Genomic DNA, 57,671 nt, shown 5'->3' with positions numbered 1-57,671 from the left:
AACGACGCCGGTAGTTCTTTCGAATGCCGCAAGCCGTACCGAACAGATGCAGATTGTCTTTAATGAGCCGATCAAAGCGGCAGCAGGCAAAAGCATACATATATATCGTGTCTCGGACAATCAACTGATGGCGACCTACCTCGCATCGGATACCTCGAAAGTGACGGTGACGGGCACCACGGCCGTTCTTGTTAATCCGGGACTTGGCAATGCAACGGCTTATTACGTCACGATTGATGCGGGCGCCTTTACCGATCTTGTCGGCAATCCGCATGAAGGTATTTCCGGCAGCACGGGCTGGGGCTTTACAACCGTAGATACGGAAGGGCCGGTTACGGCCTCGTTATCCCCGGCGAACGGAGCGGTGGATGCCAATAAAGCGTCGAACTTCACCTTGATGCTGGATGAGAATGTACAAGCCGTTAGCGGTAAAAAAATAACGATTCTCAACGCGGATCATAGCAAGCTTGTCTCCTATGACGCTGCGGATACCTCGAAAGTAACGATCAGCGGCAAGTCGGTGGCGATTCATAATCCGGGCTTGGCCGAGACGACGTCTTACTCCATCGAAGTGGAGGCGGGGGCATTGACCGACCTTAGCGGTAACAACTTTGCGGGAATCAACGGTATGGATTGGTCGTTCACCACGCCGGATACGATTGCGCCTGTTCTTCAGTCAACGACACCTGCCGACGATGCCTCCGGCGTAAACCGGACAGCCGATATCTCGATGGAATTCTCTGAGCCCGTACAAGCGGTAAACGGTAAGACCGTGCGAATTTACCGGAATTCAGACAACAGTCTGTTCAAGACCTATAACGTGATGGATACAAATGCCGTCCAGATTAACAGTAATACCGTAACGCTGCTTAATCCGAACTTGGCCGACGGCACAGATTTTTATGTGGAAATTGATGCGGGAGCCTTCCGGGATGCTGCGGGCAACAACTATGCCGGCTTGCAAGGAATATTGGCATGGAATTTCTCCACGCCGGATACGATTGCGCCGGTTGTTAGCAACTTGAATCCTTCCAATAACGCGACAAAAGTAAGCCAGACCGATCAGCTTACGGTCACATTCAGCGAACCGGTCGTGCCGGTTAACGGCAAGAAGGTAACGATCCTCAATAAGACTGATCAATCCGAGTTTGCCGTATATACATTGGGCACGGATTCGGAAATAGCGATTAACGGCGATACCTTGACCATTCAGCATGCTCCGTTTGATACGTTGAAGGGTTATGTTATTCAGATTGAAGCGGGAGCGTTGAAGGATGCTGCCGGAAACAGCTTTGCGGGGATCGCGGATTGGAATTTTACGTCCAAGGATACGCGTGAAATGCTGGCTGTCGAAGATCCTGGTGCACCGCTCGTTGAAAGTGCACTAAATTCCGGGGCCTTCATAACGCTGACGCTTGACGGGGATACATTCATGGCTGATGCGGATAGCGACGATTTTGTCTTGAACCATGCCCCGGCAGGCCTATCGATTATCGGTGCGGGAGTGTTTCCTGATGGATCGGCTTATGTCATGTTCGATTATGACGGTACGGATTTTGATACGGACATTACGGATTTTTCGGTTACGGCATCATCTTCGGCTGTCGCAAGCGGGCATGCGATCACCTCGCAGAACCTGACGATTAAGGCGGAAATCGAACCGGACGTGATCAGTACGGTTCCTGCTGCGGGAGCAACCAAGGTGAAGAAGGCAGATCCGCTTACGATGACCTTTGACAAGAACATTTCGGCTGCTGCAGGGAAGAAGATTAAGATCTACAAAAAATCGGATAACAGTGTCGTCGAGACAGTTGATGCGGGTGACGGATCCAAGGTATCCGTGAACGGTTCAACCGTAACGATTCAGCATAACGCTTTCGTTACAAACACCGATTACTATGTTGTGGTCGAAGCGGGAGCCTTCGTGGATGCCAGCCTGATCGGGAACAAAACGGTTAATGCCTTTGCGTTCAAGACAACGTCGGTTGAAATCGTGCCAGAAATGTATATTTCGGAGTTTCTGAAGGGGACGGAGGCAGATGATATAGCGGTAGAACTGTATTATCCCGAGAGAGCTCCCGGCCCAAATCCAGTTCCGAGCAATACCTATTCACTGTCGATCTATCATTATGATTTAAAAAACGAAACAACGGTTGTTAGCTCTCAGAAGCTTTTCACAAAAGCATGGAAAAACAATGTTTATATATATATTGATAAAGAATTTTATGAGTTTATGACATATACACAAGCACCTTATTATAATCATGAGGTTCAATTTAATATAAATCCTAACTTTATCCTGAAAGGAATTGTCCTAAAAAAGGGCGATCAAGTGATTGATGTCCTTGGTGACCCTTATGCAACTGGCGCGGGAGGGATGTTAGCTACCCCTAAGACTCTTGTTCGAAATTCGGGCGTTAACGGAGCATCTATTGAATTTGATGAAGATCAGTGGACGACTTACCCTGCTAACACATTCCAGTACATGGGCAATCATACGCCATAAAAACTTATTGGAGGCTCAACATGACCTTACAGCGGAAGATGTTTAACCCTTTACTGACGGCTTTGCTGGCTGTTACCCTGCTGCTGGGCGGATTGTCCTTTGACAGCGCCCGCGCGCAGGCTTCGGCAGGCGTGCCTGTCCAGCTGACGATTGGCGACGTGTCGGTTAATACCGGCGGGACAGTGGATGTTCCGGTATCGATCAAGCAGCCGGAAAGAGGGATTGGCTCGTATAATGTCCAGCTGAATTTTGACCCAAAGGCCCTCGAAATCATTAGCGTTAAGCCAAAATACGGTGACACGAATACCGAGACATGCAGCGCATCACAGGAAGGCTGCTTCGTGTCCAATACGGATCAGGATAACGGTTGGCTGCGCGTGATCTGGGTTGATACAACCGGCGGCGATCGGTTGATTAACGAGGCTAAACAGCTGTTTACGGTACAAGTAAAAGCAAAATCAGGCTCGGAATCCGCCAAGCAGAAGCTGACGGTTGATAAGGAAGATCCTGCCAGCCTGACCTTTACGGACGGGGACATGCACTCCTTGCCTGTGGCGGTAACGGAAGGCGAGGTTACGGTGTATCCAAATTTACCGATCGATACCGGCAAAGTGAAGGTGATTGTGGACGGCAAGGAGCAGGGCGAATCGGCTACGCTGTCAAGCGTTGTCGTTAATGGCCGGGTTGTTACGACCATCAGCGTGGATAATGAGAAGGTTGCCCAGCAGCTGAAACAGAATCAGATCAAAACGCTGACGCTTCCAGTGGAAGGCAGCCGCGAAGTCGTCGTTGGCGAGCTGAACGGACAGCTGGTCAAGCTGATGGAAAATAGGGATGCAGCGCTTGTCATCCAGACGAATCAAGCAAGCTATACATTGTCCGCTTCGCAGATGAATATCGATCTGGTTGCAAGTCAATTAGGTGCGGGAACGGCGCTGCAGGATATTAAGATCCATGTGACGATTTCGGCTGTAAAGGATAAGCAAGGCGTGGAGCAGGCGGCCGCTAACAGCGGTGCGGATCTTATCGCTACGCCGGTTCAGTTTGAAGTTACGGCAAGCTACGGAGGCAAGTCGGTTACGATAGACCGCTTCTCGAATTACGTGAATCGCACAATCGAGATTCCGGATGGCGTTGATCCATCCCATATTACGACTGGCGTTGTGATGGCAAGCGACGGAACGGTTACGCATGTACCTACTCTGATCACGCAGTCGGGCGGCCACTACTACGCACAGATTAACAGCTTGACGAACAGCACGTATGCGGTGGTATGGCATTCCAAAACCTTTGCCGATGTAACGAATCATTGGGCCAAGGCAGATATTAACGATCTGGCATCCCGCATGGTTATCCAGGGAGTATCAGCAGACACTTTTGCGCCGGACCGCTCCGTAACGCGGGCGGAATTCACCGCTATTTTGCTGCGGGCTCTAGGCATTCATGCTTCCAAGGACGATACCCAAGTATCCTTCCGCGACGTGGGTGCGACAGCATGGTACCATGACTCGGTAGTGGATGCCGTATCGTATGGTCTTATTACGGGATATTCGGACGGAAGCTTCCATCCGAATGCTTCGATCTCCCGGCAAGAAGCGATTGTGATGATTAATCGGGCTTCCGCCATGACTGGTCTGGTACAAGCTTCGGCTAGCGAAACTGCGGGGCTCATCAGCCCGTTCAGCGACAAGAAGAACATCGACAGTTGGGCTCTTGAGGCGGTAGCATCCGTAGCGAAGCAAGGCATTGTAAAAGGAACAAACGGCAAGCTTCTGCCAAAGCAGCCGGTTACCCGCGCGGAATCGGCCGTTATGATGAAGCGCGTGCTGGTTGCAGCCGGACTTATTAATTCCTAGGCGGACATGAAAAAGCTATCCCCCTGCTCTTGGCTGGGGGATAGCTTTTTTCGCTGCATTAAGCCTTTTTCTTGATCGGGATATAGATGTCCATCTGAATCTCCGAGAGTGCGGGGTTGCAGCGCTCGTCGTACAGCTCGAACTCTGGCGTGCCGGCATGTTCGTAGCCCGAATGAGGGAACCACTCGCCAAAGACGGTCATCCAAGTATTCTGAATTGAGGAGGAAAACTGCTCGCGCGGCACCTTTGGCGTGGTGAACACGGCATATTCGGCTCCGTCGAACTCGCGGCATACGAGACCTTCGCCTTCTACGCCTTCAAAGGTTTCCGCTTCCATGCCAATCAGGTATGAGAAGCTGTCCGAGCCCATGTCGAAGTTATAGCAGATGCCAAGCTCGACCGGAGATTCCTTGTGCACGCGGTTCGGGATGTTGTTGTACAGCTCTTTCCGAATATACTCCTGCCAGAAGGCCGGGATCTCTTTATGATTGTCTCCGTTTGCCCGGGTACGGATCTCGTAGCCGATGACCTTGAAGGCAGGTTTGGTTATGATCTTGTATTCCATTCGTATTCCTCCTAAATAGGGATTGTACTTGCGCTGCAGCACATTCAGCCTGGAGTAGGCAGGAGGCTTAATCCCCCGTTTGCGGTACTCGGCCGGCGTCATTTCGAACATGCGCTTGAAGGCGCGGGTGAAGGTCTCATGGTTCTGAAACCCGGTATCGAGAGCGATATCAATCAGCCTTGCATCCGAATAAGCCATCTGGTAAGCGGATATCGCCAGACGCCGTTTACGCACATATTCCATTACGGTCTCTCCTGCCATGGATTGAAAGACTCGGTGGAAATGAAAGTCCGAGAGCCTCGCAACCTGCGCCAGCCGCGATAAAGACAGCTCCTCGCCTATATGCGCTTCAATGTAATCAATCGTCTGCTGAATCTGCACCAGATAGTCCTGCTTCACTCGAATGTTTGCCTCCTTGTTCTCCGGGTGACCTCATTGTATACGAATGGAAACCCATAATCTTGATGATTCTTGCTATATCAAAAGAAACAGCCCCCGGCGTTAAACCAGAGGCTGCTCAAGATCTTGAAAGTTTCTTATGGCAAAATGTTGCCTGCCGCGCGGTAAATTTCATACCACTCTTCGCGGGTAAGCGTAATGTCGGCTGCTTTTACGCAGTCCTTCAGACGCTCGATGTTCATCGAACCGATAACCGGCTGCATTTTGGCAGGATGGCGGAGCAGCCACGCAATGGCGATCGTTGTGTTGCTCACGTCATATTTGCCGGCAATCGCGTCGATCGCTTTGTTGAGCTCAGGGAACTTGTCGTTATCCAGGAATACGCCTTCGAAGAAGCCGTATTGGAATGGCGACCAAGGCTGAATCGTAATGTCGTGCAGGCGGCAATAGTCCAGGATGCTGCCGTCGCGGTTGATCGCGGAGCTGTTCTCCATGTTCACGTTAATGCCATTGGAGATCATGTTCGCGTTCGTGATGCTGAGCTGAAGCTGGTTCGCCACGATCGGCTGTTTCACCGATTTTTTGAGCAGCTCGATTTGCATCGGGTTCTGGTTCGATACGCCGAAGTGGCGTACTTTGCCGGAGCTTTCCAGACGGTCGAACGCTTCAGCCACTTCATCGGGCTCAACCAGCGCATCCGGACGGTGCAGGAGCAGAATGTCGAGGTAGTCGGTTTTGAGGCGCTTCAGGATTGCGTCCGTCGAAGCAAGGATATGCTCCTTCGAGAAGTCGAACATTACGCCAGGCTTAATGCCGCATTTGGACTGCAAAATAATATTTTCACGAACGCTGTCGTTCATATGAATCGCTTCCGCGAAGATTTCCTCGCAGGTGCCTGCGCCGTAAATGTCCGCATGGTCGAAGAAGTTCGCCCCTTGCTCCAGTGCCGTTTGGACAAAACGCTCTGCCCCGGCTTTATCCAAGGAATTGATACGCATACAGCCAACCGCAACTACCGGTACCTCAAGCGCAGTGCTTCCGAGTTTAATGGTTCTCATTAATAAGTCCCTCCTAAAATGGATGTTTACACAAAGCGTGAATCACGCTGCTTGTGATGATTCTTGTTGCAGGAATCGGATTGGAATGCCGCCAACTATGTAATCGGTTGCAAATTTGCGGGATACGGACACTGTCCCGCGTATCCTTCTCGATTGTGACATAGTTGCTGGCTGGTTTCAAGGCATGGACTTAGGAAAGTTTGTTAAGTTTCTTTAGCGTTTACGCTACAATGAAAGTAACGAATAGAGGCGAAGCCTCTGGCAGGGGGCAGAAAGCATGACTACGGCGCATGATATCGGACTGGTACTGGAAGGCGGCGGCATGCGGGGTGTGTATACGGCCGGCGTGCTGGAGTATTTTTCGGAGCATAACTTGTATTTCCCTTATATGATCGGCGTGTCGGCGGGGGCTTGCATGGGGGCGAGCTATCTGTCGAGACAGCTTGGGCGCAACCGGACCGTCAATGTGGAATGGGTAAGCGATCCGCGGTATATCTCTTGGAAAAACCTCTGGAAGAAGCGGCAGCTCTTCGGCATGGACTTTATCTTCGACGAGATTCCGAACAAGCATGTGCCGTTTGATTATGCGGCTTTCGAGCGGAACCTGGAGGAGTTCGTCATTGGTACAACCGACTGCGAGACGGGAGAGACGGTCTATTACCGGAAGACCGAACCGGACTTCGACCTGCTGCAGCTGCTCCGGGCGTCCAGCTCGCTTCCTTTTATCGCGCCCATTGTGGAATATGGCGGGCGGAAGCTGCTGGACGGCGGCATTTCCGATCCGATTCCGCTCGGGAAGGCTGAAAGCGACGGCTATAAGCGCAATCTGCTTATTCTGACGAGGAACGAGGACTACCGGAAATCGGCTGGCAAGTTCGGCTGGATCGTCAGGCGCGCCTACCGGAAATACCCGAAGCTTGTGGAGCTCATGCTTGGGAGGCATGAAAGGTATAACGGGACGCTAGACTATATCGCCGAGCAGGAGAAGGCCGGCAAGGTATTTGTGATTCGTCCGCATGAGACGCTTGTGGTGGGACGGATGGAGCGGGATCCGGCGAAGCTTGATGCCTTGTACAAGCAGGGCTACGAGGATGCGAAGCGGATGATGCCGCAGCTGCGGGAATGGATGGAAGGCTAAGCCGAGAGGATTGCGGGCGGAGCCGGGTTTATTTTATAATCGAGAGGTAAAGGGAGGCGGTAACAATGGCAAATCAATTTGCCGGATTACGAATCAGCTTCATGCAGAGCCTGAATTAGGGGCGATACTTTGCATGGGGCGTACTTGAAGGATGGTCGCCCGGCTATCGTTTCTAATAATGGGCTTTGCACCTTATTTGAGAGTAAGTCGATCAAATAAAAATAAGGGGCTGACAAAGCAATGTGTACACCATTTATTAGAAACCATCAACTGAATTTGATTAAGAAGCAAGTAGGAGAGCTGCAAAAGGCCTGCAGCACGGTATCCGATCCGAAGGTTATCGCGTCCGTGCGGTCAAATACGCCTTTTAAAGTGATGGAAGCATTCCCGGGGGCAACGGAAGCTGAGCAGAAGCTGCTCGAAAGCTTTGCGTCGTTAAATACCCCGCTGGAGTTTCAGGGTTACCTGAGGTCGCTTGAGGAATACGTGAAGCCGTTCGATTCAGTAGAGGAGAAGCAGCTGAAGAAGCTGTTCCCGAAGGCCAAAAAGCTGAAGGTTCCCGATCTCGCGGCAATTGATCTGCGTTACGTGACTTATCTCGGCTGGACCGATATCGCAACGAATAAAATGTATCTCGCGTATCATCTGAACGGCCGGCTTGTAGGGGTGGAAGGCAGATTTACGCCCGTGCAGAAGAAGAGCGTATGCTTCCTGTGCAACCGGCATGAGGAAGTGGCATTGTTCTCGGCCGTAACGAAGTCGAGACCGGCTAATGCTTCGCCGGATTACTACAAGGCCATCGGCAATTATATGTGCGTGAACAGCGAGAGCTGCAACAATAATATTACCGATGTGACGGTGTTGGAGCGCTTCATTTCCGATATCGTTCTTTAATCGAATAGAGAGAAAGCCCGCCGGAGACGGCGGGCTTTTCGTTTGTCACCACAATAGAATTAATAATTTCAAGGATAGTGGAAACTGAAATTCTATTTGGCGATAAAACCTACCTCTAAACGCGGTCGCTCATCTTCGAATGGCATCGATAGAGGTTTTCTCATTTTGCTTTTGCAGCCTGGCGATAGCGGAACTGCTTGTATTGGAAGTACATGAAGCAGCCGAGGCAGAAGCCGCTTAAGGCGGCTACAACGGCAGCGGTCAGCATGCCAAGAGCGATGTAAGACAGAACCGTCAGCCCGAGATAATGCGCGGCAAGGGTGACAACAAGGAACAGAATCGCGAGCAGATTGTTAAAGCGCAGCAGCTCGCGGGCTTCAGTCCGCTGGCTTACCGGGAGCAAAGGCGAGAACAGGCGGACAAACAGATTATATTTGACACCGTACGTACGGCTGACGAGCTGAACGGCCAGCGGCAGGATTAGAATCCACCATTGCTGGGTCAAGACCGTTGCAATCACGCTTAACAGAATGCCAAGCTGATTGCCGCGGACGTGGTGCAGGGGCACTTCCTCCACACATTCGTAACTGAGGTTAACGGTAGGTTGGGACATTAATAGATCCTCCATTCACGCGATATGGTTTACGTGACGACTATCCTCAGTATATAATAATTCTTAGTTTTCTGGTAGGGATTTAAGTATAAATAAATTGAGAATATTTTGAGATTGACGCTCTTTCCAAAACTCATTAAAATGGAACGAGCGCAATTTTGTACGGCAGCTGACTGGAGGTAAAACAAGAAGCTCATGAACTTGAAAACCATAGCAATTTGCCTGTATGTGATGCTTATTTATTGGCTTTCCCTGCATTTTTCTTTCCTGGACACCTTATTTTTCCCAACGCTTGGCGCGTTTAGCTTTCTGTTCATATCCCGTTCCTCGACGATATCCGAAGTGGGCAAAGTCACCTTTGGCGCGGTTGTATCCTCTGTCATCGGGACGGTATTGTACTACATTTATCCAAGTCCGATCTCGCTGTTTGTTAACGTCATTATTACCATCTGGCTAATCAATAAATTCAAATGGAATGCCCCGCCGATTGTGGCTGTGGCGCTGATCCCGTTCTTCTCGCACTCCACCCATCATTGGGCGATACCGCTCTCCGTAGGCGTGGCGCTGCTTGGTCTTATGCTGGTGCTTTACATCGCCCGGAAGCTTGAGAGCAGAAGAGCGCAGACGTACGAATCCTCCGAATCCACGGCCGCTTAAGGCAAGTGGATTTTTTTGTGGTCATTTGGAAATCCGTCATGGACAAATCATGGCGATAGTAGTAGCTTAGTAGGTAGTTTAAGGTTCGCCAATTCAACGAGAAGAATGAGATGATGATATGGGTATAGGACGACCCAGACTGAGAGGGAAGCATGAGGCTTTCCTGGAAAAGCACTTCACGGGAGTGTCGATTGATTACCGGCAAATTATTGCCTTGTTTATTCCGATTTTGATTGACCAGGCGTTTATCGTTGGCCTCAACCTGGTGAATACGGCAATGGTCAGCTCGTCCGGCGTAGATGCGGTTAGTGCCGTCAACATGGTCGACTCGCTGAACATCTTCCTGATCAGCGTCTTTATCGCCGTATCGACAGGGGGGACGGTTGTTGTTGCGCAATACAAAGGCAGCGGCAATCATCAGATGGTATCGAAGTCCGCGGCCAGCTCCGTCTCGTCGGTTACGCTTGTCGCTTTTGCGATCAGCCTGATCGTTGTGGTGTTCCATAGCCAGATGCTCAATCTGCTGTTTGGAGCGGCTTCGCCGGAGGTATTCCAGGAGGGTCGGACATATCTGATCGGTAGCGGCTTGTCTTATGTCGGCATCGCCATGATGGAGGCGGTATGCGGGGCGCTTCGCGGGATCGGAAGAAGCAGGGCATCGCTGATGCTGTCGCTTGTCATGAACCTGACGTACGTGCTGCTCAACATCGTCTTTATTAACTTGATGAACATGGGCGTGCTGGGGCTTGCCATCTCCGTTAATATTTCGCGGTATGCGGCAGCTATTCTGGCCATTGTCTATCTCGTGAAGATTGACACGAACCTGCGGCTTCGCCTTCGGGATATGCTGTCGGTCAATTTTTCGATGCTTCGGAAAATCCTGTTCGTCGGGCTGCCGTTTGCGGCGGAGCAGATGTTCTTCAACGGCGGCAAAATCGTTACCCAAACGTTTGTCGTTGGTCTGGGTACCTTCGCTATCGCAACCAACGCCATTAGCGGCTCGCTTGCAAACGTGCTGCAGATTCCGTCCAATGCGCTGGCGATTACCGCCATTACGGTCATTGGCCAATGCATGGGCCAGCGGAATATCGAAGACGCGCGGAAGTTCACCCGATCTTTCCTGTGGCTGTCCACGGCTTGCCTGTTCGTGATGGCTTGTCTGATGCTGCCGCTATTCTATCCGCTAGTGGGGCTGTTCCATCCTCCGGCTGAGATTGTGGACGATATCTTCATCATTACGATTATTAATGCTCTTATGCAAGTTGTATTCTGGTCCATCAGCTTTATTATGCCGTCGGCTCTTCGGGCGGCGGGCGACTCGAAGTTTACGTCGGTCGTTTCGCTGCTGTCGATGTGGCTGTTCCGGATTGTGCTTGGTTATCTGCTCGCGATCGTATTCGACTTCGGCATCCTAGGCGTCTGGCTGGCGATGAACCTCGAGTGGGGCGTAAGGGGAGCCATCTTCCTATGGCGCTTCCGCGGCAAGAAGTGGTACCGGCATCGGTTGATTGACTAGCTGAAATAGAAAAAGCCTCCAGCTTGTGCTGGAGGCTTTTTTATTATTCGGGAGGGAAGGGCTAAGTCCATGCCCAGAAGAAGCCGTCCCGGTCCCAAGCGATCCGTCCCTTATGAAGCTTGCGGAAGGCCTTCTTCACTTCTTTTTCCAAGGAAGCATTCCCGTTCTCGTTCACAAAGATGTACTGCTCGCCAAAATGCTGCTTCACATGCTCAATCGCTTCTTCTTGGCGAAGCATCCCTCTGAATTTAATCTCATTAACCATCCACTCCGCGATTTGCTGCTCGGTTGTTGTTTCCACGTTCTTATGCGACCTCCAATACCTGATTGGCGTTATTATATCATAGTAGGCGGGATGCCTGTTCAAATGACAAAATGCTTGATGCCGCTCAAAGATCGAAATAGTGAGTATCTCAATCTAATTCGCACGTTGTTCCCGACCAACTATGAGGCTACCCTCACTGCTGCACAAAAATGCCCGCCCGAGGCACGTATGAAGCGCGGAATGCCTCACTAATTAGTGAGGCAGCCTCATAGTTACTTCCTCGCGGGCAGCAGGTGGGTAAATGGAAGGTGCAACGTTGGCGGACGGTAAAGTGAGTGAACAAAGTTAGTGTATAGGCAATAAACGGACTGCGAGTATTTAGAAGTCATTGGCATAAGAAAAACCGCCTTCCCGAAAGGGGAAGCGGCTTAAAGTTTAATCACCTAAATCTTATCGCTGGATCGGCTCGATCCGGTAAGAGTCTGCCGCGCCTTCGACCGGCTCGATGGACCAGCCGAAGGACAGTGCCGTCTTCACGCGCTCCAGCTGTTCAGGCGTAAGCTGCGCGGTAACCGCTTCTTGCCCAGCTTCAAGCTCAAGCTGTGGCTCGTCGCCGAAGGCGACCCAAATCCAGCTGCGGATGCCGCGTACGGTATTGTATTTGATCTGGTAGCCGCTGCGAACAGCCGCTTCAAACGTCTCCGGCTCCTTCTCAGCAAAAGCTGCAAGATCGCTATAGTTGAATTGGAAAATGCTATCATCGGCCGGGAGATCAACTCCCGCCTTCACTTTGGCAATAATCTCGTCATCCGACCAGCCATGTCCCTTGCGGAGGGACTCCACAAGCAATGCATCCCATTGCGACAGCTTTACGATATTCGTCATTTGGTTTCAGCCTCCCTTAACTTAGCTCTATTAAATATCTTTACGGCAAAGCAACCCAATGCCCCGGGCTTACTTCTCGCAGCACCGCAGCTTCTTCGGCCTCGGCATCCGGCGTGTAGAGGACCCGTTCAACCGCTGCGCGCGGGTCCGGTATAGGAATCGCGGACAGCAGCGCCTTCGTATAAGGGTGAAGAGGATTGTCGTAGAGCTCATCGCTGTCCGCAATCTCTACGAGCCGCCCGTGATACATCACGCCAATCCGGTCGGAAATATGCCGTACCATGGACAGGTCATGGGCAATAAACAAATAGGTCAGGCCGAATTCGGCCTGCAAATCTTCAAGCATGTTAACAACTTGAGCCTGCACGGACACGTCGAGCGCCGAGATCGGCTCATCGCAGACCACGAAGTCCGGGCGTACCGACAATGCGCGCGCAATAGAGATCCGCTGGCGCTGGCCGCCGCTGAACTCATGCGGGTAGCGGTACAGATGCTCGCGCTTGAGACCAACCCTCTCGAGCAGGGAAGCAATAACTTCCTTGCGCTCTTCCGCATCCTTGTACAGACCGTGAATATTCATGGGTTCGCCGATCAAGTCCAGCACGCTCATGCCGGGATTAAGAGACGAGTATGGATCCTGGAAAATCGATTGGATCCGCCGGCGGAAAGGCTTCAGCTGCTTCTCGCCAAGCTTCGAAATATCTTGGCCGTCGAACTTGACCGTCCCGTCCGTATAATCGTACAGCCGCAGAATAGAGCGGCCAACGGTGGATTTACCGCTGCCGGATTCGCCAACAAGGCCAAACGTCTCGCCCTTGTTGATCTGGAAGCTCACGCCGTCAACGGCTTTCAGAACCTCCGAGGTACGGCCCCAGGCATCGCGGCTCTTCACGAAATGCTTCTTCAGCTGCTGGACATCTACCAGCACTTTTTTATCCTCTGACATGGGCAGCGCTCCCTTCGATTTCCGGATGGCGCGCTAATTCAGCCTGAACCTCGGCATCGTTCAGCCAGCAGAGGGCGCGATGGCCTTCGCCGATCTGAAAATGCGGCGGAAGCTCCGCGCATTTCGGCATGGCATGCGGGCAGCGTTCCATAAACGGACAGCCCGGAGGCGGATCGAGCAGATCCGGCGGAGAGCCTTCAATCGGCACCAGACGCTCATGCGTGCCGCCTTGCCGCTGCGGTACCGAACGCAGCAGTCCCTGCGTATACGGATGCTTCGAGTTATAGAAAATATCTTCTACCGTTCCTTCTTCCATCAACATGCCGCCGTACATCACGATAACGCGGCTGCATACCTGCGCGACCACGCCAAGGTCATGGGTGATTAATGCGATAGAAGCGCTGGTCTTATCTTTCAATTCCTTCAGCAGATCAAGAATCTGCGCCTGAATGGTTACGTCGAGAGCCGTTGTAGGCTCATCGGCGATTAAGAGCTCCGGCTGGCAGGATAAAGCCATTGCGATCATAACGCGTTGGCGCATGCCGCCGCTGAATTCATGCGGGTACTGCTGGACGCGGCGCTCCGGCTCGGTAATCCCGACCTGGCGAAGCATCTCAATCGCTTCTTTCAGCGCAGCTTCCTTGCTAAGTCCGCGATGTCGGCGGATAACCTCCGTCATCTGATCGCCAATCTTCTTGACCGGATTGAGCGAAGTCATCGGATCCTGGAACACCATGGCGATCCGGTTGCCTCTAATCTGGCGCCATTTGCGCTCGGATAAGCCGTTCAGCTTCTCTCCGGCAAAGGTAATGTCGCCGCTGATAATCTCGCCCGGAGGCGGAATCATCGCCATAATGGCTTTTGCGGTAACGCTCTTGCCGCTGCCGGATTCGCCAACGATGCCGATCGTCTCGCCTTGATCGATATGAAGGCTGACGCCGCGAACCGCTTTATTTTCTCCGCTGCGGGTATGGAATGACACTTGTAGGTTATTGACGGTTAGCAGCCTGTCTGCCATCTAACGTTCACTCCTTTCGGAAAGGCGCGGGCAAGGGTAGGAAGGGGATAGCCCCTGATTACCGCTTGCCAAGCTTCGGTTCGAAGCCAACGCGCAATATATCGCCTAGAATATTGAAGCTGAGCACCGTCAGCAGAATAAATAAACCCGGGAACAATGCAAGGTAAGGCGCTTGCGCGATATAGCCCTGCGCATTGTTCAGCATGCTTCCCCATGTCGCGTTTGGAGCTTGTACCCCAAATCCGAGGAAGCTGAGGGACGATTCCATCATAATCGCGGAAGCCACGTTGTTCGTTGCGGCAACGATAATGACCGGAACAAGGCTCGGGAAGATATGACGGAAAATAATGCCCAAGTGATTCTGACCGGAGGCTTTCGCATACAGCACGTACTCGCGCTCGAGAATTGTCATCGTCTCAGCCCGTATGATACGGGACATGTTCATCCACATCAGAAGCCCGATAATGAGAACGATACTGGTCAGGTTCGGCTTCAGGAATACGCTGAGCAGGAGCATAACCAGGAAGGTCGGAATCGACAAAATCACTTCCAGCAAACGCATCAGCACGTTATCGATCCAGCCGCCGAAGTAGCCGCTGACAACGCCAACGACCGTGCCGATGGTAGTTGCCAGAATCATCGCGGAGAAGCCGACCATCAGCGATACGCGTCCTCCGTACAAAGCCCGGGCGAAGTAATCGCGGCCGTAGTCGTCCGTTCCGAACCAGTGCTCGGAGCTAGGCGACTTCAGGCGCTGCAAGGCATCCAGAGCGTTGGGATCTTTAGGGGAGAGAAAAGCAAAGATCGCTCCTAATATAAAAATAACGAGAATCGCGATTGCGACGATCCCCATTTTGCTGCGTGCGAGCTCGAGGCCCGCATTTCGCCATTTGGTCCGATTCATGAGCTCACCTCGTTGATTTGATTCTCGGATCGGCGAATCCGTATAAAATATCCGCAAGCAAGTTGCCGATGATCAGGAACAAGGCGGAGAACAGCGTAATGCCCATAATAACGGGATAATCCATCCCTTTGACGGCCGTCATGCCAAGCGAGCCGATGCCCGGCCAGGAAAAGACGGTTTCCGTTACAATCGCGCCGGTAACCAGATCCGCCATGGACATGCCGAGCAGCGTAATAACCGGCAGCAGAACATGCTTCATGACGTGCCGGAACAGGACTTGCCGGCGCGAAGCGCCAAAGGCGTATTGAATCTGAACATAATCTTCCTTAAGCTGGCCGATCGTGCTGGAACGGATGTACCGCACATAGACAGACAGGAAGCCAAAGGCCAGAACGAAGCATGGCAGAATGCCATGCTTGACGACATCCCAAGCGGAATGGACGCCAATCGTCCGCATGCCCATAATCGGAAGCCAGTGCAGCTCAATTGCGAATAAATAGATAAGTAAAATAGCCAAGTAGAACAGCGGTACCGAAATGCCGACGTAGGAGATCAGATTAATGATCCGGTCCTGCCAGCGGTCACGGTTCGCACCGGCGGTAAGGCCGAGCGGGATGGCGATAATAACGGCCAGCACAATCGCGCAGCCCATCAGTCCCGCGGTTGCAGGCAGACGGTCCAGGATCTGGTCCATAACCGGCTGGTGATTCACGAGCGAATAGCCCAGATTGCCTTGAAACAGCTCTTTGAGCCACAGTAAATATTGAATATAAGCAGGCTTGTCGAGCCCGAGATTATGACGGATGCGTTCGATATCCTCGGGATGCATATTTGGCGTCACGAAGGATAAGACGGGGTCTCCAGGAGCCAGCTTGATTAGGGCAAAGCAGGCGATCGAGACGAAGAGCAAGAGCGGAATCGTCTGCAGTAAACGTCTAGCGATGAGTTGTCTCATGCGATTGTCTCCTATGCTGTTTACGGCAAAAAATAAACTGGGTTACCCCCAATGTCATTAATGTAGAGCTTCATTTAATGACATTGGGGTAGCCCCAGCTATTTTTGCCTATATCCATATTTAATTCAGGATTACCACAATAGAATTTGTAAAATTCTATTTGGCGATAAAACCTACCTCTAAACGCGGTCGCCCATCTTCGAATGACCTCGATTGAGGTTTTCTCATTTCATGTACAACTTGGACGGATCTTCGAAGATTACGACCGGTTTCAGAACAGCTTCATTCAGGCCGCCGAAACGTTTGTCGATCGCAACGATTGTTTTCGTGTAGCCGACAGGGTAGATAACCGCGTCGTCCGCGATGATTTTTTGCAGCTGCTGGTAAGCTTCGCCGCGTTTTGTTGCGTCTGCTTCGCCAGCGCCTTGTTCGAACAGCTTGTCTACTTCAGGGTTGGAGTAGCGGGCATAGTTGGAGTTCGAACCTGTTGTGTAAAGAATGCGGTAAGCGTCCGGATCATAGCCCATGATGTAGCCTGCATAGGACAGCTCGTAGTCTTTCGATTTCAGGTCAGTGAACTTCTGGCCGTAAGCGGAAGCGTCCATGCTTTGCAGTTCAACCGTGATGCCGACAGCCTTCAGCTTTTGCTGAATGTACAGGGCAGCAGCTTCCTGCGCTTTATTGCCGCTCGATACGATGAAGCGGAGCTTCAAGTTGCTTTCGCCGGCGGAAGCCAGCAGTTCTTTTGCTTTATTTACATCGTTGTCAAACGAAGGAACGTCGTTTGTTTGGAACAGGCCATCCGGTGTTACGAAGGATTTGGCAGGATCTGCGTATTCGCTCGAGCCGTATACCGTTTGGATCAGCTCATCGCGGTTAAGAGCGTAAGAGATCGCTTGGCGAACTTCTTTTTTCTTCAGGGCGCCAGTGTCGCTGTCTTCATTGAAGAGCAGGTAAGCCAGACGGCCTTCGGAGTATGCTTGAATATCGAAGTTGCCCGTGCTTTCGATGGTGGATACGTCTTGCGGATCCAGGTATTTTACGTTGATTTCGCCGTTTTGCAGAGCCAGGTTAGCTGCATTGGAATCCTTCGCGATACGGTAAGTAATCGAGTCCAGATGCGGCTTGCCGCCGAAGTAGTTATCGAAACGCTCTAGCGTTACGTACTCGCCAGTTTTGTACTCTTTGAACTTGAATGCGCCGGAACCAACCGGTGCGTTGTTCTTCGTGCTTTTCTCGATATTCGCTTCGCCTTCGAAAATATGCTTAGGAATAGGAGTCAATTGCACGAGAGTTGCTTCGAACGCCGGGTTTACTTGCGGCAGTTGGAATTCAACCGTTGTGTCGTCAACCTTAACCGCTTTGATCGGCTTGCCGTTAATGATCAGGTTCTCGCGGAAGAAGCTGTTTTGTTTCTCGTCGAGAATCGTATCGAACGTGAAGACAACGTCGTCAGCTGTCAGAGGCTGACCGTCATGCCAAGTCAGGCCGCTTTTCAGCTTCAGGGTATAAGTCAGGTTGTCAGCCGAAGGCTCAAGGCTGTCCGCCAGGTAGAAGGTTTTCTTGCCGTTGTTCACTTGGAACAGCGGTGCGTAGAGAGCTTGGTCGATTGTCAGGCTGACACGGTCGCCAGCGTAGATCGGGTTAAGAACAACAGGGTCGGCTTGTACACCAAGGATCAGGTTGCCGCCGTCCTTCGCTTGTTCGGCCGCTGCCGTGTTCGAAGGCGATGCTTCGGAATTGTTGCCTGCCTTGTTGCCGCCATTGTTGTTGCCGCTGCAAGCACTAATCATTACTGCTAGAATAATGAGGGTAAGTAAAGCGGGAATGCTTTTGCGCATGATTCCATCCTCCAGTTTGTCTGTGGTGTTCTAATGTATTATATAATACATCGGATTACTCGGAATTACAATCTTTAAATTTCCACAACTGAAATTTTCAAAATCAAAAATTTTGTTTGGGAATAAATCCTTCCATTAAGAGCGGTGGCTCATCGTGAATAAGCTTCAATAAAGGATTTATTATATTTCTCTCATTATGCTCCAAAAAACGAGAACTGTCGATGCAAGGAAGCCCCTTTTATTCCTGGATATGACAAGGTTTCCCTAATGCTTGGTGATGTTATTCATAAATTTAATGTAACCTTTACCGCAGAAGCAACGTTTGTAATAGCGAGCAATGCTTGCGAATGCAGAAATGCTGCAAGTACATGAACTAGCCACTCAAAAAGAGCAATTCCTTTTAGGAGGTATAAGTATGAAGAACAAAAACATCACGACGAAATGGACCATCCTGCTAAGCAGTACGGTACTGGCGGCTTGCCTATTGTCGGCCTGCAGCAACAATAATTCAAACACGAATGCGAACTCGTCGCCTAGTCCAACGGTATCGGCGTCTCCTGCTCCGTCGGAATCTGCTTCACCCGAGGTTGCAGCCAAACAAGGAAAAGGCGTATTTGTCGGCTTGGCCGACTCTCACACGGTTGAGATCACGGTGGACGGTGAAGCCGCTGCCTACCAGCTGGGAGAAGGAACGGACAGTGCGGTAGCTGCCCTTAAAGAAGGCGATAACGTTAGCTTCGAATACACGGAAGCAGCTATCGAGGGCGATGCAACGGCGAAGCTGCTCACAATCACCAAGATCGAGAAGTCGGCTGAGGTCCTGCCGGCACAAGAGCTTCCTGCAACGAAGGATTTCAAGTTCCAGCTGGAAGGCAATGAAGAGACGCGTACCGGCACGCTTGCGAAGGGCGACGGCTATGCACTCTACATCTTCGAGCAGTTCAAATTCGATAAGGCGGCGGGCAAGCTGATCATGAACGTGGACAACAACTACAATGTAGAGATCAGCAAGCTTCCGGAAGGGTTCAAGCTGGACGATGTGAAGGCGGATGCGGAAAAAGAACTCAAAGCCGTAGGCGATGTACAGACGATGGATCCGAAGGATGTCAATTCGATGATCGGTGGCGTCGACCTGATGGTCGTTGGCCGCAGCGATAAGCTGACGAAGGAAGTTATCGTGAAAACGGTGGGCGGCGCAAGCTTCCTGTTTAAAGTAAATATGCCGGTAGGCGAGCCGAGTGAAGGCTTCGGACCGCTGGCGTTTGCCTCGATGGGTTCGATAGTAGCGCAATAGGGTAATAGGTAATGAACAGCTTCCGGGGAGCTTCGCGCTCTTCGGGGGCTGTTTTTCATTTGCAATCGTATTCATTTCCGTGTAGAATACGCCCAAGCTAAGGTATAATGACCTAGAAAAGCGAAGGGGGGGTGTGGATGGAATATCAAATAGACATCGAATTTAAACCGTTGAACGAAGCGATCAGTAGTTTGCATACCTATATCTGCCGAAAATCGCATAAGAAGCTTGATCTTTCACCAAGCTGGGCGCAGGAAACCCGTGCCAAGCTGACGCCGGAACTGGCTGACTGGCTGGACGACCTTTCCATTGACCAGGAGTGGAAATTTGCGTTTCTGCTTGTTTATTTGAGCCCTGAGGCTGATGTTCCCGGGTTTGTGAGTTGGCTCTCTAAGCAGAGCACAGGTGATCTGTATGATAGGATGTCACCCTACAGCAGCAGTTTCCCTGTAGACATGAATGCTTTTAAAGATAAGATCTTAAAGCTGTTCACTCTATGGCAGGACCAATATTTCGAGTTGATCAGTCCTCAAATAATAAGAAGCTTGGAAGAGGTTGCGACGGGGAGAAGAAGGGTCCAGTCCATCACACCGGCCTGGCAGTTCGTGGACGAGACAACGAATGGACTTATATTCGAACCTATAGCGAGTTTAAATAAGCTTGTGCTGATTCCTCAGTTTCATTTTCAGCCCATCAATATCGTATCGCACTTTAATCAACTAACGCTTTGCTACTACTCCGCGAGAGTGGACCTCAGCGAAGAGGATTTTATGTCCGCCCATGATTATCGGATATTAAGAAGTCTGGGAGAGAAGAGCAGGCTGAAGATCCTGCGTTATTTGCATCAAGGGCCTCGGACTTTTATCGAGATACATCGATATTTAAAACTGTCTAAGGGGATCACGCATGATCATATCTCCAAGCTGCGCAGCGCGGGGTTGATTCATGCTCATTTTGAAGGCGAGAACTTAACGGTATACAGCTTGCGTGCCGGAGCGCTTGATCGTTTGCAGCATGTGATTATGGATTACATAACCGGCAATTAACGAATTTTTAAATGCCGCTTTCTCCAACTAGGGGAAAGCGGCATTTTTGTTATTTCTTAGTTTTCTTTAAAAAAAGAATTATTTTTAAGTTCTCTCTTTACAGAACTATATTGGGTTTCTATAATAGGGACTAACGATTCCAATTCATAGTTTACCAATCGGAATTAGGAGAAGTCATATTGTAACTTATGGGAGGGTTTTTATGAAGAAGATAACTCTAGCCGCAACATCCGCCGTGCTGGCCGGCACTTTGCTCCTTGCTGCTTGCTCTAATAACGGCAGTAACCAGGCGCCGGCGAATTCGCCGGAGTCCAGCAATTCCAATGTTCAAACAGGCGGCAGCAATAATGCCAGCTCGGCTCCCCAAGGCTCGGCCGATACGATTCTTGCCAGCGATATCAGTAAATTGCCTGATCAAGCGAAGAAGCGGACCGATACGATTATCGTCGGACTCACGGACCCAAGCGGCGCATTCACCCCTTACTTCCAACAGAGCGGATATGACGGAAATGTATCTTCGCTTCTCTATACCCCGCTTGTTACCGTGGACAATGAAGGTGTTCCCCGGCCGGGATTGGCTGAGAAATGGGAAGTATCGCCGGATAGCCTCACCTACACGTTCCACCTGCGCAAGGACCTGAAATTCAGCGACGGCACTCCGCTTACAAGCGATGACGTAGCATTCACTTGGACGATTCTGAACGACAAGTCCTATGACGGCGATTCGCAGGTCAATACGCTCGCCATTAAAGGCAGCGCGGCATATAAGGACGGCAGCGCAACTTCCATCGAAGGAATCAAGGTCATCGATCCGCAGACCGTTGCGGTTACGCTCGAGAAGCCTAATGCGGCTGCGCTTGTGCTTCTGGGGTCGGACGTTCTTTCGAAGGCGTATTACGGCAAGGACTACAAGCAAGGCAATCTGGATTACATGAAGCAGCTGAGCTCGAAGCCGCTTGGCACCGGCCCGTACAAGCTGGAGAAATTCATTCCCGGCCAAGAGGTGCGTTTCACCGCTAACGACAACTATTATGGCGAGAAGCCAAAGACCAAGAACTTTATTTACAAGACATCCGAAGGCGATACTTGGCAGTATCTCGAAACAGGCGAGGTCGACTACGCCACATTCAGCGCCACAACCGAAAATATCGACAAGCTGAAATCGCTAGGCTTCGTAAATATCGTTCCTTATACGCCAAGCAACTACGGCTACCTGCAGCTCAACTTCGACCATAAGCCGCTTCAAGACAAGAAAGTCCGTCAAGCTCTGACTTATGGTCTGGATCGTCAAAGCATTTACGTGGATGCCAACCAAGGCGCGGGCGTTGTGGCCAATATCCCGTCTTCGCCAATCTCGTGGGCTTACACCGAAGACAATATTAACCCGTATAAGTTTGACACGGAAAAAGCGAAGTCGCTGCTCGATGAGGCCGGCTGGACCGTCGGTGCGAACGGCATTCGCGAGAAAGACGGCGAGAAGCTGAAAATCCATTATCTTGGCTCGAAGAGCAAGAACACGGATATTTTCATCGCGGTTGCCAAAGAAAACTTTGCGGCGCTTGGCATCGAGTTCGAGCCTGAAGTATTCGCCGACTTTAACTCCCTGGTCTCCAAAGTAGAGGGCGGAGATTATGACATGGTATCCTTCTCGACTCCGCTTCTGACGGATCCGGCCGACGGCTTGTTGCAATTCGTAGACGGCGAGATTAAAGGCTACGACAATCCGAAGTTCAAAGAGCTGTACGAGAAAGGGCTTGCCACAACCGACATGGAAGAGCGCAAGGCGATCTATAAAGAGACCTTCCAGCTGCTCAACGACGATCTGCCGGTAATCTTCACAAGCTACAAGAAGAGTGTCTTTGCCTATAACGCGAGAATCGAGAACTTGTCGATCAGTCCATTCTACGGGCTTGCCCAAAGCCTGCCGAATTGGAACTTGAAGTAAAAACAATGTCCCCTGCCAGGTCATAAGCCAGGCAGGGGACATGAGGGTAAGGAGCCGATATGAGCGCTTATTTCGTAAAGAGATTTACCTACATGGTCATTATTCTGCTCGCAGCTTCCTTTCTGATCTTCAGCCTGTACGCTTTGACGCCAGGTGACTTCATCACCGGCAATATTAAATTAACCCCGGAGCGTAAGGCGGAGCTGCGGGAAATTTATGGGCTGAACAAGCCGTTGATCGAGCGGTATTTGACCTGGATGAAGAATGCCGTGCATGGTGACTTCGGCTATTCGCTAGCCCAGCAGAAGCCGGTGCTCACCTTGTTCAACCAATACATCTGGAATTCATTCCTGCTAGCGATTGTATCTACTTTCTTAACGTGGTTAATTGCTGTTGTGGTGGGGGTGATTGCGGCCTATAAACAATATTCCTGGTTCGATTCGCTGGTCATGGTGCTTATCTTCGCCGCGATGTCCATTCCATCTTTCTTTATCGGGCTGTTCCTGATCAAGGTGCTGGCCGTCGATTTGAAGTGGCTGCCTCCGGGGGGCATGATTACGACGGGGAGCAACGCTCAGGGGCTGGCGTATATAAAGGAAATCATTCATCATATGACGCTCCCGGTTATCGTCATGACGCTGCTGGGCGTGGGCTCGCTGACGCGGTACTTCCGCAGCAACATGATTGATGTCATTAAACAGGACTATATTCGGACTGCCCGGGCAAAAGGGCTGACGGAGCGCAAGGTGTTGTTCACCCATGCTCTTCGCAATGCGTTGCTGCCTGCCATTACGCTGGTTGGCTTCGAGCTTCCCGCCTTGTTCGGGGGATCGCTTATCATCGAACGAATCTTTAACTGGCCGGGTATCGGACAATTGTACATGCAGTCGTTCGGGCTGCGGGATTATCCGCTGCTCATGGGCTTTACGATGTTTATCGCCGTGCTGACGGTGATCGGTACGCTGCTGTCCGACATTCTTTATCACCTCGCGGATCCGCGGGTGAAATTGTAGGGGGAGGGCTTATCCATGTCGATTGCCAGCGGTGAAATGGCCCAGGGAGTAACGATTAATAAAAAGAAATCGAATGCCAAGTCTTCCTTATGGCGTCAGTCCATCCGGAGACTTATGCGAAATAAATTGGCGGTTACGGGATTTGTCGTCGTCGTGATTATGTTTGCGGCTTGTTTCATCGGACCGTTCTTCTCGCCGTATGCCGATAACAAAATCAATATGGCGTTAATGAATCACGCGCCAAATGCCAAGCATTGGCTTGGTACGGATACGCTTGGCCGGGATGTGATGACCAGGGTGCTTCAGGCTGGGAGAATATCGCTCACTGTCGGGCTTGCTTCCATGGTGTTGTCCGTCTTCATCGGCACGCTGCTTGGCATTATTGCCGGTTATTATCGAGGCGTGGTTGACCAGCTCATTATGAGGGTGGCCGACCTCTTGCTTACGATTCCAAGCCTTCCGCTCTTATTTATTGTTGGCGCGCTTCTGTCGGAGTGGAAAGTACCGCCGGACTACCGGATGTATATCGTTATGCTGATGCTCAGCGTCGTCAGCTGGCCGGGCTTGGCCCGAATGATCAGAGGTCAGCTGTTGTCCTTGCGCGAACGGGAGTTCATGCAGGCAACCATCGTGCTGGGGCTAAGCGACAAAAGAAAACTGTTTCGGCATCTGCTGCCGAACCTTGTACCGCTTATTATCGTCATTGCAACGCTTAATATCGGCGGCGCGATTCTTAGCGAATCCGTGCTCAGCTTCTTCGGCTTGGGCGTTATGCCGCCTACCCCGACTTGGGGCAATATGATTGACGCCGCTAATAATATGATCGATTTCCAGGAGCGGCCATGGCTATGGCTGCCGCCGGGCTTCTCGATTTTTGCGACTGTTATTGCCATTAATATTTTTGGTGACGGCCTGCGCGATGTGCTGGATCCGAAACAGAAAAGGTAGGTGAGCTTCTATCATGAAGGAATTGCTAACCATTGATCATCTTCAGACCTTCTTCAAGACGGAAGCGGGGACCGTCCGAGCTGTGGACGATGTCAGCCTGCAAATCAAGCCGGGCGAGACCGTCTGCATCGTAGGAGAGTCCGGCAGCGGAAAAAGCATTACGGCAATGTCGATCATGGGACTCATTGAAAGTGCGGGCGGCAAGGTGGAAGGCGGCAGTATCCAATTCCAGGACCGCGATCTGCTGAAGCTGTCCCGCAATGAGCTTCGCACGATTCGCGGCCATGAAATCGCGATGATTTTCCAGGAGCCGATGTCGTCGCTGAATCCGGTTCTTAAGATCGGAGAGCAAGTGATAGAGCCGCTGATGGAGCATCAGAAGCTTGGCAGGAAGGCCGCGCGCAAGCGTGTAATCGAGCTGATTAAGCAAGTCGGCATCTCCAGAGCGGAACAGATTGTTGATGCGTACCCGCATGAATTGAGCGGCGGCATGCTGCAGCGCGTCATGATTGCGATAGCGATCTCCTGCGGTCCCAAGCTGCTTATTGCCGATGAACCAACCACCGCGCTCGACGTGACCATTCAGGCGCAAATCCTCGATTTGCTTCGCAGCCTGAAGGAAGAGAGCGGGATGTCGATTCTGCTGATCACCCATGATCTTGGCGTAGTGGCGGAGATGGCGGATTACGTAGCGGTTATGTATGCCGGCAAAATCGTCGAGCAAGGCGAGGTGGAGGCGATCTTCGCTAATCCGAAGCATCCTTATACGAAAGGATTGCTGCGTTCGAAGCCGATTATGAATCAGCTACAGGATGAGTTGTATTCCATTCCCGGGCAAGTACCCAATCCGCTTGAACTGACGGAATCTTGCTACTTCCATGACCGGTGCGAGCAGTGCATGGCGATCTGCCGGACCAAGCAGCCGGCGCTGGTTCCGGTAGGCGAATTGCAGCAAGCGGCTTGCTGGCTGTACGAGGAGGAGAAGCAGTATGCCTGAAGCTTTGCTGGAAGTGCGCAATCTGAAAAAATATTTCCCCATCCAGTCCGGACTTTTGAATCGGACGGTTGGTCATGTGAAGGCTGTTGATGACCTCAGCTTCACGATCCGCAAAGGCGAGACCTTTGGTCTTGTCGGCGAGTCGGGCAGCGGCAAGAGTACGGTTGGGCGTTCCATCGTCCGTTTAAACGAAAAGACCTCGGGTGACGTCTTCTTTAAAGGGACGGATATCTACTCGCTTTCGAAGGAAGAGCTTCGCGCCATGCGGCCTTCCATGCAGCTGATTTTCCAGGATCCGTACAGCTCTTTGAATCCGCGTGTACGCGTGGGCGACGCCATTGGCGAAGCGCTGCTCGATCATCAGCTGGCTGACAAGACGGAGATTCGGAGCAAGGTTCTGGAGGTGCTGGAGCTGTGCGGATTATCGTATTATCATATCGACCGTCTTCCGCATGAATTCTCCGGCGGCCAGCGTCAGCGGATCGGAATCGCAAGGGCGCTTGCGCTGAATCCCGAGCTTATTATTGCGGATGAGCCGGTGTCTGCGCTCGACGTATCGATCCAGGCCCAGATCATTAATTTATTCCGGAAGCTGCAGCAAACGAACGGTCTATCCTATTTGTTCATCTCGCATGATTTGAGCGTCGTCGAGCATCTATGCACGCGGATCGGCGTGATGTATCTCGGATCCCTGGTCGAGACGGGAACAAGGGAGGACCTGTTCCTCCGCCCGCAGCATCCGTATACGAAAGCCCTGCTGTCGGCCGTGCCGATACCGATTCCGAAGCTGAAGCGGGAGCGTATTGTGCTCAGCGGCGATATACCGAACCCAGCAAATCCGCCTTCCGGCTGCAAGTTCCACACCCGCTGCCCCTACGCGACGGAACGCTGCAAGGAAGAGGTGCCGGCCCTGCGGACCATTGGCACCGACCATATGGTTGCTTGCCATTTGGTGTAAGGGGACGCATGGAAAAGGACTCTCCAGCCGTTATCGGAAGATAACCGTTGAGAGAGTCCTTTTTAGTTTACTCGCTTTATTTCTCCAGCAGCTCTTTCATGATTTTTCTTCCGGTCGGGGTCTGGGCGAGCCCGCCTTTGGCCGTCTCCCGCAAGGATTCGGGCATCGCGGTGCCAACCTCGAGCATCACCTGCACGACTTCGTCGGACGGGATGACGCTGCGGACTCCCGCAAGCGCCATGTCCGCCGCCGCAAGCGCGGTTACCGCTCCGAATCCATTGCGGACGATGCAGGGCACTTCGACCAGACCGCCGACCGGATCGCAGACGAGGCCAAGCGAGTTTTTGAGCGCTAGTCCCACGGCATGAACCGCTTGGGCTGGCGATGCGCCCCTTAGGTCGGCGAGCGCGCCGGCTGCCATGCCGATCGCCGATCCGACCTCCGCTTGGCAGCCGCCTTCCGCACCGGACACAAACGAATTATTGGCGATGACGTAACCGATGGCGCCGGCTGCGAATAAGCCCTCAACCATTAGCTCGTCGCCCCAGCCGAACCGTTCCTGACAGCTGATTAGAACGCCGGGTATAATGCCGCATGAGCCTGCCGTTGGCGTTGCGATGATCCGGCCCATGGAGGCATTTACTTCGGATACGGCCAGCGCGTATGCCATCGCAAGGCTTGCGTCTTCTCCGAGCAGACTTTCCCGTTTGTTCCTGTAAGCCATAACGCGCTTGGAGTCTTGTCCGGTTAAGCCGCTTGGGGAAGTGGTGTCCTCCATTAGCCCTCTTCGCACGGCTTCTTTCATCACTTCATAATAGGAAGCCATCTGCGCAAATTCCGCTTCCGGCGCTTTGCCCGATTCCTGTGCTTGTTCCTGCAGCATATAACGTCCAATGGACAAGCCGCTTTGCTCCGCTTTTTCGGCTAGTTCCTTCAAAGTGCGAAAATTCATTCGTGATGTCTCCTTTCTCCTGTTGACGCCCTCATTTCACTAAGCGGATGGCTTGAATGCCCGCGTAGCCGTTCAATTTCTCCAGCAGCTCCGCGGAAAAGGCCTGATCCGTCTCAATGGCCATCATTGCCTGTCCACTCCGGTTCTTCCGGTCAACCGACATATAGCCGATATTGATGCCTTCCTCCTGTAGGAGCCGCGTCACCTCGGCGATCATCCCGGGAGAATCGGTATGCCAGATCACAAGCGTCGGGTATTGGCCGGTCAGCTTCACCTTGAATCCGTCAACGCTGACGATCTCAATGTTCCCGCCGCCAATGGAGGTGCCAACGATCGTGAAGGAGGGCTCTTCCTCCCTTTCCCGGTACAATCGCAGCTCCGCGGTATTCGGATGGGGGAATAGACCTTTCCCCGATTGAACCTCCACCAGCATCCCTGCATCCGCAGCTATCTTGAGCGAATCCGGCAGGCGGATATCGTCCGTCTCCATGTCCAGCAGACCGCCAACGATAGCGGAGTATGTGCCGTGTCCAATGTAGGTCGCGGCAAAAGAACCGTAGAAAATCACGTCCGCTCGAGCCGGCAGGGCTCCGAACAATTGTCTGGCTACACGCCCGATCCGGGCTGCGCCTGCGGTGTGGGAGCTGGATGGGCCGACCATAGCCGGACCAATGATGGAAAATACGTCTTTGAATCTCATGATTGCCTCCCTCGGTTGAAACGCTGCCGGTTCGGCAGCCGATTAGCTTCGAACAGCCGCCTGAAGCTCCGACATCCGCGGCGGCGTAATTTCTTTCGGTACGAGGCAGTCATAGGAATGCCCGTCCAGCCGCTTCTCGAGCTCGGCTTTGGCTGCCGCCGCAAGCTCTTCGCTTCTCAGTACCTCGACCGCGGCACAAGCCATAACTTTGCCTGCGAGCAGCATTCCTTTATGCGCGTAAGAGGATTGTCCCTGCGCCACTGTCTGCCAGGCATGCAGCGGCGTGCCGAATGCCATCGTTGTTGTGACGCATTGCGCGGTTGGCACGTTCCAACTAACGTCCGCAACATCCGTCGAGCCTGCCATCCACATTTCCCGCTCGTCGTTGTAAGGGGCAACGAATCCGGGGAGCGGCCGCTCCGCGAGAAGGGCGGCGAGCTCGCGGCCGAACGTTTGGCCTGCTTCAAGCTTGTCCTCGGGGGACAGCGATTCGTAAATGGCCTTGGCGTAGCCGTATTCCGCTTCCGTATATTCAGGCGCGCCGAGCTCGCTTAAATGCTTGTGCATGACGGCCTGCAGCGTGCTGTTCGGTACCAGGTTGGCGCAGGCGCCTTCAATGGTATGCTCCATCGTTGTCCCGGTCATAAGAGCGGCACCGCGGGCAAGATCAACGACCCGGTCGTACAAGGCGCGAACCATGTCCGTCTTGGGAGCCCGGATCAGATAGGTTACTTCCGCTTCCTTCTGCACCACGTTTGGCGACAAACCGCCCGAATTGGTTATCGCATAATGGAGTCTCGCCTTGTCGACAATATGCTCTCGCAAATAGTTTGCCCCGATATTCATTAACTCGACCGCATCCAGCGCGCTTCGTCCCTGATGAGGAGCTGCCGCCGCGTGGGCGCTTTTGCCGAAGAACTTGAATGTTGCGTGAAGCACGGCGTTCGAGGAGCCGTGCATGACGGCGTTCAAGGAAGCGGGATGCCAGCTGAAGGCCGCGTCAACGCCGGCGAATTTCCCTTCGCGTGCCAAAAAGGTTTTGCCGTAGCCGCTTTCCTCCGCCGGGCAGCCGTAATATTTGACTGTCCCCGGGAGGCCGTTCGCGAGCATGTAATCCTTCACGGCAACCGCTGCGGCAAGCGCGCCGGCACCGAGCAGATTATGTCCGCAGCCATGCCCATTCGCGTTGGGCGTCACGGGATCGAATTCGGCTTTTTCCGCTTTCTGGCTAAGCTCCGTCAGCGCATCGTATTCGCCGAGAAGGGCGACAACCGGGCTTCCGGCGCCAAAGCTGGCGATAAAGCCCGTTTCCAGCCCGGCGGGGCTTTGCTCGATGCTGAAGCCCTCCTTCTCCAGAATGCCGCTTAACAAAGCAGCGGACCGGAATTCCTCAAACCGCGTTTCCGCGAACGTCCAGATTTGATCGCTGGCGGAGATGAATTGCTCTTTTTTGCGATCGATAATCTTCGAGATTTCCTGCGTGATTGCTATGGTCATGGTTGAACACCTCGCGTGAGTTTTAGTTGGTAACGGAATCGGCGATCGCTTGGGCTTGGGCATTTGCTTTCGGACGAGCCAGCATGAGCGCGGCCGCGCAAAGGACGGCAAATACGACGAGCAGGACGAAAGCCGAATTGTAGGATCCGCCCGAGGCATCCACCATAAAGCCCATCAGCATCGGCGTCAGGAAGCCGGCAAGCTGGGCGCCCGTATTAATGAAGCCGTTCGCCGTTGCGACTTGCGATTCGTGCATGGTCTTCAAGCAGTTGGATGCGATCAGCGTTGCGATAAAAGCGAACAGAACGCCAATGATGGTCTGATAAGTAATGAAAAGGTAGATGCTGCCGGCGCTGCTCATGAGATAGAGGCAGACCCCGACCAGCACGGCGAGCACCGCGCCTGCTTTCTTGTCCTTGCCTTCCGGAATCCGGTCAAGCAGATAGCCGCTGAACAACATCGCGATGATACCCGCAAGGGATGGGAAAATGCTGAGCGTCCCGACCTGCGTCATATCCAGCCCGCGAACGTTGATCATGTAAGTCGGCATCCATGCGGAGAGTCCCCAGTTGACCGCATAAATACTGAAGTAGCCGATAAAAAGATTCCAGATCATCGGGGTTTTGAGCACGGTTTTGAGCGTGGATTTCGGCTTTGTCGCGGGTTGTCCCGAAGGGTCCTCCTGGATGGCTGCGCGCTTCGGCTCCTTGAGGAAGAAGAAAATAAAGAAGCTTACGACAAGGCCAACCGCGCCGATGATGTAGAAAAGCTTCTGCCAGCCTATGGTTCCGCTGGATGCCGCATAGATGAAAGGTGTCGCGATGCCCATAATCGCACCGGAGGAAAGCATCAGCGCCATCGCCCGGCTGCGTTCATTGAGCGGAAACCAGCTTGCGATGGCTTTCGAGCCGGAAGGGAAGAAGCTGCCCTCGCCAAGGCCGAACAAGAAGCGGATTGCGATTAGGGATATGGCCGACCAGGCTGCGCCGGTCAATATGGTAAAGATCGACCACATGAAGATTGCGGTCACGATAACCTTGCGGTAACCGAACCGGTCAGCCAGCGCGCCGCCCGGTATTTGCATAAGCGCATAGCCAAGGAAAAAGCTGCTGAGAATGACGCCTTGAGCGGATGCGCTAAGTCCGAGATCCTTCGTAATATCAACGACGGAGTAGTTGATGACGAACCGGTCTAGATTGCCGAGACACCAGCCAAGAAAAAGCAAGATTAGAACGACATATTTCTTTTTTGAACCTGCTGCATTCCCCATCTTTGTTACCTTCCTTCTCATGTTATGGTAGATATCGATTAGGTATATTCTTAAATTACAAGATTGAATCGCTAGAAACAATGTGCATTCCTACAGAAGAATCGCTATAATACTGTACATATAAACATTGCTGGCAGGTGGAGCTCTATGTATCGGAATATGGAGAAATCACTCATCATACAAGGGAATTACGAGATTTGGATCAGCCAAAGCTTTAAATATTGGGCCTTATTGGAATCCCGGGGAGAGATGGAGCCGGATGCATCGGTTTTTGCGAATCCCTTTGAGATAAGCCAAGCTTATTGGGAGAAAAAAGCTGGATATATGTTAGTTTATCTGCCATACAATATTCATACTGTCATTGCGGTTCGTATCCAAACCGAGCTTCTTGAGCTGACCGAGGATGATTTATTAGGCTTGTCGACCGGACTGTACCCTTATTATTCTGAAGCGAGCTTGAAGCAGCAGGAAGTGAAGCTGAACAAAATGATGGAAAGCATTCGGGAAGTGACGCAATCGGTTGATTTGGACGAGCTGCTCAGCAAAATTCTTACGAACGCGCTCTCGGTTATCCCTTATGAAACAATAGGCGTGTTATGGATGTATGATCCCGCGATTGGCCGGCTTAAGGTGCGGGCGAAGGCAGGAGAAATCGGAAAAGAAATGCTTAAGATGGCCATAAAGCCGGATGAAGGGATGATAGGGAAGACGTTTCGCAGAGGAACGCCTAAGCTGTACCGCGACTTCGATGAGATTCTGATTGACTTCGGGGATATGACGGAGGAGAATGTGGTGCATTTGACGCACGCGTACGATTTTGTGCAGAGCAAGTCGATCGTCACGGTGCCGATTCTCGTTCATAACAAGCCCGAATGCGTCCTTATTGTCTACCAGACCGGCAAAAAACCGCTGTTGACCGAGCAGGATATGCAGCTCTTGCAGGGGTTCGCCGATCAAGTATCGATCGCCATTACGAATGCCCGGCTATTTGAGGACTTGCGCAGACAAAACCTGGAGCTTCGCAGAAGGGATGAGATTCATGCCTCTCTCGTCAAGCTGTCTCTTCAGAATAAAGGAGCCGCCTCTATTGCTTCGGAGCTTAGCAAGATGATAGGCCTGCCGCTTATTTATGTGGATCTGCTGGAGAATAAGTGGCATCCCGAGCGGAAGCGGGGGGCTTCGGGGCTAAGCGGAGAGGAGCTGCTTCGGCTCTATGCCCGCGAGCAAGGTCCTTCTTACCGGCAAGCTGAAGAGTCGGGGAATAGCCTCGGCAAAAAGCTTTTTTGCTATCCCATAGTGGCATCCTCCGCCTGCTTGGGGTATTTGCTCGTCGAACTGGCGGGAGGGCTGGATTCTCTGCGTCAGATTGCAATCGAGCAGGGGGCCTCCGTCTTGGCTCTGGAGCTGCTGAGGAAGCAGTCGCTTTCCGAATTTTATTACAAGAAGACGCAAGATACGTTTCTTGAGCTTCTTCATGCGAAAAATCCCGACGTATGGAGGGAAAAGGCCGACTTGCTCGGGATCGACACAACGCTTCCCTTGATGGTTGCGGTATCGGAGTTAAGCTCTCCCGTCCCATCTGCGGAGCTTAACCTGCATGTTTACCGTTTTGTCATCGATTTGCGCGAAGCGCTGGGACAGCAAATCCTCGTGCCCGTCATCTTCGCCAGCGGAAATAAAGTGACGATCGTGCTCCAATCGAGGAAGAATGAAGCGGCGGTACTGAAGCGATTCCGTTCCTTCTTGGCCAGCTGGGAGCAGTATTCGAATCTCAGAATCCGGACGGGAGCCGGTTCGTTCTTCAAGGATCTTCATGCGGCAGGCAGCAGCCATGGCGAGGCCGATAAAGCCTTGTCTTATCTGGCCGCAAGAGGAAGCTACGCCTTTATGCTGTATTCGGATATCGGGCTGAACCGTCTGTTCATCCGCCATCCGAAGGAGGAGCTTGAAGCGTTTGTCCGGGAAATCTTCGAGCCGCTTCAACAGGCGAAGAGTCAAGGTGCCGGGCTCACCGACACGCTGCTGACGTACATGGCCTCCGACCGTTCAGCCAGCCTTGCCGCCGATAAGCTTCATATTCATATCAATACGCTGTACCTTCGCTTGAGAAAAATTGAAGATCTGCTCGGCTTATCGTTCGACGATCCGGAGAACGTACTTCGGATTCAGCTCGCCTGCTACCTGAAGCAGTCCTCTCGTGAGTAGATAGAGGTAAGGTTGGATATAACGAAAGGAAGCGCATAATAAAACAGCGGCCAAGGAATACATAATTCCTTGGCCGCTGTCTGTTTGACGACGTTAATGATTCTGTCGGAATTCGCTCGGCGAGATCTGGAAATGCTTCTTGAACACGCTCGAGAAATAGGGGGAGTCCTCGAATCCGACGGTCTGGCAGATCTCGGAGATTTTCACCGGCAATGGATTTGAACACATCTATGAACGGATCGTTCCGTTCTCGCCCACCCTAGAGTTTGCGGTTCTCGGGACGCAGTGCCCACGATGCGATATTTAGCGCGGCGTAGAACAGCGGAAGGATTACGTTGAACCAGCCGGCTCCGTAATCGTGATCAAGCAGATGGGAGAATGCGGCGCCTGTCATCAAGAAGAAGATCCCGGCATGCGTCCATTCCTTCAGCCGCGGGAAATGCGGTGCCAGGACGGCAATCACGCCAAGCAGCTTCCATACCCCTAAAATTTGCATGATATACAGCGGGTATCCCAGATTCGCGACGAGATCGACATTCCCGCCTAATTTCATCAGTTGCCCGAGACCGCTTAACGTTAGAGCCCCTGCAAGCAGCATGGTCACGGACCAATAGGCGACCTTTTTTTCTTGAAACTTAGTTCCTGCGTTTGCGGATGTTACCGCACCAACTGTTTTACTCATTTTCATTTCCTCCTAGAATGGGTTTGTTTTTATGCGAGCTGCGACTTAGCTGTATGTACTTTGCATAATAGGACACCATTTAGTGTCGGTTTGTGTTTTTAGTATAGGACACCTTTTAGTGTCATGTCAACGGCGTTTTGGTAAAAATTGTAAAAACTTTAGAGGGACAGGGCAATGCAAACAAACGAAAAAACCGGAAGGGGAATGACTCCCTTCCGGTTCTGCTGAAGATCCGAATTGCTAGGTTCCCGGTAAACCGGGCTTACAGCTTATTAATGACTCCGTAAAGCATTTGAGCGGCTTCCGCGCGGGTCGAGGTACCAAGCGGAACAAATTCGCCCTTCGCCCGTCCTTGGACGATGCCAAGTGAAGCGGCTTTCTTAACGCTATCCAGTGCCCAAGCGGAGACGGAGGCTTCGTCCTTGAACGGCTCGGCAGCCGTAACCGGCGGCTGGCCTTTCATTAATTCGTAGCCTCGCATCGCAAGCGTAGCCATCTCCTGACGGGTAATGTTGGCGCCAGGGGAGAACGTTGTGCTGCTTACGCCTTGCACGATGCCTGCTTTGTAAGCTGTGGCAACGTCGGCCGCATACCAAGCGCCTGCAGGAATATCGGAGAAGGCAGGCTTTCCTTCCGCCTTCAGGCCAAGCGCCCTGACAAGCAACGCCGTGAATTCGGCGCGGGTAATGCTGCGGTTCGGCTCGAAGGTGGAGGCTGTCGTGCCGGTTACGATTTGCTTCGCGAAGAGCTCTTTGATTACGCCGGAGGCCCAGTAGCTGCTTGGGACATCGGTGAAATTCTTGCTGATCTCAAGTACCGCGTAAGAGCTGAAATGCGAGAGCTGCGCGACATAAAAGCCATTCCCGTACGTCCCGCCAACAAACTCGGGAGCCCCGCTATCCGGGAGGTAGAAGATGGAGGCCAGCTTCGGATTGGTCGAAGCGTCTACCGGCAGCCGAAGCGTCACGGGCTCTTTGAATTGATGCAGATCGTACGTCTTGCCGTCCGCAGCGATCCATTGCAGCTTCAGCTCGTAGCTGTATCCGCTTAGCTTGGTATCTGTGCCGAGTGATGGTGTGGCTGCTCCTTCAACCGGCTTGATGGTCAGGGAGATTGAGCCTCCTTGCAGTTGCGCGGCGGTTAAGCTCGTCTTCAGTTCGCTGAACACGCTTGAAGGTATGTCCAGCTCGGCTTTGCCGGAGGTGACGATATTCAGCGTGCTTTTTCCAAGCAGCTCGTCGGTATTGGACGGCAGCTTAATTACGGCAGCGGATGTCGGTACCTCAATGAATTTGCCATTCTTTATTTGATCTGCTGTTACCGTTAAGGTTCCTGCCGGTTCGACGGGCGAGCCGCCCGAGGATCCGCCGGATCCCCCTGAACCGCCGGAGGGCCCGATTTGAAGGGAGGTGCCATAATGACTGTCAATCGTGCTTGCAGCTAATTCCGAATTGACGAGCCGGATCTTCCTGACCTCGACGTCGGCTTTTCCGTTAGAGGCTGCTGTGAAGGTGAAGGATACGAGATCCAGATCGCCGCTGTCGCCTGGCGAGCTTCCCGACTTCGTGTGGGCGAACACGAGATGAGATTTGCCTCCGCCGTCTGCGACAACCTTGGCAGGCGTACTGAAGCCGACTGCGGCCGTTTTTTCGCTGCCTGTTTTGAATGTCAGCAGATCGGAATCGTAATATACGTGCAATTCGTAAGCATATAAATCCTGCAGCTTGCTTCCTTTTACCGTCACGGTGACCTCATCGCCGCTGTTCAGGGCGTTTTTGTCGGTTGAGACGGAAAAGGAGGGCGGATCAGCCGCGGCCATCGCATATTGGGGGACGAGCATGGCTATTGCCAAGCAGATTGTCGCAAGCAAGGAAAGTCGTTTACGGGCCATAACAGATTCGTCCTTTCTCGTATAGTAAAACGCCGGCGAAAACGAATGCCTTGTGTTTTATTTGCCGGTCAGAGCAGGAACCGACTTCGGCGCTTCACGGTGATGCGTTGCTTGTTCGTAGGCATAGCCAAGCTTGATTAGCTCGCCTTCCTCGTAAGGGCGTCCAAGCAGCTCAATGCCAACCGGCAGACCGCTGGATACGTAACCAGCCGGAACGCTGATTGCCGGGAAGCCGGAGAATGGGCTAAGCCGGTTTGCGTTGCCTGAGCCGGAGCCCGCAGGTCCCGAAGTCGAAGGATACAGGATAGCATCGAGATTGTTGTCGGCCATCAAGCGAAGCAGCGACTGCTGCGTCGTGCGCGGACGGAACAGCACGATATCCTTGTATTCCTGGGTATCAAGCGACTCGACGCTATTTCGAGTGGTCAACGTGCCCTTCAGAACCGACAGGAAGTCAGTGCCCGAATTGATGATATCCTGCAGCGAATGATAGCGGACCACGTTAGGGTCGACAAACCTGGTGTTGGACAAGTAGTCGTTCAGATTGAATTTGAATTCATAACCGCTGAGGCTCGGATATTTCAAAATATCGGCGATATTCGGAATATTAACGCCAACTACCGTTGCGCCTTGGTCGCGCATATCCTGGGCAGCTTGATTAAGCAGAGCCAGCACTTCCTGATTGCTGCCTGTAACGCTGCTGTCCATGACAAGGCCGATACGGGCGCCTTTAAGACCGTTCTTGTCCAAAAATCTCGTGTAGCTGACTGGCTTTCTGCCGACGCTTCCTGCTGTGGCGATATCGTTCGGATCGTAGCCGCTGACCGCGTCAAGCAGAATGGCTGCGTCGGATACGTTTCTCGCCATTGGTCCGCCTACGTCCTGGGACAGCGCGAGCGGAATGATGCCGTCGCGGCTTGTCAGGCCAATCGTTGGACGGATGCCGACAATGCTATTCCATGACGAAGGGATGCGGATCGAACCGCCTGTATCGGTGCCGAGACCGGCTACGCCAAAGTTGGATGCAAGCGATGCGCCTGTACCGCCGCTGGAGCCGCCCGGGTTTAGTTTAATATTGTAAGGATTCCACGTTTGTCCGCCCAACGAGCTGTTCGTGTCCGTGTTAATCGCGAATTCGCTCAGGTTGGCCTTGGCCAGGATGATCGCTCCGGCATCCTTCAGCTTCTTGATCATGAAGGCGTCGCTCACCGTCTGGTTGTCCTTCAGGCAGGTACAGCCTGCGCTTGTCGGCATGCCAAGCGTATCGTAGTTATCCTTAACGATGATCGGAATGCCGTGCATAAGACCGCGCGGACCTTGCTCCTTGCGCTCTTCGTCGAGCGCTTTGGCGGTAGCCAGCGCATCCGGATTAACCGTGATAAGCGAATTGATCGTATCGTCGTATTCATTGATCCGGTCCAGATACATCTGAACGAGCTGCTCGGAAGTCAATTTGCCGGCCGCCATGGCATTCTGAATGCTCAAGATATCGGCTTCCATCAGTTCGAAGGGCTGACCGTTGTCGTAGAGTACCTTTTTGCCCAAGGTGGCGAGATCCTGGACATCGATGGTATTGTTTTTGTTGAAATCGCCGTTTGCAACCTTCGTCCAGTTTGAATCGTCCGAGGCAATACCGAAGTATTTGATCAGGACGGAGAGATCGCCCACGTCGATTACGCTGTTATTATTCAGATCACCCTCGGCTGCGCCCGTAATCTGGACGGCAAGCGATTCCTCCGGCGTTTGAACCGTGCTTCCGTCGTCGATGCCAAGCTCAACCGTGCCGGTGATTCCGCTTAGGTCCGAAGCCGTATTGGCTTTGAAGGTCAAGGTGAGGAGAGAGCCGGCCGTTGTGAGGCTGCCCGTTGTATCCGTGGTTACGATGGTCACTTTGCCGGACTCGGCGTTTATTCCGGCAATGGTTACGGCCGAATTGGCTGATGTCGCGGATAAATATTCAAATTGAGTCGGGTCGTACTCGAAAATGAATTTGCCTGCGGTTGCATCGCCGGTAGCGCCCGTTAGCGATACGGTTACGTCGAAGGAGTTGCCGACCGAGGTGAGGGCAGGGCCGGAGAGCTGAACCAACGCCTTCGGCTCCTGTGCTTGGGGCTGCTCCAGAGCGGTTGGCGTGCTAGTGCCGCTGGCATAAGCGCCGGTATCCAGGATCGGTGTGAAAAGAAGCGAGGTGCTTAGCATTACAAGGCTGGCTAATTTCGTAATCGGTTTAATCATGGCGTCCTCCTTGGGTTGGCACAGGCCAGTCTATCAATGTCAAATATAATTACTTAAAAGGAAAAGAAGGCAAAGAATATTGATTATATGTGACATATATATTACATAAATAGTACCTCCCTTGAATCTCTCTATCAGTCTTTTGCTTAATATTAGTTTTGTTAGCTAGGTTAATCAATCAGGGTAAAAGCTGAAGAAACCGCTTAAATGCTATGTTTTTAATGTTTTAGTCGCTTTTTCGACAGCACTCTCCTTAGAGTGCAAATTATGTAATATAAGTGTTAATTTTTATGACATAATAATTTAAAAAATGGAAATAAAAAAGAGGCTGTCATAGACCAAAAGGTCACGACTGCCTCTAATTGTTCTTCTATGGATGAATGTTTTCTGGGTGCCACGTTGGAATAGATTCAGTAAAAATCGATGAAAAAGGCCAGATCGATCCCAATATGCTTATTACGCTGTATTCCATCCAATGTAGCTAAAAGCTGCCGGGCGACATACCCGTTACACCTAAAACGGCGAGCTTCTCAAGCTCGCCGCATCCTTTGCTCCAGCCTTACTTGGCGCCCGTTCAGCGCTTGTTCATCGGTGGAGGAGAAGCTGGAGCGTGTGCTGCCTGCGGAGACACGCAAGCAGACGCGGGTTTTTTTCGTGAAGGACCATTCCGTCGGCTAAAATAAAGAAACAAACGGGCGCTGCCCCATTGGAGTGGCAACGCCCGTTTGTCTTGGGTTTTCATAGGCTTTTCAGGAAGGCTTTCAACCGTTCCAGCTGTGAGAAATGATGCCGGTAGTGCATCTCTACTAGCAGAAACCACTCGGCGGCGTTTAGTGCTCCGAAATTAGGGTGGGGGACGGTATTCTCTTGAGGCGCTTGGATTAAAGTTGGTTCCGTACCTTTCATACGTTCCACAACGTCTTGAAGTCCTTCGATCAGCTGCTCCTTATTGTCCGGCTGCTGTGGCGTGTACTGCGGGGAGGCAGGAACCCGGATTCTAATGGGCGGGAAGCTTCCAAGCTCAAAGGCAGCTTTGCCATTCTCCGTTTTGACGCCGGTGCCTACCAATACCGCTTCGCTTCCTGCGATGCATTGATCCACATTGCGCAGATGCATGTATTGAGCGGACCGAATTAAATGGACGTACATTTGCCCAATCGACCAGTCTTCCTCGCTCGGCTTAACAAGTAATTGCTCTATGCTGAAGTGATTCAGTTCATCTATATACCGTTCAACCGATTTTTGAAATGCTTGCAAGGCTTCCGTTGTGCTTCTCATCTCAACAACACTCCTTCAATATTTCGGATAATCCCAATATAAAAGAACGCTACTGACAACAGTATGTCAGTAGCGTTTTAACATTTTTTCGGCTTCTTCCCGAACGCGGCGGCGTAAAGACTCCGGTTCCATGACCTCGACGTCTCCGCCCCAGCTAAGGATAAGAGGAAGAATTTCCTCCGGTGCACGAACTCGTAAGTGTACCCAGAGACCACCCTCGCGCTCCTCGGCCGATTCGATATAAAAGTTGCCGGTCTCTGCGATTTTGTCAGCAATGTCGGGATTTGCCCGAACCCATACATGCTCGCTGCGGTCATCCTCCGGACGGTAGCGATTTAGGCTGAACCCATGCGGCATGGCAAACGACGTGTCCAGCACGGTAAGCTCCGTCATTCGCGACAACCGGAAATGGCGGATATCCTGACGCAGGCCGCAGTGCCCGATCAGCATCCAATTGCCTTGAGCAAAGACCAATCCGTACGGAGCTACCTCGCGGGTGCTTTTCCGGTTGCCGTCCGCCTCCGGCGTCTTTTTCTTATAGGAGAAGCTTATTTTACGACGCTCCAAGATGGCGCGCCGCACTAGCGCAAGAATGTCTTTTTCCTTTAAGCCGGTTCTTGGCTCTCCGGCATTCAGAAGCCGCATCGTTTCCCGGACGCGTGCGGACTCCTCCCGTACATTCTCCGGGAGAATAGCTTCAATCTTGCTTCTCGCAGCTTTCGCTACTCTTGCGTAATCGCCATCGAGCCGCTGCTCGATAAAGTCAGCGCCCATCAGCAGAGCTACCGCTTCCTCAGCCGAAAACCCGATGGGCGGCAGAAAATAACCTTCCATCAGCGAATAGCCATGGCCGGGAGCGCCAAAGATGGGAACGCCCATCTCGCTCAACGCTTGAATGTCCCGATAGATGGTCCGCACGCTCGTCTCGAATAAGGAGGCTAAATCCTCCGCTCTTACTACCTTGCTCCGCTGCAGCTCAAGCATGATCGCGAGCTGCCGGTCGGTTTTGTTCATTTTTTACCCCCGGTTGATTAGTTGATGCTTAGCACCTTCTCTTAAATTATAGTTTTTATACCTTCCAAATTATTCCTACAAAGTATAACAATCGACTTATTGTATTGCTAGCTGGCGCTGCGTTGGAGTTCCTCCAGTAAAATGGTGCGGAAACGTGCAGATCGTTCGGCTACGCTGGATTTTATCCAATGGAATTGGCTGTGGCGGGCTAGGTTGAGGCTAGAATAGTGAATTCTGCTGTATGCAATCCAACGTAGGTTAAGGAGTTAGTTAGAATGAGTCAATTATGCTGGACGAAATCCAACGTAGGGTACGAGAGGTGCTATGGAAATGATGAAGCGACAGCCTCGGGCTCATAAACGTTCAAGCTGTCGCTTATGCGGTTCAAATAACTAGATATCGTTATCTTTGTCATTTTGCTGTTCTCTTTTCTGTTGTCTATAACGCATGATGCCAACCGGCAAATTCAAGATTCCCATCAAGAAGCAGCTTATTATCGGTACTAATTGAAGAAACGTAGGGTAATGGGGTTTACCATCGCCAACGGGTCCTATTTTCGGCTGATGCATATCCCAAAACATATATAGCAAGAAGATTATCGGCAATAGAATGCATACGATGCTCGCAACGATATGGAATACTGACCTAGTCAAGGCAACGACCTCCTACTCAGAATAGTCCTCTAAGAGTATTCGCAATCAGAAAGGTATTTCCTTTGAATGTAATGACCTCGCCTATCTCAGTGCTCAAAAATGAATAAAAACTTTCATAAAGTGAAAAATAATATTTTTTTACTAAAAATCCACATAGCCGTAACATGCCTCTTACAATCGGGCTCTATCATTTAACTCGAGAGACAAACAAAGATGAGGACGTGGAGAGCCCATCTAATAGGAGGAAGTTATCCTTATGTTCATTTCGAAGAAAAAAACCGCTTTAGTTCTGCTTACGGCAGCATCCGCAATGACAATCATGTCGGCCTGCGGCCAAGACAACAAGAGCTCGAATACACTCTCGGATGCGGTACCAACAGACGCGCCGGCAAGTACAAATGCAAATGCTGCAACGCCTTCCGCCGACCCGTCCGCTGCACCGGCAGCCGAATCGGTGGATGAATTGTACGCGACAGCGAAGGAAGAAGGCAAGCTGATCGTCTATTCCACCTCCGGACGCGCGAACGATGCGGCGGAAACTTTTATGAAGCAATATCCGGGTATCAAGGTTGAAGTCAGCAAGGTGAAGTCCGACGAGATGATGGACAAGGTGACGAAGGAGCAGGAAGCGGGGCAGTTCAACCCGGACGTTATCATTACGAAGGAAGTCAGCGGAGCCGTTGAGGAAGAGATGGTGATGACGGGCCGCTACCTTAAATACCTGCCGGAGGATATCGCGCCGATGGTCGACGAGCCTTACCGCACGCAGGCGGAAGCTTATGCGAACTACGTGGAGTTCCGGACTCTTTTCTACAATAAATCTACATACGACAAAGCGCCCGTAACCAACTGGTGGGATCTGACGACTCCGGAGTTCAAGGGCAAAGTCTACACAGCTGATCCGCTCAGCTCACCGGCCTTTATGGACCTGTTCACAACAATGGTCATTAACAGCGACGACATGGCAGCAGCTTACAAAGAGAAGTTCGGCAAAGATATCGTCCTGAACGGCACGGACAACGCAGGCTACGAATTTATCAAAGAGCTGTTCGACAACGGCCTTATCGTGTTAAAAGGCAGCGACGACGTCCTCGACGCCATCGGCAAAGCGAGCAGCGACGCTCTTGGCCTAGCGGTATCGGGCGACGTATCGAAGAACGAAGAGAAGGGCTGGACGATCGCCCCGATCTACGATATTAAGCCGAAGACGTCGGTTCCGGATTCCGGGTACTTTTTCATCGCGAACAAAGCTCCTCACGAAGCGGCGGCGAAGCTGTTCATCCGTTGGATGATGGGCGAGAAAGACGGCACGGGCGTTGGTCTTGAACCGTTCAACAAAGTCGGCTCGTGGGTGCCGCGTTCGGACGTGAAGACGAAGAACGACATCTCCTTCGAGGAGCTGAATCTGTGGCTGTTCGACGGCGACGCCCTGTACAAGACCGCACCGAAGGTGCGCGACTTCTGGATTAAGCAAAAATAACCCCAAGCAAGGTGGAGAGAGAATTGGCGAATAAAACGGCGCTAACCGTAAGAAACACGCGGTTCTATAACGGGCTATTCAACTGGCTGAGGAGCCCCATTCATCTGATTGGGCTGGCGGCCCTGCTCTTCCTGGCGTATACGGTTCTCTGGCCGGTCCTGAAAATTCTGTATACGACCTTCTTATGGAGGCAGCAGGATGCCCGTCTGACGGGGGAAGCGAACCCGGGGCATTTCACGCTGTACCATTGGACCCGCGTGCTGGCGAGCGATATGAGCATGAATTTGTTTTACAAGCCAATTCTTAATTCGCTTGGCGTTGGCTTCGCCGTCTCGGCGCTGTCGATGCTGATCGGGTGCGGACTGGCGTGGCTGGTCGTGCGGACGGACGTTCCTTGGAAAAAGACGATCGCCTTCCTGGCCGTCATCCCGTATCTGCTCCCGTCCTGGATTATCTCGCAGGCGTGGCTCACCTTCTTCAAAAACGGCAAAATCGGCGGAACGCCCGGCATTATGGAGGCCCTCTTCCATGTGTCTCCGCCGGACTGGCTGTCCTACGGCTTTGTGCCGATCGTGGTATCCCTGTCGATTCACGACAGCGTGTTCTTCTTCCTCATTGTTGGGGCGGCGCTTAGCTCGATGAACAGTCAGCTCGAAGAGGCGGCAAGCGTGACAGGGGCGGCTCGGTGGACGATTCTGCGGCGGATTGTGTTTCCGCTGGTGCTGCCGTCGATTTTGTCCGGTTTTATCCTGATTTTCACGAAGGCAATCAGCTCCTATGGGGTTCCGGCCTTGCTCGGCACGCCAGTGAACTTCTATATGATCTCAACCATGCTCTATTCCAGCATGCGCTCACGGCTGACGACCGAAGCCAATGTGCTTAGTCTAACGCTGATGTTGATCTCGATGCTGACGATTTACCTGAACCAACGGGTAGTGGGGCGGAGAAAAAGCTTCGTCACCGTAACGGGCAAAGACAGCGCCAGAACGCTGGCCTCCCTTGGACGCTGGAGATATCCGGCAGCGGGGACGGCGGCGGTTGTGATGATTCTGATCTCCGTGGTGCCGCTGCTCGTGCTGCTGTTCCAGTCTTTTATGCTGAAGGAAGGTGTCTATTCGCTTAGCAACTTCACTACGCATTACTGGTGGGGCGGCTCCGATCCGAACATCAACACCGGTGAGAAGGGCGTCTTGCAAAACGATATTTTTATGCTTGCGCTGAAAAACTCCCTGTACATCGCGGGGGTCGCCTCCGTCATTGCGGCTGTGATCGGCCTTATCTTGGGCTACGTTGTTGCTAGAGGCAGGCAGTCGTGGATCGGGCGGATGGTGGATCAGGTATCTTTTCTGCCGTACCTTATTCCGGGCATCTCGCTTGCCGCGATCTACATCTCCATGTTTGCGAAGCCAACCTTATTCATTCCGGCTCTGTACGGGACGATTACGCTCTTGATTCTAATTACTGTCGTAAAAGAACTGCCGTTCACCGTCAAAGCGGGCAGCGCCTCCATGATGCAGATCGGCAAGGAGCTGGAGGAAGCGGCGCAGATCAGCGGGGCTTCCTGGCTTACGCGGTTTCGGAGGATTTTGCTGCCGCTTAACCGAAAAAGCTTAGTGTCGGCGTTTCTCCTCGTGTTTATCGGGGCGATGAAGGAGATGGAGCTCATCATTATGCTGATCACTCCGCGCACGGAGACGCTGACGACCATTACCTTCTATTATGCCGAGAAGGGCTATGAGCAGCTGACGAACGTTATTCTGATGATCATTATCGCGATCGTCATTACGGTATATTTCCTTGCGGTTAAGTTCGGCAAGGCCGATCTGACGCAAGGGATTGGAGGGCAATAACCATGAACGCAATCGAGCTGCAGGGCATCCATGTCGCATTGGATGGGAAGCAGGTTCTTCAAGATATTGAATTAACGATTAAGCAAGGGGACTTCATGACGTTCCTCGGGCCTTCCGGCTGCGGCAAAACAACGCTGCTCCGCACCATCGCCGGTCTCCAGAAGGCCAATGCGGGAACCATCACGATCAGCGGACGCGAAGTCGCAAACGGCGAGACGCAGTTCCATATGGAGCCGTCGAAGCGCAGGCTGAGCCTGGTCTTCCAGAGCTATGCGTTATGGCCGCATATGACCGTGTACGAAAATGTCGCCTTCGGCCTTCAGGTTCGGAAGCTGGCGAAGGCAGTTGTACGCGAAAAAGTAGAAGCGGCGCTAGGCAAAATGCGCATCGCCGAGCTTGCCGGGCGCTACCCAAGCGAGCTGTCCGGCGGCCAGCAGCAGCGCGTCGCCATCGCCCGCGCCATCGTCACCGAGCCGGACATTCTCCTGCTCGACGAGCCGTTGTCGAATCTCGATGCCAAGCTGCGCGTCGAGATGCGCGCCGAGCTGAAGCGGCTTCATCAGGAGCTGAACACGACGGTTATCTACGTCACGCATGACCAGCATGAAGCGATGACGTTATCGACGCAGATTGCGGTCTTTTTCGGCGGACGGATCGTCCAGCTGGATAAACCTCGGGAGCTCTATAAGCGTCCAAAAACGCTTCAAGTCGCCGAGTTTATCGGAAGTGCGGGGATGCAGATGAACCGGTTAGAGGGAGTTGTCCGTACAGATGAGGAAGGGCTATGCTGGCTGGAGACGCCGGTGGTGTTGATTCCTCTTGCTGGTGACAGCTACTCCAAACCTCCTCAACTCGCGAGTGATATCAGCCTCCCCGATTCTTCACACCTCAAGCGAGGCGTAAAAATGGAGGATGGGCAGGAAGTGGTGCTTACGATCAGGCCGGAAGATATCCGGCTGTACGAGGAACGCCGTCCGGGAAGCATCGCCATGTCCGTGTCGGCGGTATTCCCGTCCGGTGCGGAGACGCTTGTCCAACTGGACGCCGCAGGCATGTCTTTGATGGCCCGCGTCATTGGCGAGTCTGAATACGAGCCAGGCACCACTTTATACGCGGTACTCCGCCAAGAGCAGATGAATGCTTACGATAAGAAGACAGGTATCCGAATGGAATTACAATATGCAGCACACAACAATGAACCGGGGGAATCCACTCATGAAGATCGACTTTCATATTCACGTTAAACTTTCGAAGAAAACCAACTTTGAGATTGAACATTTTAATAGCATGATCAATGAAGCGAAAGCACATGGACTTGATGCCATTACGCTGACCGAGCATTTCAACACGTACCGCTTCGAGGACGTATACGGAACGCTCGATAAGATGTATCCTTGCAACAACCACTATTACAATGTCGACGGCTTCAAGCTGTTTACCGGCATGGAAGTCGACGTAGCCGAAGGCGGCCATATCCTCGTCAGCGGACCAAAGGATAAGCTGCTCGAAGTGCGCACCGTGCTGGAGGATCACCTGACAGCGGACCGTTTTATCGGATTGGAGCGCTTGTTCGAGCTGTGCCACCCGCGCGGCCTGATGGTCATCGGCGGACATCCGTTCCGCGAATCCAATCATCTCTACCATATCGACAAGGAGCTGCTGAAGCGGTTCGATGCGTTCGACCTGAACGGCAAAGACCTGCATGAGATCGGCATCCAGGAAAATATTGCGAAGGTTCTGACGCTTGGCGCCGAGCTTGGCGTACCGGTTATTGCGGGAAGCGACGCGCACCAAATGTTTCAGGTGGGCTGTGTATACAACCAGTTCGAGGGAGATTTCGAGACCGTAGCAGAACTAAAGGAAGCGATCCGTTCTGGGGCTTACAAGCGTGTGATTTCGCCAAGCCTCGATCTGCAAGTGCGCGCGGCGAATTACGTGAAGAAGCTGCTGAAGAAGAAAGTCGAAGTTGTAGTCTAACAGGGTGCAGACGGGGGGAGAATCGGTGCTTATGATGCAATTTGAACATGCAAAGCTCACTCGCGGTCACCAGCGGATCGCGGATTATATAAGCAAGAACATGGACGATGTACCGTTCATGATAGAAGAAGATATCGCAGCGGCATGCGGCGTGAGCGTCTCCACCGTCTCTCGCTTCTGGGCCGAGGTTGGCTCGAAGAACCTGAAGGAATTCAAGCAGCGCGTCAAGGACGAGGCGCTGCTTTCTCCTGCTCGGAAGCTGCAATCTGCCTTTGAGAAAATGGAAGGCGACTGCAGTGCGGCAACTAATGTGCTGGGCGTGGCAGGATATATTGAGCAGACGGCTGACCGCTTGGATCAGACGGCGTTTGACGCGGCAGCAGGGATGCTCGTGGGAGCGGGTACCGTCCACATCTACGGTCCCGGCTCCGCCGAATGCTTAACCGCGTTAATGGACTTCCGCTTATCGCGGTTTGGCGCCGACGTCCGCCGCCTGGACCGTGGCGGTCACGAGCTGTTCGAGAGTTTGGTACCGATCCGTCCGGAGGACGTGATCGTCATCTTCGGCTTCGTCTCCGAATCCCCGGAGATGGCCGTGCTTCTCGACTTCGCCCGCGAACGCGGCTGCCGTACCCTGCTCATCACCGACCTCGCCGTCAGCCCCATGCTCGCTAAAGCCGACATCTCCCTCTTCACCGCCCGCGGCCAGCTCTGGGAGTTCCACTCGATGGTGGCTCCGATCGCCGTCATCGAGGCGTTGATTGTCGCGGTAGGGAAAGAAAGAGAGCAAGCTGCGCTTGCTGGGGGTGAGGAGCTGCATCGGTTGAGGAGGAAGTATGCGAAATTGTTGCCGAAGCGGGTTTGATTTTAAAAAGTAAAAGAAGCTGGCTATTAAAGCAGCCAGCTTCTCGGTAGTATTTTTATACTACAGCATTATGCAGACCTCTAACAGCTTGAAGGGTGCGTTCAACATAAGTCATTAACTCAGCATCATTTATAGGTTCACTATCAGCAAAGGGGTTCTGGTCATGGTGAAATTTTTTGCTATAATCATTAATTTCTTCAAGCTCTGATAACTGAAACTGCATTTGTATAAGAGGTTCTTCAGTTGCGGATCTTACTTTTTCAATAAAACCTCCCAACCACTCCGTACTCTTAAAATGACGTGGAAATCTAATTCGTAAGTTGCCTTCTAACAAGGGTCTAATACACATTGCAACAGCACGATAATTCATATTAGCTTTTCCCTCTAAGAAATCAGCTAAGGTAAAGAAGCTTTGATAATAATCAGATTTTGTTGCTTCTTCAATATCCCAGATGTCAATTGTACTATCCTGTATCCCATCTCTTCTTATACATAGCTGAGTTAAAAGAGTTCTCTTGTCAGCAAACTTGCCCCAGAGTACTCTTGCGAAGAAGGTATCGTGTGTTAGTACGATTACTTGTTTTGCCATTTGTGAAAATTTCATGACTTGGTCTGCAGTATGACTTTTTCTATGGTTGTCTAAACTTGAAATTGGATCATCGAAAATGACAACCTTTTTATCTATTTCCGTATCAGATTCAAGTTTGGCGAGAAAAAACGCAAATGCAAGACTACTTTTGTCACCCTCGCTTAAAGTGTTACTAAATGTAGGAGTAGTTAAAGGAGACTTCTCATTTCCTAAGTTAACTTCTACGTTATTAATTAGCAACGAGAAATTACTACTAGGTTTACCTCCTTGGAAGCTTGATTTATAATCTGATATTTTAAAGCTCGCCCCGCAGTTTTTTAAATGATGGTTTATTCGAACTTCGTATTTAGCAAATATATCTCTGGTATATGTATCTAACTGGGCTCTGAGCTTTTTCTTGTGATTCTCAATTTTCTTTATTAATAGTTCCTGCGATTGATATTTATCAATTATAGCCTTCTTTTCATCACTATGCCGTAATTTAGTGTTCATTAAGTAATTTAATCGGCTTTTAATATCCTGTGCCTTTAAGTGATTAATAGTTGCTTTTCTTTCTTCAATTTTCTGATTTGTACGATCGATTTTATCATTGTAGTCCTTGAGTTTTTCTAATGCAGCTAGATAGCCGTCAATAATGGAATTTAGCTCTTCTGAAATTAGTAGTTCCTCTAGCGGCGACATTTTCTTTGTATTAATTGCTAGTTTAATTTCAGCAGTAAGTTCATTCCATACCGAGATTACCTCATCAAAAGCTAAACTCATTGTATCATCAATTATTACATACTGTTTCCAGAATGTGAGTAGTTCAATATTAGTAGCAATGTTCTTCTGAAAATTAAATATAACATCATTGCTAAATTTTTGAGTAAAACCAACTTCCATGGCATCAATGGTTCTAATCGTTTTCTTATATTCTTCACTAAAATAGGTTTTGAATGCGTTTATTATTTCTAGACCTTGAATATCTTGATTACAAAATGGGCATGTCTCGTCTACTATTTTGTTCATGCCATATTCAATCCATTTTTCTCCATTATGATCTAGCTTATTTACTATATATTTTCTTGTTAAATCCGCTGCATTATTAATAGCATGTCCAATACCAGTTCCTAGCAGAATGCTTTCTAGTTTATTTTTATCAATTATAGGTAGTTCGAGTTTTAATAGTAGGGATTTTCCTTTAATCTCAATATCTTTATCAGATGCACGTAATGCCTGTTCATTAAGAAGAATTTCATCATTAATATTTTCTTTAACTGGGAGTTTCATAAAATCAGTAGTAGAAAGAACTCCGGTTACGCCCGAAAGTAATTCTTTTTCGATTAACTTTTTCAAACCATTTTCTTTTTTTAAATCCTCATCACATTTGAATAATTCTTCTGCAAGAGTTACCCCTTGTTTTCCAATTGTAAAGAGATACAATTTTTTTTTTGATCATGTTCCACTATATGTCTTGAATAAACATTCTGACTTACAAATAGAGAGTCAAATATCTCAAACTCAAAATCCGTCTTGTTTGACCACTGATTATCTTTATATTTAATGAGACCTTTATCAGTAAGAATATCAATGCTTTGTCCACCATTACTTCCCAATGTCTTTCTTCCTATAACTAATTGAGGGTCTTGCTCACTTAGAGACCTAAAAATATTAGAGAGAGTAGTCTTACCACGTCCATTTTCAGAATAAAGTATGCTTAGTTTATTGAATTGAATATCTCCTTTAGGAGTGCAGGCTTTAAATTTTCCGGTGTTTTTAATACTTACAATTTTTTTTATCACATAGATTCACCCTTTGTTATCGATTTGTTGAAACTTAATGTCATACCGCTTTCGACAAAGTGGGACCTTTTTCCTTTACAATCGTGATCTTTTTTGTAAGAATATGTTGAGGTTTAGAATGTGTGAAGTATTATTATGGCGGAGTTTGATGGTTGTTATATCTTATTATGGGGGATATTAATGTTCATAAAAGAGATAAAAATTGAGAAATATAAAAAACTAAATAATTTTAAACTTAAATTCAATAAAGTTAACAATTTACACTTTAATTTATCTGTATTAATTGGCGAGAATGGAACCGCAAAAACCACAATATTACAATCAATTGTTAACTTATTATCTAAATCTGCAGAAAGAAATAAAATGGTTGATTCATATATGATGTATGAGTTTGATAATGATCATTTAACGGGGGCTGATTATAAGCTTACTTTATATAGTGATCCCGACAAATTACCAAGTAAATTAATTATCTCTTCTTATACTCCAGTTGAGAAAGTTTATAAACAAGCAAAAAAATCTAAAGTAACATTGTGCCCCATAATTTATTCAGAAATGGGGATTAGTAAATTAAAAACTATAATAGGTAAATATATTTTAGAAAATGAAGGAGAAACAAAAAAAATTTACGATATCGTTAATTACATAGGTTATACTCCCGATCAATATTTCGTTGAATTTAATGAATCTATACTTTCGAGATCTACCTTGGAGACTTTTAGTAATAGTCTGCAGAGTGGGGATTATGATGAAATTCTAGAAGGAATAATAGCAGATCTTGATATTAGCTTAGATGCTGGAGTTAAATTAGTTGAGTTTGAAGGAAATATATTAAATTATATAGATTCACTAGATTCTAGAACTTTAAGGACTAAGAGAAATTCAGTATATTACTATATGGATATATGGAACGCTGCCAACAATAAAGGAAGCAAATCTAAGTTTACACATGAGCAACTTAAACACGTTTATATTGAATTTGTGTATATACTACAGAAAATAAAACTCTTTTCAAGAGCCAATTTTGAGACCATAAATTCGTATTATAAAGGAAGTGACCAAAGATTAGTTCATTCAAGTCTTCTTTTTAAATATTTTGAAGGTAAGTTAGAGTTTTATAAAGATTTACAATTTATTATGCTATTTAATAAATATGTAATAAATGATCTATGGTTTGTATCGCAAGAAACGCAAGATTTGGTTCCATTATCACTATGGAGTTCGGGAGAATTGAGTTTATTCTTACGATTAGTGGAAATTGCCACCTCAGTAACTAATAACTCACTACTATTAATAGACGAACCAGAAACACATTTACATCCAAGATGGATAAATAGTTATATACAGATATTAAAAGATATTATTGACGTGAGTTGTCATGTAATTATTGCAACTCATGCACCATTAATTGTTTCAGATATTCCAAATGAGGGAATCGTTTTGTTGAGAAGAGAGGGACCATTAGTTAAACAAAGCAATATTGAAGAGAGGACTTTAGGTCTTGATGTTGAGGATATTTTAAAAAAAGTATTTAATGTTCAAGAAAAAGAAGGTACAGTTCTTGAAAGTTATGAAAAACAAATTCTTAATGCGCTAGCAAAAGAAGACCTTGATACAGCTATAGAGTTATATGATGAGTTAGGGGATAGTCCAACTAAATTCGATCTGTTTCTAAAAATAAAAAAACTATATGAAGCAGGAAAGAGTAGAGAATAGTCTATGTATAAAGTTACTGAAAATATATATTACCTTAAACCGTATCATAGTTTTATGTGTGATATTTTAAAGGCTATGAGAAGATCCTTTAGAGCTAATTCAGATTATACGATTTCAGAGTTAGAAGCTAATATATATTTAATTAACCCCAACGCTCGTTCATTTATCAAAAGAGGGAGTTTGTTGGAAAATATCTACAAGTTAAAAGATTGTCCTGTTGATTTATGTAAAGAATACGGATGGAATGTTAGTAGATATAAGTCACTTCTCAATGGTAAATGGAGAGGCAATACTAAATTAACTGAAGAGTCTAATGAAGATTTTAAAAAAATATTTATATTTTTCTATGAGAGTTTATTGGGATATAAAACTTTTAACAATACATTATTTCAATCTCCAAGTTCTTTAAGCAAGTTTAGAGCTATGATGTCATTAAATCAGGTTTGTCCTTATTGTGATATAACAAAAATAAATAAAGATATAGTATCGGTAGATCACTTTTTACCAAAGGCTGTATATCCAGTATTATCGATTTACCCTGATAATCTAATCGTTGCTTGTAAAGCATGCAATGAGGTTATTAAGGGGGAAAATATAATACTCCCAATAGCACATCCATATTATGAAGATGTGTCGTCTCATATTAAATTTATGGTAGATGATTCTGATACGGATAAGTACGAGATTAACACAATCATAGATCCTAATACTTCAAAATTAATGAATACAAAAATAAGCAATTTTTTAGATCTATTTAATATTAAAAATAGATACGAATTAAACATGATAGCAGAGTTACATGATTATAGATCTGAAATAAGAAAAAAGGCTATAGCTGAATTAAGCGGAATAGCCCAAGCTAGAGCAGTTTCTCGTGGAGATATTGAAACTAGTGTGAAAAAATATTTTCATGATTCTATAATTAACAACTTGAACCTAAAAAGAGCTGTAGATGGCTCTAAGCTCAAAAATGATTACGTCCGCCAAATTCTTGAAAATGAAGACTATCAGAGCGATGTTGAGTATATAGAAGCTCAATTCAACGGAGCAAAACAGACATTCAACAAATAATTTTTTCGGTACAATAGGATGCTCCTAATGAAGGAAAAGTATTATTATTAAATTTTATTTTAATATAAGTTTGGAACATACTATAAAGTTAGAGGTGTCCCCATGAAACAAGGTCTCTACGAACAACTCATCAACAACGTAACCTTACAGCAGCTAACTTTACTGGACACCTCTTCTTATGACATTGGCAAAGAGACTCTCGATCCAGAAGAAGCACGCAAGCTGCTGTCTAACTATATCGCTACCGTTACACGCCGGGCCTTAAAGGCTGTGCGAGAGAACTCCGACACAGACGAAGAAGCCGTACTAGCTCAGGTCCGCGCTTGTAACGACATTATTTCCACCCTCAAAAACGCATTAGACCAGCAAGACTTTGAAGAGTTGCAGCTCGCTGAACAAGGGGAAGTGTTGACCTATGTTTATGCGAAGCTCAACTCTATTCGTGCGGTTAAGGAAGAGAAGGTGCTTCGTCCGACGACTCCTCTGTCGCAGAGCTCCCTTTTCACTGGCTCCCATGCTGAGCCGAACATGCTCAGTGAACTCAAGCATGAAATCCTTACTTCAGATCGTATCGAGTTCCTGGTTTCCTTCATCAAATGGAGTGGCCTTCGTTGCATGATCGAGCAGCTTGAGCAGTTTACGGCTAGAGGCGGGCAACTGCGGGTTATCACGACTACATATATGGAAGCAACAGACTTCAAGGCCATTATGGAGCTGAGTAAGCTGCCGAATACGGAGATCAAAATCTCCTATGACTCCACTCGGACGAGGCTTCATGCGAAGGCGTATGTTTTCAAGCGGGACACCGGCTTTACGACGGCCTATGTGGGTTCTTCGAATCTTTCCAACCCTGCTCTTACAAGTGGCCTGGAATGGAACTTGAAGGTGACAGAGAAGGATTCTTACGATGTCCTCAAAAAGATTGAAGCAACCTTTGAGAGCTATTGGAATGACCGAGAGTTTTCAGAATTCTCAGTGGACAACCCTGCCCATGAGGAGCAACTCAAACAAGCATTAGGCAAAAATCACTCCAAAGATCAAGCCCCAGATGCCCTATTCTTCAAGTTTAGTATCCAGCCTTACGATTATCAGAAGGAGATACTTGAAAAGTTGGAGGCGGAGCGGACGTTATACGGCAGGCATAAGAACTTGCTTGTGGCCGCAACTGGCGTTGGAAAAACGGTCATTTCGGCTTTTGACTATCGACGCTTTGCTCAGCGGAACACGCAACGTGCGCGGCTTCTGTTTGTGGCTCATCGCGAAGAGATCCTGAAACAGAGCTTGGACACGTTCCGTTTTATCCTAAAGGATTTGAACTTTGGTGAGCTTCATGTTGGCGGCAATCAAGCGAAGGCGCTTGATCATCTGTTTATAAGCATTCAAAGCCTCAACTCAATGAAGCTTACGGAAATCACTACTCATGACTATTACGATTTCGTTATCGTCGACGAATTCCACCATGCGGCAGCACCTTCTTATCAGAAGCTGCTCGCGCATTATCAGCCTCAAATCCTGCTTGGACTAACTGCTACGCCTGAGCGGATGGATGGCAAGGATGTGCTGCGCTACTTCGACGATACGATTGCAGCCGAGATCCGGCTGACCGATGCCATTGATCGGAAGCTGTTATGTCCATTTCAGTATTTTGGTGTGAGTGATCATGTGGATCTCTCGCAGGTGAAGTGGACCAGACGGGGATATGATCAGTCCGAGCTGGAAAATCTGTTTACGAACAACAAAATCCGGGCGACGCAAATTCTCAATAGCTTGAAGAAGTATGTGACCGACCTGGATGAGGTCAAAGGGCTCGGATTCTGCGTTGGCGTTGAGCATGCGCTCTATATGGCCAAGGTATTTAATGAAGCTGGCATTCCTTCGATTGCCCTGCATGGCGGCTCCAGCGATGAGGATCGGGATCAAGTGAAGGGCAGGCTGGTTCGCGGCGAGATTAAGATGATCTTTGTTGTTGATCTGTACAACGAAGGCGTGGATATTCCAGAGGTGAATACGGTGCTGTTCCTTCGCCCAACGGAGAGCTTGACCGTGTTCCTGCAGCAATTGGGCCGGGGACTACGCTTATCCGAGGGAAAAGAATGCCTGACCGTCCTCGATTTTATCGGACAAGCTCATAAGGATTATAACTTCCACGACAAGCTGCGGGCGCTGCTCGGCAAAACCAAGCATTCCGTCCAGCACTATGTGGAGCATGGCTTTTCGAGTCTGCCTAGAGGTAGCTTTATTCAGCTGGAGAAGGTTGCTCGCGACTACATCCTGCGGAACCTGAAGCAAGCAACCAATAATCGTCGAAGTCTCATTCATAAGATGAAGTATTTTGAGGGCGATTCGGGGCAAAAGCTTACCCTAACGAATTTCCTGCGTTATCACGGCATGAGCATTTATGAGCTCTACGGAGGCCGGTCGGGTAACCGTACTTTCCGAGGACTGATGGTGGAAGCGGAGCTTCTTGAACCATTCGAGTTCGAAAATGGCGATTATTTAACGAAGCGAGTTCCAGCTCTTCTAAGCCTCAATTCCCGGAAATTGTTGAGGTTCCTCATCGCTTATCTCTCGGGCGAAAAACAAGCAAGTACCGAAGAAGAGCAGCTAATGCTGAATCTTTTCTACTATACGTTTTACCGGTCTGAGCCTAAGAAGAATGGCTTCGATAGCATCGAGCATGGCATTCGTTCCATTGTGGCCTGTCCACAGTTCCGTGATGAGTTGCTGGAGATTTTGCAATATAATGAGTCGCATATTAGCTTCGTAGATGAGTCGAATGCTTTTCCTTATGCTTGTCCGCTGGATGTGCATTGCAGCTATTCGACGGATCAAGTGCTGGCCGCGTTTGGTTATTGGAATGAGGCGAAGTCGCCGGCTTTCCGCGAAGGGGTCAAATATTTCGACGATAAAGAAACGGATATTTTCTTCATCACGTTAAATAAGTCGGATAAAGATTTTTCGCCGTCTACGCTTTATGAGGATTATGCGATTAACGAGCGGTTGTTCCATTGGCAAACGCAGAGCCGTACGTCGGAAGAGTCGAAAACCGCGCAAAGATATATTCATCATCGTCAGCTCGGGACTCGTATTGCTTTGTTTGTTCGGGAATACAAGGAAGAGAATAACTACACGTCTCCGTTTATTTTCCTAGGTGAGGCGGAGTACGTCAGACATGAAGGCAACAAACCAATGAGCTTCGTGTGGAGGCTCAAGACAGAAATGCCGCCAGCCCTCGTGCCAGCAGCGAATAAAGCGATTGTTTAGGACGTGAATGACATGATCGAGGTTGCGGCAGCTATTATTGAGAATGGACAAGGTCAGATTCTGATCGCAAGAAGGAAGCAGGGAAAGTCTCAAGCGGGGATGTGGGAGTTTCCTGGCGGCAAGATTGAAGCAGGCGAAACGGCTGAGGCTTGTCTGAAAAGAGAGTTGCTCGAGGAGATGCATATCGAGATTAATCCATATGCTTATTTCGGAGTTAATGATCATCACTATGGGGCAACTCACATTAGGCTGATCGCTTATAAAGCGACTTTTGTCAGTGGTGAGATCATGCTGGTTGATCATGATGAGTACCATTGGATCACTGCTGCCGAACTCGGGGAGTTTACGTTTGCTCCGGCGGATATCCCGTTTGTTGAGATGCTGAAAGTAGGGAAGTAGCATGGAGGTTTAGTTCCCTCATATGAATAGTTCATCTTAAGAGCGGAACAAGAAAAAAGCAGGTGAAGAATAGCGATGCAGAAGATTAGCAGGCAACGAATCATAGAAGGAACCAGGATTCCGGGCATTATTTATAACTACCATTACCACTATGTCAACCTTGATGTATATGAGGATGGGATGATTAATGGCTGGGAGCTGGTTGATCTGTCTGGTCTGAAGGACAAACTCAATAGTCAGTGGATCGTACCTCAGGTCCCGGTGGGGGAATCCCTCTCCATTCATGGATTAGGCGCATACAAAGTGCAGTCCGCTAGGTGGCTGTTTAATAAGGCGAGTTATTATCGGCATGTGAAAAAAATAGTTAAACGCCTTAATTCTATGATGGAGAACATTTATACGATTTCCAAAGGAGAGAAGCAGCTGCAGGAGCAGCGAAAAGTATTGTATTCCCCCAAAGCGATTGATTTTTACGTGAATAATGAAACGTTTTATCAGACCGTCGAGGGAGAGGGCTTTAGCATCTTTCTCAAGCATGAGAAAAAGAACTATATGGCCAACCTGGTTTTCTATAAAGATGGGCGAGTGACTTGTTACACCTCTGCGCTTCAATTGCATTATAAGCTCAAGGACATAGAAGGCTTGTTTCAGGATGGAACGTTCTTCACGGGCTTTGATCAACCGACAACTATTACCTTTGAGAGCCTTGGTGAGATTACATTTGGCGAAGCGGAATTTAGCGTCGATAGTAATGAGAAGTACAAGGAGCTCGTGGATACCTATCAGAAGCTGACGGGTAAGCAAACAACACTGGAGCAATGCAGGGAGGCCTACTATTCTTATCTTCGGTCCCCGTCGGAGCAAACAAGAGCAAGGTTAAAGGAATTATACGAATTAGTCCCGGCGCATGAACGAATTTTCCTTGGCGATATGGACAGTCGCGATTCCGATTATATTCGAATTATTTATCATCCGGATCAAAAAAGAGAAGTTTAATTCGTGTTGCTAAGGGGTCTGAATCTTTAATGATTCGGGCCTTTTTTATTGGCATCTTTCCGTTTATCCATTTTATCCGGCTTTTTAGCGGTACTTACACGTTATAATAAAATCACTGGAATTTTTACGCAGAAAGCGAAGTGAAAGCCATGCTGAATCAGACCATGGAGCAAAGCTTAAGCAAGTTAATGACAAAGATCCTTCGGCATACGCCGGAACAGTTCGGGGTCAGCCTTCATCCGGAGGATGGTTCCTGCGGGATACATGTTCTGTTAGAGGCGATACAAGCTCAGCCGAAATGGGCTGGGATCACAATTGAGGATATAGAGCAGGTCGTCCGCAACTCGGAAAAGCAGCGTTTTGCCATCGAAGATGGACGTATTCGGGCAAGATACGGGCATAGTCATGATCGAGTCCAATATACGGCTGGCGATCCGCCAGCTGTTCTCTATCACGGGACGAATAAAAAAGCTCTGCCCTCCATCTTGATGGAGGGACTTCATCCGATGAACCGCCAGTATGTGCATTTGTCGGAGGGCACTCATTTTGCAACGCTGGCTGGAAGCCGCAGGGGAGAGCTTGTTATTCTGAAGATTAATACATCGCGTGCAAAAGCTGCGGGGATCGTCTTCCATTACGCAGGCAACGAGGTATGGCTGGCGGACCATGTTCCCGCAGTCTGCTGCTTTGTCTTTGAGTCGGAAAAAGGGAGTAGATAACAATGACGATGACGAATTCCATTATAGATATTGGTGTGAATCTGATGCACCGTTCTTTCCATGAGGATCGTGACCAAGTTGTTGCCAGAGCGGCGGAGAGCCATGTCACCCCTCTTATCATCACCGGCACCAGCCTAAGGAACAGTGTAGACGCGGCTCGTTATGCCGGGAGATATTCCGGTAAGCTGTATTCCACAGCTGGCGTGCATCCGCATGATGCAAAGAATTGTAATGAAGAGACAATTGCGAAGCTGCGCGAGTTAGCGGCGATGCCGCAGGTTGTTGCGATCGGGGAGTGCGGGCTGGATTACAACCGGGATTTCTCGCCGAGGGACGTGCAGCGGAAATGGTTCGGGGAGCAGCTACATCT

General features: G+C 50.0%; 48 protein-coding genes (2 of these 48 cut by a window edge). 26 read left to right on the top strand and 22 right to left on the bottom strand.

The genetic code is table 11. The features are described from left to right. Together WFK81_RS24140 and WFK81_RS24135 are read left to right on the top strand one after the other, a co-directional pair. Positions 1–2,506, top strand: the 3' portion of a protein-coding gene (locus WFK81_RS24140) for an Ig-like domain-containing protein (protein WP_336789161.1). The gene continues 953 nt to the left of window position 1, outside the view; only the last 2,506 of its 3,459 coding nucleotides appear in the window; its start codon lies beyond the left edge, outside the window; it ends in the stop codon at positions 2,504–2,506. 20 nt (positions 2,507–2,526) lie between these two features. Then, on the top strand, positions 2,527–4,362 hold the full coding sequence (locus WFK81_RS24135) for an S-layer homology domain-containing protein (RefSeq protein WP_336789160.1): 1,836 nt from the start codon (positions 2,527–2,529) through the stop codon (positions 4,360–4,362). A 58-nt stretch (positions 4,363–4,420) separates the two neighbouring features. On the opposite strand, the gene WFK81_RS24130 is transcribed toward WFK81_RS24135, so the two are convergent. Next, entirely contained in the window at positions 4,421–5,326 is a 906-nt protein-coding gene (locus WFK81_RS24130; protein WP_336789159.1) for an AraC family transcriptional regulator, read from the bottom strand. Positions 5,327–5,463: 137 nt separating this feature from the next. Continuing rightward, complete coding sequence (locus WFK81_RS24125; protein WP_336789157.1) at positions 5,464–6,384, bottom strand: aldo/keto reductase; 921 nt, start codon at positions 6,382–6,384, stop codon at positions 5,464–5,466. A 277-nt stretch (positions 6,385–6,661) separates the two neighbouring features. Between WFK81_RS24125 and WFK81_RS24120 the strand changes: the two genes are divergently transcribed. Both WFK81_RS24120 and WFK81_RS24115 read left to right on the top strand, forming a co-directional pair. Further along, a complete protein-coding gene (locus WFK81_RS24120) occupies positions 6,662–7,522 on the top strand; it encodes a patatin-like phospholipase family protein (RefSeq protein ID WP_336789155.1) in 861 nt (286 codons plus the stop codon). Between the two features lie 240 nt (positions 7,523–7,762). Beyond that, entirely contained in the window at positions 7,763–8,416 is a 654-nt protein-coding gene (locus WFK81_RS24115) for a FusB/FusC family EF-G-binding protein (RefSeq protein ID WP_336789153.1), read from the top strand. A 160-nt stretch (positions 8,417–8,576) separates the two neighbouring features. Here WFK81_RS24115 and WFK81_RS24110 read toward each other — a convergent pair whose 3' ends face one another. After that, entirely contained in the window at positions 8,577–9,029 is a 453-nt protein-coding gene (locus WFK81_RS24110; protein WP_336789151.1) for a DUF4395 domain-containing protein, read from the bottom strand. Between the two features lie 201 nt (positions 9,030–9,230). On the opposite strand from WFK81_RS24110, the gene WFK81_RS24105 reads away from it, so the two are divergent. Both WFK81_RS24105 and WFK81_RS24100 read left to right on the top strand, forming a co-directional pair. Then, positions 9,231–9,686, top strand: coding sequence for an HPP family protein (locus WFK81_RS24105; RefSeq protein WP_336789149.1), 456 nt, complete (start codon positions 9,231–9,233; stop codon positions 9,684–9,686). A 118-nt stretch (positions 9,687–9,804) separates the two neighbouring features. Further along, positions 9,805–11,202 carry an MATE family efflux transporter gene (locus WFK81_RS24100; RefSeq protein WP_336789147.1) on the top strand — a complete coding sequence of 466 codons (1,398 nt, stop codon included), beginning with the start codon at positions 9,805–9,807 and terminating at the stop codon, positions 11,200–11,202. Between the two features lie 61 nt (positions 11,203–11,263). On the opposite strand, the gene WFK81_RS24095 is transcribed toward WFK81_RS24100, so the two are convergent. From WFK81_RS24095 to WFK81_RS24065, 7 genes are all read right to left on the bottom strand, one after another. Then, positions 11,264–11,503 (bottom strand): DUF6953 family protein, encoded by a 240-nt coding sequence (locus WFK81_RS24095; RefSeq protein WP_442956093.1) that lies wholly within the window; start codon positions 11,501–11,503, stop codon positions 11,264–11,266. 414 nt (positions 11,504–11,917) lie between these two features. Then, positions 11,918–12,352: a hypothetical protein gene (locus WFK81_RS24090; RefSeq protein ID WP_336789146.1), complete on the bottom strand. Its 435-nt coding sequence runs from the start codon at positions 12,350–12,352 to the stop codon at positions 11,918–11,920. 40 nt (positions 12,353–12,392) lie between these two features. After that, entirely contained in the window at positions 12,393–13,298 is a 906-nt protein-coding gene (locus WFK81_RS24085; protein ID WP_336789144.1) for an ABC transporter ATP-binding protein, read from the bottom strand. Beyond that, positions 13,285–14,316: an ABC transporter ATP-binding protein gene (locus WFK81_RS24080; RefSeq protein WP_336789142.1), complete on the bottom strand. Its 1,032-nt coding sequence runs from the start codon at positions 14,314–14,316 to the stop codon at positions 13,285–13,287. The genes WFK81_RS24085 and WFK81_RS24080 overlap by 14 nt, the downstream gene beginning before the upstream one ends. Positions 14,317–14,374: 58 nt before the next feature. Next, positions 14,375–15,220 carry an ABC transporter permease gene (locus WFK81_RS24075; RefSeq protein ID WP_336789140.1) on the bottom strand — a complete coding sequence of 282 codons (846 nt, stop codon included), beginning with the start codon at positions 15,218–15,220 and terminating at the stop codon, positions 14,375–14,377. 4 nt (positions 15,221–15,224) lie between these two features. Next, positions 15,225–16,175 carry an ABC transporter permease gene (locus WFK81_RS24070; protein ID WP_336789138.1) on the bottom strand — a complete coding sequence of 317 codons (951 nt, stop codon included), beginning with the start codon at positions 16,173–16,175 and terminating at the stop codon, positions 15,225–15,227. Between the two features lie 224 nt (positions 16,176–16,399). Then, positions 16,400–18,016, bottom strand: coding sequence for an ABC transporter substrate-binding protein (locus tag WFK81_RS24065; protein WP_336789136.1), 1,617 nt, complete (start codon positions 18,014–18,016; stop codon positions 16,400–16,402). 415 nt (positions 18,017–18,431) lie between these two features. On the opposite strand from WFK81_RS24065, the gene WFK81_RS24060 reads away from it, so the two are divergent. The 7 genes from WFK81_RS24060 (at position 18,432) to WFK81_RS24030 (ending at position 26,217) form a co-directional block, all read left to right on the top strand. After that, positions 18,432–19,310, top strand: a complete 879-nt coding sequence (locus WFK81_RS24060; RefSeq protein WP_336789135.1) for a hypothetical protein — start codon at positions 18,432–18,434, stop codon at positions 19,308–19,310. Positions 19,311–19,447: 137 nt separating this feature from the next. Then, the gene (locus WFK81_RS24055) at positions 19,448–20,356 is read left to right on the top strand and encodes an ArsR/SmtB family transcription factor (protein ID WP_336789133.1); all 909 of its coding nucleotides are present in this window, start codon (positions 19,448–19,450) and stop codon (positions 20,354–20,356) included. A 202-nt stretch (positions 20,357–20,558) separates the two neighbouring features. Then, a complete protein-coding gene (locus WFK81_RS24050) occupies positions 20,559–22,301 on the top strand; it encodes an ABC transporter substrate-binding protein (RefSeq protein WP_336789131.1) in 1,743 nt (580 codons plus the stop codon). A 59-nt stretch (positions 22,302–22,360) separates the two neighbouring features. After that, the gene (locus WFK81_RS24045; protein WP_336789129.1) at positions 22,361–23,314 is read left to right on the top strand and encodes an ABC transporter permease; all 954 of its coding nucleotides are present in this window, start codon (positions 22,361–22,363) and stop codon (positions 23,312–23,314) included. A 36-nt stretch (positions 23,315–23,350) separates the two neighbouring features. After that, positions 23,351–24,262 (top strand): oligopeptide ABC transporter permease, encoded by a 912-nt coding sequence (gene opp4C / locus WFK81_RS24040; RefSeq protein ID WP_336789238.1) that lies wholly within the window; start codon positions 23,351–23,353, stop codon positions 24,260–24,262. A gap of 13 nt (positions 24,263–24,275) precedes the next feature. Next, positions 24,276–25,259 (top strand): ABC transporter ATP-binding protein, encoded by a 984-nt coding sequence (locus WFK81_RS24035; RefSeq protein ID WP_336789127.1) that lies wholly within the window; start codon positions 24,276–24,278, stop codon positions 25,257–25,259. Further along, positions 25,252–26,217 carry an ABC transporter ATP-binding protein gene (locus tag WFK81_RS24030; RefSeq protein ID WP_336789126.1) on the top strand — a complete coding sequence of 322 codons (966 nt, stop codon included), beginning with the start codon at positions 25,252–25,254 and terminating at the stop codon, positions 26,215–26,217. Before WFK81_RS24035 ends, WFK81_RS24030 begins: the two co-directional genes overlap by 8 nt. A gap of 76 nt (positions 26,218–26,293) precedes the next feature. Here WFK81_RS24030 and sdaAA read toward each other — a convergent pair whose 3' ends face one another. Genes sdaAA through WFK81_RS24010 form a run of 4 tightly spaced genes read right to left on the bottom strand, consistent with a single transcriptional unit; the run spans position 26,294 to position 30,636 of the window. Next, positions 26,294–27,169 (bottom strand): L-serine ammonia-lyase, iron-sulfur-dependent, subunit alpha, encoded by an 876-nt coding sequence (gene sdaAA, locus WFK81_RS24025; protein ID WP_336789124.1) that lies wholly within the window; start codon positions 27,167–27,169, stop codon positions 26,294–26,296. 31 nt (positions 27,170–27,200) lie between these two features. Continuing rightward, complete coding sequence (gene sdaAB, locus WFK81_RS24020; protein WP_336789122.1) at positions 27,201–27,869, bottom strand: L-serine ammonia-lyase, iron-sulfur-dependent subunit beta; 669 nt, start codon at positions 27,867–27,869, stop codon at positions 27,201–27,203. 42 nt (positions 27,870–27,911) lie between these two features. Beyond that, a complete protein-coding gene (locus WFK81_RS24015; RefSeq protein WP_336789236.1) occupies positions 27,912–29,360 on the bottom strand; it encodes a M20 family metallopeptidase in 1,449 nt (482 codons plus the stop codon). 28 nt (positions 29,361–29,388) lie between these two features. Continuing rightward, positions 29,389–30,636: an MFS transporter gene (locus WFK81_RS24010; protein ID WP_336789120.1), complete on the bottom strand. Its 1,248-nt coding sequence runs from the start codon at positions 30,634–30,636 to the stop codon at positions 29,389–29,391. Positions 30,637–30,783: 147 nt separating this feature from the next. On the opposite strand from WFK81_RS24010, the gene WFK81_RS24005 reads away from it, so the two are divergent. Further along, positions 30,784–32,841: a helix-turn-helix domain-containing protein gene (locus WFK81_RS24005; protein ID WP_336789119.1), complete on the top strand. Its 2,058-nt coding sequence runs from the start codon at positions 30,784–30,786 to the stop codon at positions 32,839–32,841. Between the two features lie 93 nt (positions 32,842–32,934). Here WFK81_RS24005 and WFK81_RS24000 read toward each other — a convergent pair whose 3' ends face one another. From WFK81_RS24000 to WFK81_RS23975, 6 genes are all read right to left on the bottom strand, one after another. Beyond that, on the bottom strand, positions 32,935–33,069 hold the full coding sequence (locus tag WFK81_RS24000; protein WP_336789117.1) for an AraC family transcriptional regulator: 135 nt from the start codon (positions 33,067–33,069) through the stop codon (positions 32,935–32,937). Between the two features lie 31 nt (positions 33,070–33,100). Further along, entirely contained in the window at positions 33,101–33,523 is a 423-nt protein-coding gene (locus tag WFK81_RS23995; RefSeq protein WP_336789115.1) for a DoxX family protein, read from the bottom strand. A 262-nt stretch (positions 33,524–33,785) separates the two neighbouring features. Continuing rightward, positions 33,786–35,414 (bottom strand): S-layer homology domain-containing protein, encoded by a 1,629-nt coding sequence (locus WFK81_RS23990; RefSeq protein ID WP_336789113.1) that lies wholly within the window; start codon positions 35,412–35,414, stop codon positions 33,786–33,788. Between the two features lie 57 nt (positions 35,415–35,471). Beyond that, positions 35,472–37,649, bottom strand: coding sequence for an amidase family protein (locus tag WFK81_RS23985; RefSeq protein WP_336789112.1), 2,178 nt, complete (start codon positions 37,647–37,649; stop codon positions 35,472–35,474). Positions 37,650–38,387: 738 nt separating this feature from the next. Further along, entirely contained in the window at positions 38,388–38,927 is a 540-nt protein-coding gene (locus WFK81_RS23980; protein ID WP_336789110.1) for a DinB family protein, read from the bottom strand. Between the two features lie 66 nt (positions 38,928–38,993). Then, positions 38,994–39,941, bottom strand: a complete 948-nt coding sequence (locus tag WFK81_RS23975; protein WP_336789108.1) for a helix-turn-helix transcriptional regulator — start codon at positions 39,939–39,941, stop codon at positions 38,994–38,996. A gap of 909 nt (positions 39,942–40,850) precedes the next feature. On the opposite strand from WFK81_RS23975, the gene WFK81_RS23970 reads away from it, so the two are divergent. Genes WFK81_RS23970 through WFK81_RS23950 form a run of 5 tightly spaced genes read left to right on the top strand, consistent with a single transcriptional unit; the run spans position 40,851 to position 46,766 of the window. Beyond that, entirely contained in the window at positions 40,851–42,074 is a 1,224-nt protein-coding gene (locus tag WFK81_RS23970) for an ABC transporter substrate-binding protein (protein ID WP_336789107.1), read from the top strand. Between the two features lie 23 nt (positions 42,075–42,097). Next, a complete protein-coding gene (locus WFK81_RS23965) occupies positions 42,098–43,924 on the top strand; it encodes an ABC transporter permease (RefSeq protein ID WP_336789106.1) in 1,827 nt (608 codons plus the stop codon). 2 nt (positions 43,925–43,926) lie between these two features. Beyond that, on the top strand, positions 43,927–45,168 hold the full coding sequence (locus WFK81_RS23960) for an ABC transporter ATP-binding protein (protein WP_336789105.1): 1,242 nt from the start codon (positions 43,927–43,929) through the stop codon (positions 45,166–45,168). Then, positions 45,140–45,901: a PHP domain-containing protein gene (locus WFK81_RS23955; protein WP_336789103.1), complete on the top strand. Its 762-nt coding sequence runs from the start codon at positions 45,140–45,142 to the stop codon at positions 45,899–45,901. The genes WFK81_RS23960 and WFK81_RS23955 overlap by 29 nt, the downstream gene beginning before the upstream one ends. Positions 45,902–45,932: 31 nt before the next feature. Beyond that, a complete protein-coding gene (locus WFK81_RS23950) occupies positions 45,933–46,766 on the top strand; it encodes a MurR/RpiR family transcriptional regulator (RefSeq protein WP_336789102.1) in 834 nt (277 codons plus the stop codon). Positions 46,767–46,821: 55 nt separating this feature from the next. On the opposite strand, the gene WFK81_RS23945 is transcribed toward WFK81_RS23950, so the two are convergent. Beyond that, entirely contained in the window at positions 46,822–48,777 is a 1,956-nt protein-coding gene (locus tag WFK81_RS23945; protein WP_336789100.1) for an AAA family ATPase, read from the bottom strand. After that, the gene (locus tag WFK81_RS23940; protein ID WP_336789098.1) at positions 48,744–49,136 is read right to left on the bottom strand and encodes a hypothetical protein; all 393 of its coding nucleotides are present in this window, start codon (positions 49,134–49,136) and stop codon (positions 48,744–48,746) included. Before WFK81_RS23940 ends, WFK81_RS23945 begins: the two co-directional genes overlap by 34 nt. 135 nt (positions 49,137–49,271) lie before the next feature. Here WFK81_RS23940 and WFK81_RS23935 point away from each other — a divergent pair, with 135 nt between their 5' ends. The 7 genes from WFK81_RS23935 to WFK81_RS23905 form a co-directional block, all read left to right on the top strand. Further along, on the top strand, positions 49,272–50,852 hold the full coding sequence (locus WFK81_RS23935) for an AAA family ATPase (protein ID WP_336789096.1): 1,581 nt from the start codon (positions 49,272–49,274) through the stop codon (positions 50,850–50,852). A 3-nt stretch (positions 50,853–50,855) separates the two neighbouring features. Next, the gene (locus tag WFK81_RS23930) at positions 50,856–51,923 is read left to right on the top strand and encodes an HNH endonuclease (protein WP_336789094.1); all 1,068 of its coding nucleotides are present in this window, start codon (positions 50,856–50,858) and stop codon (positions 51,921–51,923) included. A 102-nt stretch (positions 51,924–52,025) separates the two neighbouring features. Next, the gene (locus WFK81_RS23925; protein WP_336789092.1) at positions 52,026–55,187 is read left to right on the top strand and encodes a DUF3427 domain-containing protein; all 3,162 of its coding nucleotides are present in this window, start codon (positions 52,026–52,028) and stop codon (positions 55,185–55,187) included. A 12-nt stretch (positions 55,188–55,199) separates the two neighbouring features. Next, positions 55,200–55,586, top strand: coding sequence for an 8-oxo-dGTP diphosphatase MutT (mutT, locus tag WFK81_RS23920; protein ID WP_336789234.1), 387 nt, complete (start codon positions 55,200–55,202; stop codon positions 55,584–55,586). A gap of 75 nt (positions 55,587–55,661) precedes the next feature. Then, positions 55,662–56,582: a DUF7638 domain-containing protein gene (locus tag WFK81_RS23915; protein ID WP_336789090.1), complete on the top strand. Its 921-nt coding sequence runs from the start codon at positions 55,662–55,664 to the stop codon at positions 56,580–56,582. A 149-nt stretch (positions 56,583–56,731) separates the two neighbouring features. Further along, complete coding sequence (locus WFK81_RS23910; RefSeq protein ID WP_336789088.1) at positions 56,732–57,301, top strand: RNA 2'-phosphotransferase; 570 nt, start codon at positions 56,732–56,734, stop codon at positions 57,299–57,301. An 8-nt stretch (positions 57,302–57,309) separates the two neighbouring features. Continuing rightward, positions 57,310–57,671, top strand: partial view of a TatD family hydrolase gene (locus tag WFK81_RS23905; protein ID WP_336789232.1) — the 5' portion only. The gene runs 424 nt beyond the window's last position; the window shows 362 of its 786 coding nt (coding positions 1–362); the start codon lies at positions 57,310–57,312; its stop codon lies off the right edge, out of view.

The organism is Paenibacillus sp. MMO-177, from assembly GCF_037147795.1.
Lineage (GTDB): Bacteria > Bacillota > Bacilli > Paenibacillales > Paenibacillaceae > Pristimantibacillus.
This window is presented reverse-complemented; position numbering and strand designations above follow the sequence as displayed.

Coding starts and splice junctions, on each gene's coding strand:
- WFK81_RS24135 (WP_336789160.1), top strand. CDS start 2,527: ATGACCTTACAGCGGAAGATGTTTAACCCTTTACTGACGGCTTTGCTG.
- WFK81_RS24125 (WP_336789157.1), bottom strand. CDS start 6,384: ATGAGAACCATTAAACTCGGAAGCACTGCGCTTGAGGTACCGGTAGTT.
- WFK81_RS24120 (WP_336789155.1), top strand. CDS start 6,662: ATGACTACGGCGCATGATATCGGACTGGTACTGGAAGGCGGCGGCATG.
- WFK81_RS24115 (WP_336789153.1), top strand. CDS start 7,763: ATGTGTACACCATTTATTAGAAACCATCAACTGAATTTGATTAAGAAG.
- WFK81_RS24110 (WP_336789151.1), bottom strand. CDS start 9,029: ATGTCCCAACCTACCGTTAACCTCAGTTACGAATGTGTGGAGGAAGTG.
- WFK81_RS24100 (WP_336789147.1), top strand. CDS start 9,805: ATGGGTATAGGACGACCCAGACTGAGAGGGAAGCATGAGGCTTTCCTG.
- WFK81_RS24090 (WP_336789146.1), bottom strand. CDS start 12,352: ATGACGAATATCGTAAAGCTGTCGCAATGGGATGCATTGCTTGTGGAG.
- WFK81_RS24085 (WP_336789144.1), bottom strand. CDS start 13,298: ATGTCAGAGGATAAAAAAGTGCTGGTAGATGTCCAGCAGCTGAAGAAG.
- WFK81_RS24080 (WP_336789142.1), bottom strand. CDS start 14,316: ATGGCAGACAGGCTGCTAACCGTCAATAACCTACAAGTGTCATTCCAT.
- WFK81_RS24075 (WP_336789140.1), bottom strand. CDS start 15,220: ATGAATCGGACCAAATGGCGAAATGCGGGCCTCGAGCTCGCACGCAGC.
- WFK81_RS24070 (WP_336789138.1), bottom strand. CDS start 16,175: ATGAGACAACTCATCGCTAGACGTTTACTGCAGACGATTCCGCTCTTG.
- WFK81_RS24065 (WP_336789136.1), bottom strand. CDS start 18,016: ATGCGCAAAAGCATTCCCGCTTTACTTACCCTCATTATTCTAGCAGTA.
- WFK81_RS24060 (WP_336789135.1), top strand. CDS start 18,432: ATGAAGAACAAAAACATCACGACGAAATGGACCATCCTGCTAAGCAGT.
- WFK81_RS24055 (WP_336789133.1), top strand. CDS start 19,448: ATGGAATATCAAATAGACATCGAATTTAAACCGTTGAACGAAGCGATC.
- WFK81_RS24050 (WP_336789131.1), top strand. CDS start 20,559: ATGAAGAAGATAACTCTAGCCGCAACATCCGCCGTGCTGGCCGGCACT.
- WFK81_RS24045 (WP_336789129.1), top strand. CDS start 22,361: ATGAGCGCTTATTTCGTAAAGAGATTTACCTACATGGTCATTATTCTG.
- opp4C (WP_336789238.1), top strand. CDS start 23,351: ATGGCCCAGGGAGTAACGATTAATAAAAAGAAATCGAATGCCAAGTCT.
- WFK81_RS24035 (WP_336789127.1), top strand. CDS start 24,276: ATGAAGGAATTGCTAACCATTGATCATCTTCAGACCTTCTTCAAGACG.
- WFK81_RS24030 (WP_336789126.1), top strand. CDS start 25,252: ATGCCTGAAGCTTTGCTGGAAGTGCGCAATCTGAAAAAATATTTCCCC.
- sdaAA (WP_336789124.1), bottom strand. CDS start 27,169: ATGAATTTTCGCACTTTGAAGGAACTAGCCGAAAAAGCGGAGCAAAGC.
- sdaAB (WP_336789122.1), bottom strand. CDS start 27,869: ATGAGATTCAAAGACGTATTTTCCATCATTGGTCCGGCTATGGTCGGC.
- WFK81_RS24010 (WP_336789120.1), bottom strand. CDS start 30,636: ATGGGGAATGCAGCAGGTTCAAAAAAGAAATATGTCGTTCTAATCTTG.
- WFK81_RS24005 (WP_336789119.1), top strand. CDS start 30,784: ATGTATCGGAATATGGAGAAATCACTCATCATACAAGGGAATTACGAG.
- WFK81_RS24000 (WP_336789117.1), bottom strand. CDS start 33,069: ATGTGTTCAAATCCATTGCCGGTGAAAATCTCCGAGATCTGCCAGACC.
- WFK81_RS23995 (WP_336789115.1), bottom strand. CDS start 33,523: ATGAGTAAAACAGTTGGTGCGGTAACATCCGCAAACGCAGGAACTAAG.
- WFK81_RS23990 (WP_336789113.1), bottom strand. CDS start 35,414: ATGGCCCGTAAACGACTTTCCTTGCTTGCGACAATCTGCTTGGCAATA.
- WFK81_RS23985 (WP_336789112.1), bottom strand. CDS start 37,649: ATGATTAAACCGATTACGAAATTAGCCAGCCTTGTAATGCTAAGCACC.
- WFK81_RS23980 (WP_336789110.1), bottom strand. CDS start 38,927: ATGAGAAGCACAACGGAAGCCTTGCAAGCATTTCAAAAATCGGTTGAA.
- WFK81_RS23975 (WP_336789108.1), bottom strand. CDS start 39,941: ATGAACAAAACCGACCGGCAGCTCGCGATCATGCTTGAGCTGCAGCGG.
- WFK81_RS23970 (WP_336789107.1), top strand. CDS start 40,851: ATGTTCATTTCGAAGAAAAAAACCGCTTTAGTTCTGCTTACGGCAGCA.
- WFK81_RS23960 (WP_336789105.1), top strand. CDS start 43,927: ATGAACGCAATCGAGCTGCAGGGCATCCATGTCGCATTGGATGGGAAG.
- WFK81_RS23955 (WP_336789103.1), top strand. CDS start 45,140: ATGAAGATCGACTTTCATATTCACGTTAAACTTTCGAAGAAAACCAAC.
- WFK81_RS23950 (WP_336789102.1), top strand. CDS start 45,933: ATGATGCAATTTGAACATGCAAAGCTCACTCGCGGTCACCAGCGGATC.
- WFK81_RS23935 (WP_336789096.1), top strand. CDS start 49,272: ATGGCGGAGTTTGATGGTTGTTATATCTTATTATGGGGGATATTAATG.
- WFK81_RS23930 (WP_336789094.1), top strand. CDS start 50,856: ATGTATAAAGTTACTGAAAATATATATTACCTTAAACCGTATCATAGT.
- WFK81_RS23925 (WP_336789092.1), top strand. CDS start 52,026: ATGAAACAAGGTCTCTACGAACAACTCATCAACAACGTAACCTTACAG.
- mutT (WP_336789234.1), top strand. CDS start 55,200: ATGATCGAGGTTGCGGCAGCTATTATTGAGAATGGACAAGGTCAGATT.
- WFK81_RS23915 (WP_336789090.1), top strand. CDS start 55,662: ATGCAGAAGATTAGCAGGCAACGAATCATAGAAGGAACCAGGATTCCG.
- WFK81_RS23910 (WP_336789088.1), top strand. CDS start 56,732: ATGCTGAATCAGACCATGGAGCAAAGCTTAAGCAAGTTAATGACAAAG.